The sequence below is a fragment of the Streptomyces sp. CB01881 genome, from assembly GCF_002953255.1.
Taxonomy (GTDB): Bacteria; Actinomycetota; Actinomycetes; order Streptomycetales; family Streptomycetaceae; genus Kitasatospora.
The window spans coordinates 7,096,644-7,151,927 of record NZ_CP026498.1; the positions used below are offsets into that span (position 1 = coordinate 7,096,644).

At 74.0% G+C, this 55,284-nt stretch carries 44 protein-coding genes and 1 tRNA gene; 32 read left to right on the forward strand and 13 right to left on the reverse strand.

What is annotated here, in order from left to right; genetic code table 11:
• Positions 1 to 577 precede the first annotated feature (577 nt).
• Complete coding sequence (locus C2142_RS20885) at positions 578 to 901, forward strand: WhiB family transcriptional regulator (RefSeq protein ID WP_033333275.1); 324 nt, start codon at positions 578 to 580, stop codon at positions 899 to 901.
• A gap of 70 nt (positions 902 to 971) precedes the next feature.
• Here the strand turns inward: C2142_RS20885 and C2142_RS20890 are convergent, their stop codons facing one another.
• Together C2142_RS20890 and C2142_RS20895 are read right to left on the reverse strand one after the other, a co-directional pair.
• Positions 972 to 2,147 (reverse strand): ArsA family ATPase, encoded by a 1,176-nt coding sequence (locus C2142_RS20890; RefSeq protein ID WP_241003240.1) that lies wholly within the window; start codon positions 2,145 to 2,147, stop codon positions 972 to 974.
• Positions 2,148 to 2,158: 11 nt separating this feature from the next.
• Positions 2,159 to 3,235, reverse strand: a complete 1,077-nt coding sequence (locus tag C2142_RS20895; RefSeq protein ID WP_148644067.1) for an ArsA-related P-loop ATPase — start codon at positions 3,233 to 3,235, stop codon at positions 2,159 to 2,161.
• A gap of 227 nt (positions 3,236 to 3,462) precedes the next feature.
• Here C2142_RS20895 and C2142_RS20900 point away from each other — a divergent pair, with 227 nt between their 5' ends.
• The 5 genes from C2142_RS20900 to C2142_RS20920 all read left to right on the forward strand — a co-directional run bounded on the left by C2142_RS20900 (position 3,463) and on the right by C2142_RS20920 (position 6,151).
• Positions 3,463 to 3,621 carry a DUF4177 domain-containing protein gene (locus C2142_RS20900; protein ID WP_094743074.1) on the forward strand — a complete coding sequence of 53 codons (159 nt, stop codon included), beginning with the start codon at positions 3,463 to 3,465 and terminating at the stop codon, positions 3,619 to 3,621.
• Positions 3,618 to 4,088 carry a RidA family protein gene (locus C2142_RS20905; RefSeq protein WP_148644068.1) on the forward strand — a complete coding sequence of 157 codons (471 nt, stop codon included), beginning with the start codon at positions 3,618 to 3,620 and terminating at the stop codon, positions 4,086 to 4,088. The genes C2142_RS20900 and C2142_RS20905 overlap by 4 nt, the downstream gene beginning before the upstream one ends.
• A 79-nt stretch (positions 4,089 to 4,167) precedes the next feature.
• Positions 4,168 to 5,034, forward strand: a complete 867-nt coding sequence (locus C2142_RS20910) for an NUDIX hydrolase (RefSeq protein ID WP_241002697.1) — start codon at positions 4,168 to 4,170, stop codon at positions 5,032 to 5,034.
• A gap of 122 nt (positions 5,035 to 5,156) precedes the next feature.
• Entirely contained in the window at positions 5,157 to 5,333 is a 177-nt protein-coding gene (locus C2142_RS20915) for a hypothetical protein (protein ID WP_153882801.1), read from the forward strand.
• Positions 5,330 to 6,151, forward strand: coding sequence for an MBL fold metallo-hydrolase (locus C2142_RS20920; RefSeq protein ID WP_241002698.1), 822 nt, complete (start codon positions 5,330 to 5,332; stop codon positions 6,149 to 6,151). Before C2142_RS20915 ends, C2142_RS20920 begins: the two co-directional genes overlap by 4 nt.
• Positions 6,152 to 6,305: 154 nt before the next feature.
• On the opposite strand, the gene C2142_RS20925 is transcribed toward C2142_RS20920, so the two are convergent.
• Positions 6,306 to 6,980, reverse strand: a complete 675-nt coding sequence (locus C2142_RS20925) for a Crp/Fnr family transcriptional regulator (RefSeq protein ID WP_030240972.1) — start codon at positions 6,978 to 6,980, stop codon at positions 6,306 to 6,308.
• A gap of 387 nt (positions 6,981 to 7,367) precedes the next feature.
• On the opposite strand from C2142_RS20925, the gene C2142_RS20930 reads away from it, so the two are divergent.
• Positions 7,368 to 8,309: an isocitrate lyase/phosphoenolpyruvate mutase family protein gene (locus C2142_RS20930; RefSeq protein WP_148644069.1), complete on the forward strand. Its 942-nt coding sequence runs from the start codon at positions 7,368 to 7,370 to the stop codon at positions 8,307 to 8,309.
• A gap of 265 nt (positions 8,310 to 8,574) precedes the next feature.
• On the opposite strand, the gene C2142_RS20935 is transcribed toward C2142_RS20930, so the two are convergent.
• Both C2142_RS20935 and C2142_RS20940 read right to left on the reverse strand, forming a co-directional pair.
• A complete protein-coding gene (locus C2142_RS20935) occupies positions 8,575 to 9,147 on the reverse strand; it encodes a MarR family transcriptional regulator (protein WP_148644070.1) in 573 nt (190 codons plus the stop codon).
• On the reverse strand, positions 9,144 to 9,578 hold the full coding sequence (locus tag C2142_RS20940; RefSeq protein ID WP_148644071.1) for an SRPBCC family protein: 435 nt from the start codon (positions 9,576 to 9,578) through the stop codon (positions 9,144 to 9,146). The genes C2142_RS20935 and C2142_RS20940 overlap by 4 nt, the downstream gene beginning before the upstream one ends.
• Before the next feature lie 339 nt (positions 9,579 to 9,917).
• Here C2142_RS20940 and C2142_RS20945 point away from each other — a divergent pair, with 339 nt between their 5' ends.
• The 4 genes from C2142_RS20945 to C2142_RS20960 all read left to right on the forward strand — a co-directional run bounded on the left by C2142_RS20945 (position 9,918) and on the right by C2142_RS20960 (position 14,140).
• Complete coding sequence (locus C2142_RS20945) at positions 9,918 to 10,886, forward strand: serine protease (protein ID WP_148644072.1); 969 nt, start codon at positions 9,918 to 9,920, stop codon at positions 10,884 to 10,886.
• Between the two features lie 218 nt (positions 10,887 to 11,104).
• Positions 11,105 to 11,992 (forward strand): endonuclease III, encoded by an 888-nt coding sequence (gene nth / locus C2142_RS20950; protein WP_241002699.1) that lies wholly within the window; start codon positions 11,105 to 11,107, stop codon positions 11,990 to 11,992.
• Positions 11,989 to 12,720, forward strand: coding sequence for a CoA pyrophosphatase (locus tag C2142_RS20955; protein ID WP_148644073.1), 732 nt, complete (start codon positions 11,989 to 11,991; stop codon positions 12,718 to 12,720). The genes nth and C2142_RS20955 overlap by 4 nt, the downstream gene beginning before the upstream one ends.
• A gap of 235 nt (positions 12,721 to 12,955) precedes the next feature.
• Complete coding sequence (locus tag C2142_RS20960; RefSeq protein WP_148644074.1) at positions 12,956 to 14,140, forward strand: MarP family serine protease; 1,185 nt, start codon at positions 12,956 to 12,958, stop codon at positions 14,138 to 14,140.
• A gap of 1,064 nt (positions 14,141 to 15,204) precedes the next feature.
• On the opposite strand, the gene C2142_RS20970 is transcribed toward C2142_RS20960, so the two are convergent.
• From C2142_RS20970 to C2142_RS20995, 6 genes are all read right to left on the reverse strand, one after another.
• The gene (locus tag C2142_RS20970) at positions 15,205 to 16,251 is read right to left on the reverse strand and encodes an alpha/beta hydrolase (RefSeq protein WP_148644076.1); all 1,047 of its coding nucleotides are present in this window, start codon (positions 16,249 to 16,251) and stop codon (positions 15,205 to 15,207) included.
• Positions 16,252 to 16,497: 246 nt separating this feature from the next.
• On the reverse strand, positions 16,498 to 16,974 hold the full coding sequence (locus C2142_RS20975; protein ID WP_148644077.1) for a phage holin family protein: 477 nt from the start codon (positions 16,972 to 16,974) through the stop codon (positions 16,498 to 16,500).
• 286 nt (positions 16,975 to 17,260) lie between these two features.
• Positions 17,261 to 18,661, reverse strand: a complete 1,401-nt coding sequence (nhaA, locus tag C2142_RS20980) for a Na+/H+ antiporter NhaA (protein ID WP_148644078.1) — start codon at positions 18,659 to 18,661, stop codon at positions 17,261 to 17,263.
• Positions 18,662 to 19,407: 746 nt separating this feature from the next.
• Positions 19,408 to 21,363 carry an acetate--CoA ligase gene (gene acs, locus C2142_RS20985; protein ID WP_148644079.1) on the reverse strand — a complete coding sequence of 652 codons (1,956 nt, stop codon included), beginning with the start codon at positions 21,361 to 21,363 and terminating at the stop codon, positions 19,408 to 19,410.
• 222 nt (positions 21,364 to 21,585) lie between these two features.
• Positions 21,586 to 23,994, reverse strand: coding sequence for a SulP family inorganic anion transporter (locus C2142_RS20990; RefSeq protein ID WP_148644080.1), 2,409 nt, complete (start codon positions 23,992 to 23,994; stop codon positions 21,586 to 21,588).
• Between the two features lie 455 nt (positions 23,995 to 24,449).
• On the reverse strand, positions 24,450 to 25,442 hold the full coding sequence (locus C2142_RS20995; protein ID WP_148644081.1) for an ATP-binding protein: 993 nt from the start codon (positions 25,440 to 25,442) through the stop codon (positions 24,450 to 24,452).
• A 265-nt stretch (positions 25,443 to 25,707) separates the two neighbouring features.
• Here C2142_RS20995 and C2142_RS21000 point away from each other — a divergent pair, with 265 nt between their 5' ends.
• Positions 25,708 to 26,601, forward strand: coding sequence for an oxidoreductase (locus C2142_RS21000; RefSeq protein WP_148644082.1), 894 nt, complete (start codon positions 25,708 to 25,710; stop codon positions 26,599 to 26,601).
• Between the two features lie 504 nt (positions 26,602 to 27,105).
• Here C2142_RS21000 and C2142_RS21005 read toward each other — a convergent pair.
• Positions 27,106 to 28,026, reverse strand: coding sequence for an HAD-IB family hydrolase (locus tag C2142_RS21005; protein WP_148644083.1), 921 nt, complete (start codon positions 28,024 to 28,026; stop codon positions 27,106 to 27,108).
• A gap of 759 nt (positions 28,027 to 28,785) precedes the next feature.
• On the opposite strand from C2142_RS21005, the gene ssd reads away from it, so the two are divergent.
• From ssd to C2142_RS21040, 7 genes are all read left to right on the forward strand, one after another.
• The gene (gene ssd, locus C2142_RS21010; RefSeq protein WP_148644084.1) at positions 28,786 to 29,910 is read left to right on the forward strand and encodes a septum site-determining protein Ssd; all 1,125 of its coding nucleotides are present in this window, start codon (positions 28,786 to 28,788) and stop codon (positions 29,908 to 29,910) included.
• A gap of 179 nt (positions 29,911 to 30,089) precedes the next feature.
• Entirely contained in the window at positions 30,090 to 31,259 is a 1,170-nt protein-coding gene (locus C2142_RS21015; RefSeq protein WP_241003241.1) for a TadA family conjugal transfer-associated ATPase, read from the forward strand.
• A 489-nt stretch (positions 31,260 to 31,748) separates the two neighbouring features.
• Positions 31,749 to 32,426: a type II secretion system F family protein gene (locus tag C2142_RS21020; RefSeq protein WP_162002514.1), complete on the forward strand. Its 678-nt coding sequence runs from the start codon at positions 31,749 to 31,751 to the stop codon at positions 32,424 to 32,426.
• A gap of 260 nt (positions 32,427 to 32,686) precedes the next feature.
• Positions 32,687 to 33,286 carry a type II secretion system F family protein gene (locus C2142_RS21025; RefSeq protein ID WP_162002515.1) on the forward strand — a complete coding sequence of 200 codons (600 nt, stop codon included), beginning with the start codon at positions 32,687 to 32,689 and terminating at the stop codon, positions 33,284 to 33,286.
• 106 nt (positions 33,287 to 33,392) lie between these two features.
• Positions 33,393 to 33,665: a DUF4244 domain-containing protein gene (locus C2142_RS40135; RefSeq protein WP_148644088.1), complete on the forward strand. Its 273-nt coding sequence runs from the start codon at positions 33,393 to 33,395 to the stop codon at positions 33,663 to 33,665.
• Between the two features lie 154 nt (positions 33,666 to 33,819).
• A complete protein-coding gene (locus C2142_RS21035; RefSeq protein WP_346766388.1) occupies positions 33,820 to 34,140 on the forward strand; it encodes a TadE family type IV pilus minor pilin in 321 nt (106 codons plus the stop codon).
• A complete protein-coding gene (locus C2142_RS21040; RefSeq protein WP_241002702.1) occupies positions 34,128 to 34,646 on the forward strand; it encodes an Rv3654c family TadE-like protein in 519 nt (172 codons plus the stop codon). Before C2142_RS21035 ends, C2142_RS21040 begins: the two co-directional genes overlap by 13 nt.
• Here the strand turns inward: C2142_RS21040 and C2142_RS21045 are convergent.
• On the reverse strand, positions 34,641 to 37,109 hold the full coding sequence (locus tag C2142_RS21045; protein ID WP_148644089.1) for a DEAD/DEAH box helicase: 2,469 nt from the start codon (positions 37,107 to 37,109) through the stop codon (positions 34,641 to 34,643). The two genes, C2142_RS21040 and C2142_RS21045, sit on opposite strands and share 6 nt — an antisense overlap.
• A gap of 222 nt (positions 37,110 to 37,331) precedes the next feature.
• Between C2142_RS21045 and bldG the strand changes: the two genes are divergently transcribed.
• The 13 genes from bldG to C2142_RS21110 all read left to right on the forward strand — a co-directional run bounded on the left by bldG (position 37,332) and on the right by C2142_RS21110 (position 55,174).
• Positions 37,332 to 37,673, forward strand: a complete 342-nt coding sequence (gene bldG / locus C2142_RS21050; protein WP_148644090.1) for an anti-sigma factor antagonist BldG — start codon at positions 37,332 to 37,334, stop codon at positions 37,671 to 37,673.
• A 159-nt stretch (positions 37,674 to 37,832) separates the two neighbouring features.
• Positions 37,833 to 38,252 (forward strand): ATP-binding protein, encoded by a 420-nt coding sequence (locus C2142_RS21055; protein ID WP_148644091.1) that lies wholly within the window; start codon positions 37,833 to 37,835, stop codon positions 38,250 to 38,252.
• Between the two features lie 278 nt (positions 38,253 to 38,530).
• Positions 38,531 to 38,899 carry a cyclophilin-like fold protein gene (locus C2142_RS21060; protein ID WP_148644092.1) on the forward strand — a complete coding sequence of 123 codons (369 nt, stop codon included), beginning with the start codon at positions 38,531 to 38,533 and terminating at the stop codon, positions 38,897 to 38,899.
• A gap of 137 nt (positions 38,900 to 39,036) precedes the next feature.
• Positions 39,037 to 39,795: a small secreted protein gene (locus C2142_RS21065; protein ID WP_148644093.1), complete on the forward strand. Its 759-nt coding sequence runs from the start codon at positions 39,037 to 39,039 to the stop codon at positions 39,793 to 39,795.
• A gap of 331 nt (positions 39,796 to 40,126) precedes the next feature.
• Entirely contained in the window at positions 40,127 to 41,659 is a 1,533-nt protein-coding gene (locus C2142_RS21070; RefSeq protein ID WP_148644094.1) for a methyltransferase, read from the forward strand.
• Positions 41,660 to 41,996: 337 nt separating this feature from the next.
• A complete protein-coding gene (locus C2142_RS21075) occupies positions 41,997 to 42,458 on the forward strand; it encodes a DUF3592 domain-containing protein (RefSeq protein ID WP_148644095.1) in 462 nt (153 codons plus the stop codon).
• Between the two features lie 534 nt (positions 42,459 to 42,992).
• Positions 42,993 to 45,860, forward strand: coding sequence for a type I DNA topoisomerase (gene topA / locus C2142_RS21080; RefSeq protein ID WP_148644096.1), 2,868 nt, complete (start codon positions 42,993 to 42,995; stop codon positions 45,858 to 45,860).
• A gap of 283 nt (positions 45,861 to 46,143) precedes the next feature.
• Entirely contained in the window at positions 46,144 to 49,509 is a 3,366-nt protein-coding gene (gene tmk, locus C2142_RS21085) for a dTMP kinase (RefSeq protein ID WP_148644097.1), read from the forward strand.
• A 193-nt stretch (positions 49,510 to 49,702) separates the two neighbouring features.
• Positions 49,703 to 50,914 carry a DNA polymerase III subunit delta' gene (locus tag C2142_RS21090; RefSeq protein ID WP_148644098.1) on the forward strand — a complete coding sequence of 404 codons (1,212 nt, stop codon included), beginning with the start codon at positions 49,703 to 49,705 and terminating at the stop codon, positions 50,912 to 50,914.
• A 259-nt stretch (positions 50,915 to 51,173) separates the two neighbouring features.
• Positions 51,174 to 52,334, forward strand: coding sequence for a hypothetical protein (locus C2142_RS21095; RefSeq protein ID WP_148644099.1), 1,161 nt, complete (start codon positions 51,174 to 51,176; stop codon positions 52,332 to 52,334).
• Positions 52,335 to 52,536: 202 nt separating this feature from the next.
• Positions 52,537 to 54,186, forward strand: a complete 1,650-nt coding sequence (locus C2142_RS21100) for an alpha/beta hydrolase (protein WP_148644916.1) — start codon at positions 52,537 to 52,539, stop codon at positions 54,184 to 54,186.
• Between the two features lie 142 nt (positions 54,187 to 54,328).
• Positions 54,329 to 54,402: transfer RNA gene (locus C2142_RS21105), tRNA-Thr, on the forward strand.
• Between the two features lie 484 nt (positions 54,403 to 54,886).
• Positions 54,887 to 55,174 carry a hypothetical protein gene (locus C2142_RS21110; protein ID WP_148644100.1) on the forward strand — a complete coding sequence of 96 codons (288 nt, stop codon included), beginning with the start codon at positions 54,887 to 54,889 and terminating at the stop codon, positions 55,172 to 55,174.
• The last annotated feature ends 110 nt before the right edge of the window (positions 55,175 to 55,284 follow it).

The window sequence follows — 55,284 nt, forward strand, 5'->3', positions numbered from 1 at the left end:
GGGCAGGGCCATGCCGCAGGACTCCGGAGAGCACGCTGACACCCAGGAACTTCACTCCGTGTCCCGCGAAGTCGAGCGGTGACCCGCGGCGCTGGCCGCGCGGAGCTCCGGTGTTGCCTGGGGGCTGGGGTGCCTGGGGGCGCTTCGGTGCCATGGGGAGAACCCTACGTCGCGGATTCCCCTCCATCGGGGCAGGTGTTCGCCTAGGCTTGTCACAAGCTTGCGACAGCTTCGGTGCGTCAGCATCACTCACTCTTGTGAGTGATGAGGTTTGCCCGAATTGCCCCTCTCTGGAGTGTTTTTGAGGCACCTGTCGCCAGCTGTGCCCCTGCTTTTGGTGGCACTCCGTGATCGCTCGCGTGGCGAGAGTGGTCCTCGTTTTCTTGGCAAGGCTTGCGACCTGCAGTCACTCCAACGAGTGAGCTGACCGATACCCATAGTCCAATCGGGTCATTCGAGATTGAGCCCGAAGGGGCTGTTGCAAGCTGTCGTTCTTCCGTAACGTCCTCAACTGGCAACGGTGAATATGCCGTTGCCGCCGTGGGGGAGCCTCGATTCGGGAGAGGACGGCGCCGGCATGGGCTGGGTAGACGACTGGAGTGCGCAGGCCGCCTGCCGCACTAGTGATCCGGACGAACTTTTCGTCCAGGGGGCGGCGCAGAATCGCGCCAAGGCGGTGTGCAGCGGGTGCCCCGTCCGCACGGAGTGCCTGGCGGATGCGCTGGACAACCGGGTGGAGTTCGGGGTCTGGGGTGGAATGACGGAGCGCGAGCGCCGGGCGCTGCTGCGCCGCCGGCCGACGGTGATGTCGTGGCGGCGGCTGCTGGAGACCGCCCGCACCGAGTACGAGGAGTCCCTCGCCACCGGAGTGATACTGACGGACTACGCCCAGGCGGGCTGAACACCCCGCCACCGCACACCGCGGTCCGTCACCGCGGACGTGCGCCGCGAGTCCGTCACCACACCGCGGCCTACACGGCACCGCTCAGGCGGTCGCCGATGGCCCGCAGCCCGTCCAGGTCGTGGACGTCTCCGGGCAGCGCGGCGACCTCGACGATCGGCACGTCCGGGTAGACCGAGACGAAGCGGTCGCGGGTGCGGCGCTCCCGCACCATGATCTGCATCCGCTCCGCGTGCAGCCGCAGCAGTCCGGCCGCGAGCAGCTCGGCCTCCGGGGAGGCGTTCTCCGAGCCGTTCTCCTCCAGTGCCTCGGCCGCCGCCAGCGCGCGCTCCGAGGTGAGCTGGGGGGCGCCCGTCCCGTGCACCCGGTTGAGCACCAGTCCGGCCAGCGGCATCCGGTCGGCGGCCAGGCGGTCGACGAAGTAGGCCGCCTCGCGCAGCGCGTCCCGTTCGGGTGCGGCCACCACGAGGAACGCCGTGCCCGGTGCCTTGAGCAGCTGGTACGTCCGGTCGGCGCGCTCACGGAAACCGCCGAACATCGAGTCCATCGCGCTGACGAAGGTCTGCACGTCCGTCAGCAGCTGGGCGCCGAAGATCTTGCCCAGGGTGCCGGTGAGCAGGCCCATCCCCGCGTTCAGGAACCTCATCGCGCTGCGTCCGCCGACCTTGGCCGGCGCGGTCAGGATGCGGATCACCTTGCCGTCCAGGAAGGACCCGAGCCGGTTCGGCGCGTCCAGGAAGTCCAGCGCGGACCGGGACGGCGGGGTGTCGACGACGATGAGGTCCCACTCCTCGGCCGCGCGGAGCTGGCCGAGCTTCTCCATCGCCATGTACTCCTGGGTGCCCGCGAAGCCGGCCGAGAGCGACTGGTAGAACGGGTTCTCCATGATCGCCCGGGCCCGTTCGGGCTCGGCGTGGGCCAGCACGACCTCGTCGAAGGTCCGCTTCATGTCGAGCATCATGGCCTGGAGCTCGCCGTCCCCGTTGACGCCCTTGACCACCCGCGGGGTGTTGTCCAGCTCGGTCAGGCCCATCGACTGGGCGAGCCGGCGGGCCGGGTCGATGGTGAGCACGACGACCTTGCGGCCGCGCTCGGCGGCCCGCAGCCCGAGGGCCGCGGCGGTGGTGGTCTTGCCGACGCCGCCCGAGCCGCAGCAGACGATGATCCTGGTCTTCGGGTCGTCGATCAGCTCGTCCACGCCGAGCCTGCGCCCGCTGCCGCGCACCCCGTTGTCGCCGTTGCCCACGCCGCCCCCGCTCACGCCGCCCCCTGACGCTTCAGCTCGCCCGCCAGCCGGTAGAGCCCGCCGAGGTCCACGCCCTCGCCCAGCAGCGGAAGTTCGTAGGTGGGGAGCTTCAGCTGCTGGAGGTCGGCGCGCTGTTCGCGCTCCAGCTCCACCCGCTCGGCGTGCTCCCGGGCCTGTTCGAGAAGTGGGTCGAGCAGCGGCTCCACCGCCGCCCGGACCGTGTCCGGCCTGCGCGAACGCCCGCCGAGGCCCGCCTCGCCGAGGGCCAGCGCGACCTCCTCGCGGTGGTCCCCGTCGACGGCGGCCACCGCGGCCGCGTCCAGGACCGGGGGCCGGACCATGTTCACCAGTACCCCGCCCACCGGGAGGGCGGCCTCGCGCAGCTCGGCGAAGCCGTCGACGGTCTCCTGCACCGGCATCTCCTCCAGCAGGGTGACCAGGTGCACCGCGGTCTCCGGCGACCTCAGCACCCGCATCACGGCCTGCGCCTGGGTGTGGATCGGCCCGATCCGGGCCAGCCCGGCCACCTCGGAGTTCACGTTCAGGAAGCGGGTGAGCCGGCCGGTCGGCGGCGCGTCCATCACCACCGCGTCGTACGTGCGCCGCCCGTCCGGGCCCTTGCGCCGGGCCGCCTCGCAGGCCTTGCCGGTGAGCAGCACGTCCCGGACGCCGGGCGCGACGGTGGTGGCGAAGTCGACGAAGCCGACCTTCTGCAGCGCCTTGCCGGCCCGGCCGAGCTTGTAGAACATGTCGAGGTATTCGAGCAGTGCCTGCTCGGTGTCGATGGCCAGGGCGAAGACCTCGCCGCCGGCGGCCCCGCCTCCCGCGGGCAGCCCCAGCTGGGCGCGCGAGACCGACGCGATCCGCCGCTCCTCGTACGGCAGCGCGGCGATCCCGAACAGCTCGGCGATGCCCTGGCGGCCCTCCACCTCGATCAGCAGGGTCCGCTTGCCCTCGGCGGCGAGGGCCAGTGCCAGCGCCGCCGCCAGGGTGGTCTTCCCGGTGCCGCCCTTTCCGCTGACCACGTGCAGCCGGACGCCCTCCCAGTCGGGATCGCGCCGGGCCGCCTGGCCGGGGGTGCGTGCCACGCTCCGTCTCCGTCCGTCTCCGAGGGCCGAGGGCCGAGGGGCACCGCGGGCCGGCGCCACTCGGGCGCCATCCCACAGGTGCCCTCCCGCGAGAGTAACCAGGGACCGCGCCGGATGCCGGGAGCATCAGGGGAGCCGGGCCTGAATCATGCCCGGTTTGTGGGCCACCTCACACGCGCGTCCGCGGGCCGCACGGCTCGCGGGGGCCGCTCGTCTAGAGTCTGGCCATGACCAAGTGGGAATACATGACGGCGCCGCTGCTCGTGCACGCGACCAAGCAGATTCTGGACAACTTCGGCGAGGACGGCTGGGAGCTCGTCCAGGTCGTGCCCGGCCCGAACCCGGAGCAGCTGGTGGCCTACTTCAAGCGGGAGAAGAACGCATGAGCAAGGTCGAGGAGAAGCTCGCCGAGCTGGGTCTGACCCTGCCGCCGGTGGCCGCACCGGTCGCCGCCTACGTGCCGGCCCTGCGCTCGGGCGAGTTCGTCTTCACCTCCGGCCAGCTGCCGATGGTGGGCGGCAAGCTGCCGAGCACCGGCAAGGTCGGCGCCGAGGTCACCCCGGAGGAGGCCAAGCAGCTCGCGCAGACCTGCGCGCTGAACGCGCTGGCCGCCATCAAGTCGGTGATCGGCGACCTGGACCACATCGAGCGCGTCGTGAAGGTGGTCGGGTTCGTCGCCTCCGCCGCCGACTTCACCGGGCAGCCGGGCGTCATCAACGGCGCCAGCGAGCTGCTCGGCCAGGTGCTGGGCGAGGCCGGCGTGCACGCCCGCAGCGCGGTCGGCGTCGCGGTGCTGCCGCTGGACGCGCCGGTCGAGATCGAGCTCCAGGTCCGGGTCAAGGCCGGGGCCTGACCACCGGGCACCGTTCGGACAGATCACGAGGCGGGGTTGGGCCTGTCCAACCCCGCCTCCGTGCGCTTAGCATCCGGGCATGGACCATCGAGCAACGACGCTCCCGATGCCGCCGGGCTGGCCCGCCCGGATCCGGGCGGTCGAGTCCGGCGAGCTGACCCCGCCGGTTCCCCGGCCCGCCGCCACCGTGGTGCTGCTGCGGGACGCGGCCGCCGGGCCGGAGGCCTACCTGCTGCGACGGCGCACCTCGATGGCCTTCGCCGCCGGCATGTACGCCTACCCGGGCGGCGGGGTGGACCCGCGCGACGCCGAGGCCGAGATCGGCTGGGCCGGCCCGGGCCCGCAGGAGTGGGCCGAGCGGCTCGGCGTGGACGCCCGGACCGCGCAGGCGGTGGTCTGCGCGGCCGTCCGCGAGACCTTCGAGGAGGCCGGCGTCCTGCTGGCCGGCCCGGACGCCGCCAGCACGGCCGAGCCCCGGGACTGGAGCGCCGAGCGGGCCGCCCTGGAGGCCCACGAGTTCTCCTTCGCCGACTTCCTCCGCAAGCACGACCTGCTGCTCCGCAGTGACCTGCTGGCCGGCTGGGCCCGCTGGGTCACCCCCGAGTTCGAGGAGCGCCGGTACGACACCTGGTTCTTCGTCGCGGCCCTGCCGCCGGGCCAGCGTGCCGCGCTGGAGGTCGGCGAGGCCGACCGGGTCGCCTGGCTGACCCCGGCCGAGGCGGTCCGCGGCCACGAGGAGGGCCGGTTCGGCATGCTGCCGCCCACCGTCACGGTGCTGCGCGAGCTGCTGCCGGTGAGCGGCGCCGCCGAGGCCCTCGACGCGGCCGCGGGCCGGTCGCTGGACCCGGTCCTCGGCCGGGCCGAGGTCCGGGGCGATCGGGTGACCGTCCGCTGGCCGGGGTACGAGGAGCTCACCATCGACGGGGACTTTCCCGCAGACCGCTGATGGCCGTAGCACCGCTGGTACCCGCAGACCACCGGTGTCCCCGGACCGCCGACGTCCCGGGAGCGCCGAAACCCACAGACCACCGGAGTTCCGGAAACCCACCGAGGAAGGACCGACGCCCGATGACCCACAACGACGTGGCTCGCCGGACGGCGCGCTCGATGCCCGCCCGCAGCCTGACCACCCGCACTCTCCCCGGTGACGGCGACTCCGTCCCCTTCCCGGAGGTGGTGCAGCGCGCCCTCGTCCGGGCCGTTCCGTCGCGTCTGTTGCGCCGGGTCAGCGAGGGCGGCCGGTGAGCGGACTCCTCCCGGGTGACCCCGCCGCCGCCATCGGCGGCGAGGCCACCCCCCGGGCACTCTGCGTGCTGGCGCCGAACCCGTCCCCGATGACGCTGGACGGCACCAACACCTGGCTGCTCTCCGAGCCCGGCTCCGACCTCGCGGTGGTCGTCGACCCGGGCCCGCTCCACGAGGGCCACCTGCGCCGGGTGATCGAGACCGCCGAGCGGCAGGGCAAGCGCATCGCGCTCACCCTGCTCACCCACGGCCACGCCGACCACTCCGAGGGCGCCGCCCGGTTCGCCGAGCTCACCGGGACGGAGGTCCGCGCCCTGGACCCGGCGTACCGGCTCGGCTCCGAGGGGCTGACCAACGGGCAGCGGCTGGACGTCGGCGGCCTCGACCTGCGGGTGGTCGCCACCCCCGGGCACACCTCGGACTCGCTGACCTTCCACCTGCCGGCCGACGGCGCGATCCTGACCGGTGACACCGTCCTGGGACGCGGCACCACGATGGTCGCCCACCCCGACGGCCGCCTCGGCGATTACCTGGACTCGCTGCGCCACCTGCACACGATGGCCTCCGAGCACGGCGTACGCACCGTGCTGCCCGGCCACGGGCCGGTGCTCGCGGACGCGCTCGGCGCCGTCGACTACTACCTCGCGCACCGGGCCGGCCGGCTCGCCCAGGTGGAGACGGCGGTCGAGGCCGGACTGCGGACGGCGCCCGAGGTGGTGGCCCGGGTCTACGCCGACGTGGACCGCTCGCTCTGGCCGGCCGCCGAGCTGTCGGTCCTGGCCCAGCTGCAGTACCTGGAGGAGCACGGGCTGATCTGACCCGGCTGACCCGGTGCGATCCGGCTGACCCGGTCCGGTCCGGTCGGCCCGACCCGGCCCCTCCGGACCGCACAGCGGCAAGCGCGAGGGCCTGTACACCCATCGGTGTACAGGCCCTCGGCGTGAGCGCGCCCGGGTGAGCGCGCCCGGACGGTCAGCGCGAGCGGCGGGAGAGGCGCTCGACGTCCATCAGGACCACCGCGCGGGCCTCCAGCTTCAGCCAGCCGCGGCCGGCGAAGTCGGCGAGCGCCTTGTTGACCGTCTCGCGGGAGGCGCCGACCAGCTGGGCCAGCTCCTCCTGGGTGAGGTCGTGGGCGACGTGGATGCCTTCCTCGGACTGCACGCCGAAGCGGCGGGAGAGGTCCAGCAGGGCCTTGGCGACGCGCCCGGGCACGTCGGAGAAGACCAGGTCGGACATCACGTCGTTGGTCCGGCGGAGTCGGCGGGCGATGGCGCGCAGCAGCGCGATCGAGACCTCGGGGCGGGCGTGCAGCCAGGGCTGGAGGTCACCGTGGCCGAGGCCGAGCAGCTTGACCTCGGTCAGCGCGCTCGCGGTGGCGGTGCGCGGGCCGGGGTCGAACAGCGACAGCTCGCCGATCATCTCGCTGGGGCCGAGGACGGCGAGCATGTTCTCGCGGCCGTCCGGCGAGGCGCGGTGCAGCTTCACCTTGCCCTCGGCGACGACGTACAGCCGGTCGCCCGGGTCGCCCTCGTGGAACAGCGACTCACCGCGGGCGAGGGTGACCTCGGTCATGGAAGCGCGCAGCTCGCCGGCCTGTTCGTCGTCGAGTGCCGCGAAGAGTGCGGCGCGCCGCAGAACGTCGTCCACGTGCTTCCTCCTTCTCGGCCGTCCGGCTGTCAAGCCCGTCGGCGCAAGTTCGTACAGTGCTCTGCATCACCAAGCATGGCGCATGTCGCTCCGATCATATGAGGAGGGGGTGCGCCGAGGTGCGCTGCGCGGGGCCATTCGTACCGCCGGTCCGGCCTGCGGGACACCCGGCGCGCCTGTCAGCACAGGGCGATGAGGTGCTGGTCCGCCCGCTGCGGTGCCGGCCGCCGTGCCCTCCGTCGTCGCGGGGACCCGGCCGAGGATTCGGTCTCAGCTGAATCGATGGAGGCGGTGCCGGTCCCGGGCGCAGGATTCAGGTCGTCGGCAGCCGACGCAAGACGGCACGACCGCCCGAGAGCCCGACCGCACGAAAGACGGTGACCCCGCATGTCCACTGACACCCGCACCACGACGTCGCCCGCGTCCACGACGACGCTCACGTCGCTCGCGTCGGCCACGTCGGCCACGTCGGCCACGTCGATCACGTCGCTCGCGCCGCTTCGGGAGCGGGCGCTGCGGCTGCGGGCGCTGGTGGCGGACGGGGCGCCCGGCGGGGTGCTCGTCCTGCCGAACGCCTGGGACGCCGGCAGCGCCGCCGTGATCGCCTCGGCCGGTGCGGCTGCGATCGCCTCCACCAGCGGCGGCGTCTCCTGGTCGCTCGGCCGCGGCGACGGCCAGCAGCTCGGCCGGCCGGAGGCGGTCGAGGCGGCCCGCCGGATCGCCGCCGCCGTCGACCTGCCGGTGACCGTCGACGCCGAGGGCGGCTACGGCCCGCAGCCCGCCGACGTCGCGGACACCGTCCGGGCGCTGATCGGCGCGGGCGCGGTCGGCGTCAACCTGGAGGACTCGACCGCCCCCGGCGGCCCGCTCTTCCCGGTGGCCGAGCAGGCCGCCCGGCTGGGCGCCGCCCGGGAGGCCGCCGCCGGGGCGGGGCTGCCGGAGCTGGTGGTGAACGCCCGGACGGACGTCTTCCTGTTCGGGATCGGCCCGGCCGAGGGCCGGCTCGACGACGTGCTGGCCCGCGCGGCGGCGTACGCGGAGGCCGGTGCGGACGGCCTCTTCGTTCCCGGGCTGCTCGACCTCGACGCGCTCGCCCGGCTCTGCGCCGCGTCCCCGCTGCCGGTGAACGCGATGGCGGTCCCCGGCGGTCCGGCCGTGGCCGAACTCGCCGCCGCCGGGGTGCGGCGGATCAGCGTCGGCACCGGCCTGGCCCAGGTCGCGTACACCGCGGCCCGCCGGGCCGCCGCCGAGCTGCTCGGCGCGGGCACCCTGACGGAGCTGGACGGCGCGCTGGGCTTCGGCGAACTGGATGCGCTGTACCGGCGCTGAGCCGGACGCCCTCGACAGGGGTGTGCCCCGGCGCCCACGGGGGAGGCGCCGGGGCACACCCGGCTGCCTCGGTCAGAACTCGCCCGGCTCCGGCAGGGCGGCCGGCCCGGACGAACCGTCGGCCGCGGCGGGCGGTCCGAGCAGGCGTCGCACCGCCCGCCGGGCGCGCTCGCCGGCGGACCCGTTCCGGTGGAGCCGTCCCGGTGGAGTCGGCGGGCGTGGTCGAGAGTCGGCACCTGCCCGGTCAGCTCGCAGACCACCTGCTCTACTCCTGCTCCGGCGCCTCGGCCAGGCGTCGGAGCAGGGCGCTCAGCGCGCGGCCGTCCAGTCCCGCGGCCGGCGCGTCGCCCGGCCCGGCGCCCGGGCGGTCCGCCGGGCCGCCCGGCTGTTCCGCGGGCCGGAAGAAGGCCGCGTCCACCCGCTCCACCTCGACGATGGCGGCCTGCGCGAGTTCCGCCCCGCGCGGGGTGATCCGCAGCCGGCGCGCGCGGGTGTCCTGCGGGTCCGTCTCACGGTCCAGCAGGCCCTTGGCCTCCAGCTTCCGCACCAGTTGCGAGGTCATCTTCACGTCGGTCCCGGCCTGCCGGGCCAGCGTCTGCTGGTTGGGCACCGTGCCCTGCTCGTTGAGCCACCAGGCACAGGAGAGCAGGACGAACTGTGCATGCGTCAGGTCGAACGGCGCCAGGGCCGCCGCGATCCGCCGCTGCCAGCGCAGCGTCGCGTGCCAGAGCCAGAACCCGGGGCTGTAGTCCGGTCCGTCGATGCCCCCGGCACCCCGGGTATCCCCGGCGCTCCCGGCATCCCCGGCGTTCCTCCGCCCGTCCGTCGCGCCGCTCATGCGCCGGTCCCGGTGTCCCGGGCGGCGTACGCGAACAGGGCGGCCATCGCCTCGGGGAAGTCCTCCGTGATGGCTGGGCCGAGCTCCGGTCCGATCTCGTCGGCGGCCGGGCCCGAGATCTCCAGCCGGTGCACCACCCGCGTGCCGCCGCCCGTGAGCGGGCTCAGCGCGTGGCTGAAGCGCAGCTCGACCCCGCCGAACTCGGTCCGGTCGGCATACAGCGCGTTCTCCTCGATCGCCGTGATCACCGAGACGATCGGCTCCTGCCCCTTCGGCGTCATCGAAACCCTGCTGCCCACCTCGAAGGGCCCGAGCAGCGACACGACCTCCATCGAGCCGTCCCAGCGCGCCCAGCCGTCGAGGTCCCGCAGGACCGCCCAGACCGCCTCCGGCGCCGCTGCCGTCTCACCCGTGTACTCGTGGCTCCACATGGTCTGCATCCCCTCGTTCCGAGCCCGCCCCCTCGGCAGTTGCTCTACGCGCAGACTATCGTCGCGACGACTAATTTCACAAGGGGTCGAGGCCCGAGGAGCATCCATCGGCGGCCGCTTGCGACGACGCACGTGCCGCCTTGCCGGGGGGGTACGTCGCTGAGCAGCGGCGGAACGGCTCGACGGCGAACCTCGCCACCACCGCGAAGACCGGGGGACAACCCCACCGCTCCCGGGCCTGCTGCCCGGAGCGTGTGTCCACCGGCTACCACCGTGGTCCGATGGATCTTCGATGAGCAGGCTGGACGCGTACGCATTTCCGAGCAAAGGGAACGTTCCGTGTTCAGCTTGAAGTCGTCGTCTCGTCGCCGTACTGCCCGCACCGCCGCCGTCGGTGCTCTCGCTCTCGCCGCCTGCGCCACCCTCATGGCGGGCAGTGCCGGTGCGATCGTCAACGGTGGCGACTCCACCGAGAGCTACCCGTTCATGGCGACGATCCCGGAGTCGGCCCCCACCCTCGGTCTGCTGGACGGCAACTGCGGGGCGTCGCTGATCGACCGGCAGTGGGTGCTGACGGCGGCACACTGCGTCACGGGCGAGGGCCTTGAGCTGGAGGGGATCGTCCGGGTCGGCAGCGACCAGCGGAAGACCGGGGGCACCGTCCGGAAGATCGACCGGACCTTCGTCCACCCCGGCTACCTGAACGGCGAGTCGAAGGCCGCCAACAAGGACGACCTTGCGCTGGTCCGTCTCGACCGACCGGTCACCGAGCAGCCCGTCAGGATCGCCGGGCAGGCGGGGCGGCCGGGCACCCCGACCCGGCTCCTCGGCTTCGGCACCACCGCCGACGGTCAGTTCAAGTTCCCGGACCGGCTCCAGGAGCTGAACACCCGCCTGGGCGCCGAGTCGGAGTGCGCACCCGGCTACGCGGGCCCGACCCGGCTGTGCACGATCAGCTCCACGCCCAAGGCCATGGCGTGCTTCGGGGACTCCGGCGGCCCGCAGCTCCAGAAGGGCCGGGACGAACGGTGGGAGCTCGTCGGGGTCACCTCGGGCCCCGGGGCCCCGAAGGTGCCGTGCTCCGCAGGACCGGGGCTCTACACCAGCGCGCCCGCCTACGCGGACTGGATCCGGAGGACCATGAAGGCCAACAGCGCCCAAGCGCCCGCGGAAAGCGGCTCCGACCTCGCCGAGACCGGCACGGACGGCAGCGTCGCAGTGCTCGCCGGCGTGGCCGCGGTGCTGGTCCTCGCCGGTGGCGGCACCACTGTCGCGCTGCGCCGCAGGGAGGCTCACCGTGCCGCCTGACGCGCCGTCCGGACAGGCGCCGGCGAGTACTGGTACCGATGTCGTCGCGGCCTGCGTGCAGCCAGGAGGACCCCCGCCGGACAACCGGCGGGGGTCGGACGGGGGTGTGGCGGAGGTCGGACGGGGGTGTGGCGGAGGTCGGACGGGGGTGCGTCGGGGGCTCGTCCATCGGTCGTGAAGTGCCCCCGGCCGTCGACCGGGCGGCGTAGCCTTCGGGCATGGCAGAGAGCAAGGTCCGGAAGGCGGCCGCGCCGAAGGCGAAGTCCGCGGTGAAGGCAAAGCCCGCGGTGAAGCCGAGGAAGCCGGAGTCGCACCTGGCGATGGTGCGGCGGGCACGGAAGATCAACCGGGAGCTGGCGGAGCTGTATCCGTACGCGCACCCGGAGCTGGACTTCGACAACCCGTTCGAGCTGCTGGTGGCCACCGTGCTGTCGGCGCAGACCACCGACCTGCGGGTGAACCAGACGACGCCCGCGCTGTTCGCGAAGTACCCGATGCCGGAGGACATGGCGGCGGCGGTGCCGGAGGAGCTGGAGGAGATCATCCGGCCGACCGGGTTCTTCCGGGCCAAGGCGAAGTCGCTGATCGGCCTCTCGATCGCCCTGCGGGACGACTTCGGCGGCGAGGTCCCCGGTCGGCTGGCGGACCTGGTCACGCTCCCGGGCGTCGGCCGGAAGACCGCCAACGTGGTGCTGGGCAACGCGTTCGGTGTCCCGGGGATCACCGTGGACACCCACTTCGGCCGGCTGGCGCGGCGGTTCGGGTGGACGGCGGAGGAGGACCCGGAGAAGGTCGAGGCGGCCGTCGCGGAGATCTTCCCGAAGTCGGAGTGGACGATGCTCTCCCACCGGGTGGTCTTCCACGGCCGGCGGATCTGCCACTCCCGCAAGCCGGCCTGTGGTGCCTGCCCGATCGCGCCGCTCTGTCCGTCGTACGGCGAGGGAGAGACGGATCCGGAGAAGGCGAAGAAGCTGCTCAAGTACGAGATGGGCGGACAGCCGGGCCAGCGGCTGCGGCCGCCCGCCGACTTCCCGGGCGAGGCGGCGGCGCGTGCCGACGCCGACGCGCACCAAGGGCAGGTCGCGGACCTGGCGGTGGCCCGGTGACCGCGGGGATCGAGCGGGAGGGCCTGCCGGGGTGGCTGGAGCCGGTCCGGGACGCCGCCGAGCGGGTGCTGCCCGAGCAGCTGAGCCGCTTCCTGCCGCCCGCCGAGGGCGGACGCGCCGCCGCCGTCCTGGTGCTCTTCGGCGAGGGTGAGGGCGGGCCGGACCTGCTGCTCATCGAGCGGGCCCGTTCGCTGCGCTCGCACGCCGGCCAGCCGTCCTTCCCCGGTGGCGCACTGGACCCGGAGGACGGGGACCCGGCGGGGCCCGGCCCGGTCGCGGCCGCGCTGCGCGAGGCGTGGGAGGAGACCGGCCTGGACCCGTCCGGGGTGCAGGTCTTCGCCGCCCTGCCCGCCCTCTACATCCCGGTCAGCCGCTTCGTGGTGACCCCGGTGCTGGGCTGGTGGCGCACGGAGTCGCCGGTCAGGCCGGTGGACGCGGGCGAGACCGGCGCGGTGTTCCGGGTGCCGATCGCCGAGCTGACCGACCCGGCCAACCGGGTCCGGCTGCGCCACCCCTCCGGCCACCTCGGCCCGGCCTTCGCGGTCGCCGGCCGGCTGGTCTGGGGGTTCACCGCCGGGGTGATCGACCGGGTGCTGCACCACAGCGGCCTGGAGCTGCCCTGGGACACCTCCCGGACGGTCGACCTGTCCGACGACGCGATCGAACTGGTGCAGGGCGACCTCGACCGTTCCCGCGCGCTGCTGGGCGGCGACGCCAGGAAGACGTGACCGGCCGACGGCCCGGCGGTCCGCACACCGGGCTGTGCGACGGTCCGTGCACCGGGTTGTCCGGCGGTCCGCAGGCCGCGCTGTCCGGCGGTCCGCGTGGCCGTCCGCACGGGTCCCGGGGCCGTCCCTACAGGTTCCGTCCCCGCGGTCCGTACAGTTGTTCACACGGCTACTGGAACGGCCGACCGCACGGCTCCCGGCACGGCCACCCGGCCGGTCGTGGGAGGGTGTCGGGGTGAACGTCCTGGATCTGCTGCTGATCGCCGCCGCCGTGGGATTCGCCGTGTCGGGCTACCGGCAGGGCTTCGTGGTCGGCGTCATGTCGGTCCTCGGCTTCCTCGGCGGCGGCCTGATCGCAGTCCAACTGCTCCCGCTGCTGCTCGACCACCTCAGCCCCGGTACCACCGCTTCGGTGATCGCCGTCGTGGTGGTCATCGTGCTCGCGGCGATCGGCCAGGCGGTCACCACCCACTTCGGCTGGAAGCTGCGCGGCCACATCGACCGGCGCCCGGCCAAGGCGCTGGACGCGGCCGGCGGCGCGGTGGTCAACGTGATCTCAATGCTGCTGGTGGCCTGGCTGATCGGGTCGGCGCTCGCCGGGACCTCCCTGCCGACCGTCTCCAAGCAGGTCCGCTCCTCGGCCGTGCTCGGCGGCGTCCAGGACGCCCTGCCGTCGGACGCGCCCAACTGGTTCTCCGACTTCTCCAAGGTGCTCGCCCGCAACGGCTTCCCGCAGGTCTTCAACCCCTTCGAGCACGAGCCGATCACCCAGGTCGACACCCCCGACCCGGCGCTGGCCGCCAGCCCGGCGGTGGCCAGGGCCAAGCAGAGCCTGGTCAAGGTGGTCGGCACCGCCCCCTCCTGCGGCAAGACCCTGGAGGGCAGCGGTTTCGTCTACGCCCCGCACCGGGTGATGACCAACGCGCACGTGGTCGGCGGCGTCGACGAGCCCACCGTGCAGATCGGCGGCACCGGCCAGCTGTACGACGCGACCGTCGTCCGCTACGACTGGCAGCGCGACATCGCGATCCTGGACGTGCCCAAGCTCAACGCGCCCCCGCTCACCTTCGCGGGCGAGGCGAAGACCAACGACAGCGCGATCGTGGCGGGCTTCCCCGAGAACGGCTCGTTCAACGTCCAGCCGGCCCGTATCCGCGGCCGGATCCAGGCCAACGGCCCGGACATCTACCACCGCGGCCAGGTGGTCCGCGACGTCTACTCGGTGCGCTCGCTGGTCCGCCAGGGCAACAGCGGCGGCCCGCTGCTCACCCCGGACGGCCAGGTGTTCGGCGTGGTCTTCGCCAAGTCGCTCGACAGCGTGGACACCGGGTACGTGCTGACCGCCGCCGAGGTGCGCGAGGACGCGGCCCAGGGCAGTACGGCGACCGGCAGGGTGGACACCCAGGGCTGCGCGCTCTGAGATGCGTGGGCGCACTCCGGCGCCCACCCAGGGGCGTGCGGCTCCGGCGGCGTCCGCGTCCACGTCCGCGTTTCCCGACCCGCCCACGGCGCTGTGTGCGGGTGCGCGCCGCTGCCGGACCTCGACCACCACGACGGGACGATCGCCGACTTCCCTCGGCCCCGTCTCCGAGCTCCTCTGCCGCGTCGCGACGTGGATCTCCGGGGCCACGCCGGGCCGACTGCCGTACGCGGTGGCGCCGGGTACGCCGGCGCACCTGCTGGGCGACGGCCTGGCCGAGCAGGGCGCTGACCGTGACGGGCGGCGCTGGCCGAGCAGGGCGCTGACCGTGACGGGCGCTGACCGTGAAGGGTGCGCCGCTGCTCTGGCCGCACAAGGAGCGCTACGAGGTGGTGCTGATCAAGCGCAGTGGCGACGACGTCGGGACCAGGGTGTTGGTGCCGATCATGTCGATGGCCGCCTTCGTGCTGCTCTGGTTCACAGCGGTGCCGCCGGCGGTGGTGAACCGACCCGCTTCAGGGGCCGGCCTGCCGCCAAGGGCGCGCGGCGCGGGGCCTCAGGTCTCGCGCCGCAGCCGTGCGCCCACCCAGCGGGCGCGGCGGCCGAGGATGTGCGGGATGCCGAGCTGGCGCTGCGCCGAGCGCTGACGGCGGTCCATACCGTCGTATCCGAGGTCGTCCGCCCAGTCGGGGCGGTGTCCGGACCTCTGCGAGCTGTTGTGGCGTCGGCCGCGTGGAGCGCTGTCGCGATCGGGCATCCAGGTCATACCGCAATGGATGCCCCTGGGCCGGTCGGCGTAACCGCCTGCACAGGTGCCAACTTGTCCTATGCGTTTGTCATATGAGCGCAACATCAAAGGAGTTGGGACCTACGGCCCTGGGCAGGACGCGACCCGCACTCATCCCGTCGGCGGCGGAGCCCGGTCCCGACGGGTTTCTGGCGGCGGGCCGCCGATGGCCGGTTTCCCCGGGGCCGGTCTTCCGGTGACCGGTCACCTGGACACAAGCCACCCGGCCACCTGGACATAAGCCACCCGGCCACCCGGAGACCGGCCGACCAGAGCCTCAGTCCTTGTGCCGGCCGATCCAGTCCAGCAGCTCGGAGGTGAACTCCTCCGGTGCCTCCTCGTGCGGGAAGTGCCCGATCCCGGGAAGCAGCCGCCAGCGGTACGGCGCGGCCACGTACTCGCCACCGCCGAGCGCGGTGTGCGACAGCAGCACCGGGTCCGCGGCGCCCTGGACGTGCAGGGTGGGCGCGGTGACCGGCTTCTTCATCCGTCGGGCGAACTGGATGCCGTCCGGGCGCGCCATCGACCGCAGCAGCCAGCGGTAGGGCTCGATCGAGCAGTGCGCGGTGCTGGGGATCTGGATCGCCTGCCGGTACGCGGCCACCGCCGCCCGGTCCAGCTGGTTGCGGCCGGTCCAGGCGTCCAGGTAGCGGCCGACCAGTTCGCCGTCGTCGGCCACCAGTCGGCGCTCCGGTATCCACGGCCGCTGGAAGCCCAGCACGTGGTCGAAGGCGGCCATCTGGCGGCGGTCGGTCAGCAGGGCCCGGCGCAGGTCGCGCGGGTGCGCGGCGGACACCACGGTGAGGCTCTGGATCACCGACGGCCGCATCACCGCCGCCACCCAGGACAGCGTGCCGCCGGAGGCGTGGCCGACCAGGTGGGCCCGGCGTTCGCCGAGCGAGCGGATCACGCCGGTGATGTCCAGGGCGAGGTTGCCCGGGTCGTACCCGCGCGGGGTCCGGTCGCTGCCGCCGACGCCCCGGAGGTCGACCGCGACGGCCCGGTAGCCGGCCTCGGCGAGCGCGGTCAGCTGGTGGCGCCAGGCCCACCAGTACTCCGGCCAGCCGTGCACCAGCAGGACCAGCGGGCCCTTGCCCAGCTCGGCGATGTGGAACCGGGCGCCGTTGGCCGCGAGGTCGCGGTGCGTCCAGGGGCCCGCCTGCCGGACGTCCCAGGCATGACCTGGCGCGGAGGCCGCGGTGCCGCCGACGACGACCGCGGTCGCGCCGTCGGCGGCACCGTCAACGGCGCCCTGACCGCCCGTGCGGTCGGGGCCGGAGTCGGCGGACGGCTGCGCGGACGCGGGCTTCTGGTCAAGCGGCATACCGAGAGCGTGTCACATCCCTACGCCGGACACGCGCCCGGCACTCGTTCTCGGTGCGTCAGACCACGGGCAGGGCTGCCGTCCGTCCTGCTGCCGCCCGCTGCCGTCCTGCCGCCGCGCCGCTTCCGCCCTGCTCCCGGCGTGCGGGCGTGCGGGCGTGCGGGCGTACGGGAGGGCTGCGGGCTGCCGGTGCGACGGGGGAGACGGGCCGCCGGGCAGCGGGCGCCGGGCGGCCCGGCGCCGGGCTTACGGGATGCGGCCCAGGGCCCGGTCGATCTCCTCCTGGGTGGCGGGGCGCGGGCGGGCGTTCTTCAGCACGTCGGCGGTCCTCTGGGCACCCTCGATGGTGCGGTGCGGCTTCTCGATCCGCTTGAACGAGCGCCAGGCCAGCAGCCCGAGCAGCACCGCGAGCAGCAGGTAGGCACCGGCCACGATGAGGAAGGACCAGCCGAGCGAGACGCCCAGCGCGTGGATGCCGAAGGCCGCCGCGGCGCTCAGCATCGGGACGGAGGCCAGCGCCACCACACCGGCGACCGTCAGCGAGGCACCGCCGGAGACGCCGCGCTTGACGTCCGCTCGCAGCTCGGCCTTGGCCAGCGCGATCTCGTCGTGGACGAGTGCGGACAGGTCGGCGGTGGCCGCCGCGAACAGCTGCCCGACCGAACGCTCGCCCTCGTAGGGCGCCCGGCCGTTGCTGGACGGGTCTGCGGCTCCTGCGGGCATCAGCTGTTCTCCTCTGCGGCTGTGCGGCGTGACGCCGCCGTGCGGTGCGGTTCCGGGGGCCGGAGGGGGTCCGGAGGCGTCAGTGGACTGTCGACAGCTCAGAATCATGCCCCCAGCGGTCTGTCACACACCACTCCGGGGCCCTGCCGAAGGGGCGTGTCCCTCGTGCTACCCCTGCTGTGGCCCCTGTGGCTTCCCCTGAGCGGTGCTGCCCCGGGCGGTGCTGGTCCTGGGTGGAACTCTCCTCGGGAAGGGGGCTTCCCCCGGGCCGGGGGGGTGGGGCGTCTCAGCGGTGAGGGGTCGGTCCGGACGCGGAGCCGCCCTCGGGGCCCTCCTCCGCCGGATGGTTGGCCAGCTTCGCCATCCGCGCCTGCCAGGCCGGATCGTCCTGCTGGTAGACGTCGGGGATGCCGTCGCCGTCGAGGTCGCGGTCCTCCTCCTCGCACAGCTCGCGGTAGTGCCGGTTGCGCAGCTTCAGCAGCACGGTGGCGACGACGGCGCAGAGCAGCGAGCCCACCAGGACCGCCGCTTTGGAGCGGTCGGCCAGCGCCGGGTCGTCCGCGAAGGCCAGCTCGCTGATCAGCAGCGAGACGGTGAAGCCGATGCCGGCCAGCACCGAGAGGGCGAACATGTCGGCCCATTTGAGCTGCGGGTTCAGCTCGGCGCGGGTGAAGCGGGCGGTCAGCCAGGTACCGCCGAAGATGCCGACGGTCTTGCCGACCAGCAGCCCGAGGATGATTCCGAGCGGGGTGGCCTGGGTGAACACCTCGCCCAGGGCCGGCCCGCTGATCGTCACCCCGGCGGCGAACAGGGCGAAGACGGGGACGGCCAGCCCGGCGGAGATCGGACGGACCAGGTGCTCGATGTGCTCGCCGGGGGACTGCTCCTCGTCGCCCTCCCGGTGGCAGCGAAGCATCAGGCCCATCGCGACGCCGGCCACCGTGGCGTGCACGCCGCTCTCGTGCATCAGCGCCCAGTTCACGAAGGCCAGCGGGACGAAGAGGTACCAGCCGTGCACGCCGCGCCGGTGCAGGAACCAGAACAGCACCAGGCCGGCCACGGCCAGCCCGAGCGCCCAGAACTTGATGCCGGAGCTGTAGAAGATTGCGATGATCAGGATCGCGATGAGGTCGTCCACCACGGCGAGGGTGAGCAGGAAGGCCCGCAGTGGGGAGGGCAGGTGGCTGCCGACCACGGCCAGCACGCCGAGTGCGAAGGCGATGTCGGTGGCGGTCGGGATCGCCCAGCCGCTCGGGTGTCCGCCGGGGCCGGAGTTGGCCAGGGCGAACAGGATCGCCGGCAGCGCGACGCCGCAGGCCGCGGCTATGACGGGTAGCAGCGCGGCGCTCGGGCTGCGCAGCTCGCCCGCCACGAACTCGCGCTTGAGCTCGATGCCGGCCACGAAGAAGAAGATCGTCAGCAGTCCGTCGTTGGCCCAGGTCTCCAGGCTGAGGTTCAGGTGCAGCGGGCCGGACGGCCCGACGGTGTAGTCGAGGACGGTCTCGTACGCGTGCGGCCAGACGTTTGCCCAGATCAGCGCCACCACCGCAGCGACGAGCAGCAGGATGCCGCCGACCGTCTCGGTGCGCAGGGCGTCGGTGATGTACGTGCGCTCGGGGAAGGACAGCCTGCCGAGGAGCTGGCGGCGTCGGGTCGTCGGCTCGTTGACGGGCGGCTGGCTGGCCACGCGTGACCTCCTGGGGCGGGGAACGGTGTACGGATGCACCTGTGGTGCAGTGCCGACCAGACTTCCCGGCGCGCCCTGTGACGCAGCGGATTCCGTGGGGATCCGGGAGGTGTTCCCTGGATGCTTCCGACGGGGATCTTGATGCGTCTTTGACAGTCTAGCCGGAAGTGCAGGGAGGAATCCTTATTGTCATATTTCAGGACTCAAGGCCTGGTGGCCTCTTCTGTCGCCGCACGCGGTGTCCGACGGTGGCCGATGACACCCGGATGGAGCCGACCGAATGCAGACGGGCGAACGCCTCCCCATTGCCGATCGCCGGCGCCGCCCCGTCCGGGTGGCGCGATTCCCCCTTCCCGCCGCCGTGCAGTCGAGGCGCAGCCGTGCCCCGGAGGCACGACGATGCCCCGACCGCCCCTCCTACCGCTCCCCTTACCGTTCCTCCTGCCCGCCTGGCAGCGCAGCCCCCGTCCGCGGGACGGCCCGGGTCCGAGCGTCCGCCCTTGGGCGCGGGGCAGCCCGGTCGAGCGCGGACCGATGAACGGTTCAGCCACTCGTCTGTCTGCCACGGACGTCGCGGACATCGCGGACATCGCGGATGCCGCGGACGTCGCTGGGGCCGCGGAGGCCGGGCGCGGTTCGGCGTCGGACGTGTAGGCCGCCGGCGCCCGTCGTTTCCGGGGCATACGCCAACGGCGGTGCCCCGGGTGGTCGTGGCCGCCCGGGGCACCGCCGTTCGCGGTGTTGTGTCAGCCCTGGCTGCCCGCGGGCGGGAGCTGGGACTGGATCAGGTTCATCACCGTGCTGTCGGCCAGCGTGGTGGTGTCACCGACCTCGCGGCCCTCGGCGATGTCGCGCAGCAGGCGGCGCATGATCTTGCCGGAGCGGGTCTTCGGCAGCTCGCCGACCACCTTGACCTGCTTCGGCTTGGCGATCGGGCCCAGGGTGCGGCCGACGTGCGCCCGCAGCTCCTCGACCAGCCCGGGGCTTTCGGTGGCGGTGCCGCGCAGGATGACGAAGGCGACGATCGCCTGGCCGGTGGTGGCGTCGGTGGCGCCGACCACGGCGGACTCGGCGACGGACGGGTGGCCGACCAGGGCCGACTCGACCTCGGTGGTCGAGATGTTGTGGCCGGAGACCAGCATGACGTCGTCGACCCGGCCGAGCAGCCAGATGTCGCCGTCCTCGTCCTTCTTGGCGCCGTCACCGGCGAAGTAGCGGCCCTGGAAGCGCGACCAGTAGGTGTCGATGTAGCGCTGGTCGTCGCCCCAGATGGTGCGCAGCATGGAGGGCCAGGGCTCGGTGAGGACGAGGTAGCCGCCGGAGCCGTCGGGGACCTCGCGGGCCTCGTCGTCGACGACGGTGGCGGCGATGCCCGGCAGGGCGCGCTGGGCGGAGCCCGGCTTGGTCTCGGTGACGCCGGGAAGCGGGCTGATCATGATCGCGCCGGTCTCGGTCTGCCACCAGGTGTCCACGATCGGGGTCTTGCCGGCGCCGATGTGCTCGCGGTACCAGATCCACGCCTCGGGGTTGATCGGCTCGCCGACGCTGCCCAGCACCCGCAGCGAGGAGAGGTCGAACCTGGCGGGGATGTCGTCTCCCCACTTCATGAAGGTGCGGATCGCGGTGGGCGCGGTGTAGAGGATGGTGACGCCGTACTTCTGGACGACCTCCCAGAAGCGGCCCTGGTGCGGGGTGTCCGGGGTGCCCTCGTAGATGACCTGGGTGGCGCCGTTGGAGAGCGGGCCGTAGACGATGTACGAGTGGCCGGTGACCCAGCCGATGTCGGCGGTGCACCAGTAGACGTCGGTCTCCGGTTTGAGGTCGAAGACGGCGTGGTGGGTGTAGCTGGCCTGGGTGAGGTAGCCGCCCGAGGTGTGCAGGATGCCCTTGGGCTTGCCGGTGGTGCCGGAGGTGTAGAGGATGAAGAGCGGGTGCTCGGCGTCGTGCGCCTCGGGGGTGTGCTCGGTGGACTGGCGCCCGGTGATCTCGTGCCACCAGACGTCGCGGCCCTCGGTCCAGGAGATCTCCTGGCCGGTGCGGCGCACGACCAGGACGTGCTCGACGCCGTCGGCCTTGGTCAGTGCCTCGTCGATGGCGGGCTTGAGCGCGGACGGCTTGCCGCGGCGGTAGCCGCCGTCGGCGGTGATGACCAGCTTGGCCCGGGCGTCCTGGATGCGGGAGGCCACGGCGTCGGCGGAGAAGCCGCCGAAGACCACGGAGTGGGTGGCGCCGATCCGGGCACAGGCGAGGATCGCGACGACCGCCTCGGCGATCATCGGCAGGTAGACCGCGACCCGGTCGCCCTTGGTGACACCGAGCTCCAGCAGCGCGTTGGCGGCGCGGGAGACCTCGTCCTTGAGCTGGGCGTAGGTGATCGAGCGGCTGTCGCCGGGCTCGCCCTCGAAGTGGATGGCGACGCGGTCGCCGTTGCCTGCCTCGACGTGGCGGTCGACGCAGTTGTAGGCCACGTTGAGCTTGCCGTCGGCGAACCACTTGGCGAACGGCGGGTTGGACCAGTCCAGCGTCTCGGTGGGCTCGACGGCCCAGCTGAGGCGGCGGGCCTGCTCGGCCCAGAAGCCCAGGCGGTCCTCGGAGGCCTGCGCGTACGCGGCCGCGGTGACGTTGGCGGCTGCGGCGAGCTCTGCCGGCGGGGCGAAGCGCCGCTCCTCCTTGAGCAGGTTGGCCAGGCTCTCGTTGCTCAACGCGCACTCCTCATCGAGTCATGATCGGGGTCATTCCCGTGCGTGGGGATTGTCCCGTGTGTCCCAGCGCACAGCTCACCAGGCGAACAGGTCAGTTGACAAGAGGCTCCGGGGAATTGGTGTAGACCTTTGATCGAGATTCGAACGAGATGGCCGAAAGACCGGTTGAGCGGATGGGTGGGCCCGCACCCCTGCCTGCCAGGCGGGGCACGGGCCCGGCCCTCAGGCGGCCAGTCGGGGATCGTCCCCGGCGCCGGTCGTGGTGGTGGCCTCCAGGCCCGCCGCGCCGACCTGTTCGATTTCGTTCACCCGCTCGGGCGTGTCGCGCGGCGCAAAGCCCGCTGCCGCGGCGTCGAGAGCCTCGACCGGGCTGAACCTGCCGCTCTCCCGATCCAGGACGTAGGCCTGGGCGGTCGCGAAGTCGAAGTACATCCCGACCAGCCGTAGCGTGCCCTCGGCGACCCGGCGCTCCACCGCGGGGTTCGCCAGCAGCTGGTCCAACTGCTGGACGACGTTGGTGATGCAGAGCTGCTCGGCCAGGTCGACCACCGGCCGGGCCGTGAACTCGGCGGGGGCGCGGCGCAGGCGGTCGAGCGAGCCGCGGCCGTTGCGCAGCCAGCGGGTCAACGCGGTCGGCGGCCCCGGTCGCTCGTGGATTCCGTCCAGTAGGGCCTTCATCGCGCCGCAGCCGGAGTGCCCGCAGATCGTGATGGACCGCACCTCCAGCGCCTCGACGGCGTACTGCACCGCGGCGGCCACCGAGTCGTCGGCGGCGCCGGGCTCGAAGGGGGCGGGCACCAGGTTTCCGACGTTGCGCACGGTGAAGAGGTCGCCCGGACCGCTGTTGGTGATCATGCTGGTGACCATCCGCGAGTCCGCGCAGGTCAGGAAGAGCTGGGAGGGCGTCTGCCCTTCGCGGGCCAGCCGGGCCAGCTCGGGGCGGATCAGCGGGGCCGTGTGCAGCTGGAACCCGCGCAGGCCGTCCAGCAGCCGGCTGTGCGGATCCTCCTGCTGCTCGATGCAGTGGTGTCCGACCCAGGGCGTCCACGCCCGGCAGCGGTGCGGGCCGGGGGAGCTGCCCGTCCGGATCGTCCCGTCCGGGTCGAGGACCTCGTCGTCCTGGCGTCGCGTCATCATCGACACGCGGCCGCCGGCCGCCTGGTGGCCGGACCGCCAGCTGTGCAGCGTCTCGTACGCCGCGTGGTCCAGGAAGGAGCCGTCGTGGAGGACCGCGACATCGGCGGTGGCGGGGATGCCGGCCAGCGCACGGCTCAGCCGGGGCACCGCGGCGAAGGTGAGCGGGCCGTGCGTCTGCACCGTGACCGAGCCGTCGGGGCCGGCCAGGACGTCCACATGGGCACGGGTCAGGCGGTAGAGCGCGAGCAGTGCGGCCGTCGCGGCGCCAAGCGCCACGCCCAGCAGCACGCCGAGCAGCACCACACCCAGCACCGTGGCGAGGTAGACCGGGAACTCGCGGTGCCGGTGCACCTTGCGGATGTGCGCGAAGCTCACCATCTGCAGGCCGACGACGAGGACCAGGGCGGCGAGCGCGGAGAGCGGGATCTTGCGGAGGCCACCGGTGAGCGCCAGGGCCGCGGCGAGCACCCAGGCGCCGTGCAGGATCGAGGACCACCGGCTCTGCGCACCGGCCCGGACGTTGGCCGTGCTGCGCACCGCGCCCCCGGCGATCGGCAGCCCGCCGAGCAGCCCGCTGATCATGTTGGCGATGCCCTGGCCGCGCAGCTCGCGGTCGAGGTCCCCGGTGCGGTGCGACATCCGGTCGATCGCGACGGCGGAGAGCAGGGACTCCACGCTCGCCACCGCGGTGACGGTCAGCACGGCGGCCAGGACCGCGGCGAGCGGCCCGTGCGGCAGATCGGGGACGAGGTCGTGCGGCTGCCAGGCGGGCAGTTCGACCCGGGTGAGGTGCAGGCCGAGGGTCATGGAGAGCGCGGTCGCGGTGGCGACGGCCGCCAGCGGGCCCGGAACCTTGGTCAGCCGGGCGCCGAACTCCCCGGCCCTGCCGGGGAGTCGGCCGAGCCGCGGCCAGCCGAGCAGTACGACGGCGGTGAGCGTTCCGACGGCCAGTGCGGACGGGTGCGGGCCCGCCAGCTGCTTCGGCAGTGCGAGCAGATTGGCCAGCGCCGAGCTCTGCGGGGAGCCGCCGAGGACGACGTGCAGCTGCGCGATGGCGATGGTGAGGCCGACGCCCGCCAGCATGCCGTGCACGATGGCGGGCGAGACGGCGAGCGCCGTGCGGGCCACCCGTCGGATGCCGAGCAGGAGTTGGAGCAGTCCGGCGGCGAGGGTGATGGCGCAGGTGGCCTGCCAGCCGTATTGGGTGATCAGGCCGGCGGTGATGACGGTCAGCGCGGCGGAGGGGCCGCTGACCTGGAGGGGGGTGCCGCCGAAGAGGCCGACCACGATCCCGCCGACGGCCGCCGCTGCAAGGCCGGCGGTCAGCGGTGCACCGGTGGCCAGGGCGATGCCCAGGGAGAACGGCACGGCGATCAGGAAGACCACCAGGGAGGCGGAGAGGTCCTGCGCCCACCGGGCGCGGGAGTGCGGGCCCGGTGGGGCGTGGTCGGTGGTGTCGGAGGCGATGGGTGCGCTGGAGATGTCGAGGGTCATTGTCTTCCCGTCTTTCCGGGGGAGCGAACGCAGTCAGGTCCGGTTGTGGGGCTCGGGGGAGCCGGATCGGCTGTCGTGGGTCGCGACGGTGTGGCGGGATGGTGTGGGCGCGGCGGGGAGTGCGGGTGTCACCGGCCGGGCCGTGGACCATCAGCGGGCCTCAGGGAGGCAAGGGACGGCCATGCCTCTGAGAGGACCATCAAGACTCGGTAAACCGAGAGTAATGAAAGCTTTGCACAGCGTCATCTCGAACGGTAGGGCTGAAGCCCTTCATTCACCCCATTGGGTGGTAGTCGAACTGACGGGAATCTGCTGACGTCGGCCGGAACGGACGGGGGACGGTCCGGGCGCGGTCCGGGACCGGTTCGCGCGCGCAGAAACGGGCTGCGGCCTCCCTCCGGATGGAGGAAGGCCGCAGCCCGTCCGGTGACCCGCGCGGTGGGCGGCGTCTGCGGTCAGTGGTGCGCGCCGGCCGTGGCGGGCTGCTCGCCGCCGAGCACGAACCCGTGGTCCACCTGGGTGGCGAGGTCGATGCCGACCTTGGCGTTGGCCCAGCTCTCGGCGTTACGGAGGTGGAAGAGGACGGCCTGCTCGGTGTAGCGGCGGGCGTCCCTCCGGTCGTGGGCGGCGTCGGCTTCGGCGCGCAGCTGCTCCAGTACCGCGCGGTTGCCCGGCTCCAGCGTCCGCAGGGGCGGTTCGGCGCCCTGTTCCAGCCGGCGCACCCAGTCGGAGTGGCCGAAGGTGGTCAGCAGGTCGTCGCCGACCTCGCGGCGGAGGAAGTCCAGGTCGTCCGGGCCCTGTACCTTGTTGCCGATCACCCGCAGCCTGACGCCGAAGTCGCGTGCGTAGTCCTTGTACTGGCGGTACACCGAGACGCCCTTGCGGGTCGGCTCGGCGACCAGGAAGGTCAGGTCGAACCGGGTGAACAGCCCGGAGGCGAAGGAGTCGGAGCCCGCCGTCATGTCGGTGACCACGTACTCGTCCCGGCCGTCGACCAGGTGGTTGAGCAGCAGCTCGACCGCGCCGACCTTGGAGTGGTAGCACGCGACCCCGAGGTCCTCCTCGGTGAAGGCGCCGGTCGCCAGCAGCCGGACCGATCCTTCGTCCAGCGCGATCGGCCGGGCGCAGGCCGCGTACACCGGGTTCTCCTCGACGATCCGGAGCAGGCGCGAGCCGGTGCCGGGCGGCGTGGTCTTGATCATCTCCTCGGCGGACCGGATCAGCGGGTTGCTGCCGCGGAGGTACTCCTTGATGTCCGGCAGGTGGGCGCCGAGCGAGGGCAGCTCCGCCGCCTGGCCGTCCGTCAGGCCCAGTGCGGGACCCAGGTGCTGGTTGATGTCGGCGTCGACGGCGATGACCGGGCGGCCCGCGGCGGCCAGGTGGCGGATGAACAGGGCGGACAGCGTGGTCTTGCCGCTGCCGCCCTTGCCGACGAAGGCGATCTTCATCTGGGACTCCGGCTCTTGATCTGGGGCCCGTGCGCGGGGCCGCTTGACCGATGCCTCGTCGGACGCGTCCGCGCCGCTCTCCGGTGCCGCTTCCGCCCTGTGCCGAGGCCGACGATCTCCATAGTTGGAAATCGTTATCGTCTCCGATAGTGCTCATGCTATCCAGGGTTTCGGGCTCCCCGCCGGAGGGGGGTGAGGATTGCCTCTAACGGGTGATCCGGGGTTGCTGTTCCGGGAGGGCCCCTCTTTCATTACTCTCGGGTAGGTGAGCACTGGAACAGATCCCCTCGCCCCGCTGGCCCAGCTCCCCGGGGTGCCCGACGCGGTGGCCGAGGTGCGCAAGGCCGTCGACCGCCTCTACGGGCACCGGGTGATGCGCCGCCGCGCGGCCGAGGTCACCTCCGAGTCCGCACTGCGCGGCGCCCGCGCGTCGGCGGCCCTGGCCGGGGCGGACTGGCCGCTGGAGGAGGTCCGGCGCCGTAGTGACTTCAGCGCCGACCAGGAGTCGCGCACGGTCGGCGCCGCGCTGCGGATCGCCGCCGAGTCCGGCCAGCTGCTGAGCGTCTGGCGGCACTCGCCGCTCCAGGTGCTGGCGCGGCTGCACCTGCTGGCGGTCGGTGACGCCGATGTGGCCGCGGGGCGGCCCCGGCGCGCCGGTGAGGCTGCCGAGGAGCTGTTCCCGCTGGAGCTCAAGCCGGTGGAGAGCGTCGAGGCCGACCCGGCCGCGGGCACGCTGGTGCCCGCCCTGCCGCCGGCCCCCGGCGCCGAGGAGGTTGCCGCGCGGCTCGACCAGCTCTCCCGGCTGCTGGTCGCCCGCGCCGAAGGGCAGGGCGTGGGGACGCCGGCCCTGGTGGTGGCCTCGGTGGTGCACGGGGAGCTGCTCGCGCTGCGGCCGTTCGGCTCGCACAACGGCGTGATCGCACGGGCCGCGCAGCGGATCGTGCTGCTCGCGGAGGGGCTCGACCCGAAGTCGATCTGCCCGGCCGAGGTCGGTCTCGCCGAGCTCGGAACGGACGCCTACCGGCGTGCGCTGGCCGGCTACCTGGCGGGGACCGAGGAGGGCATGGCGACCTGGATCGGCCACTGCGGGCGGGCGCTGCGGCTCGGCGTGCGGGAGAGTACGGCGGTCTGCGAGGCGATGCAGCGCGGCATGGTCTGACCGGCGCCTCGGGGGCCGGGGCCCGGCCCGCTGTCGGGCGGCGGCCGGTCCCGCCGGGTCCTACCGCCGGGCCGGTCTCCCGACGCCGGGTGGGGTCGCTGCCGAACCGGGCCCGGACAGCGAGATGCGGCGGCACCTGATCCTGCCGGGTGCCGCCGCTGGTACAGGTACCGGGTGACCAAGCATGCACCGGAAGTGCCCATCAGACGGGGATCCTGCCCGTTCGTCTGGTGCGGCGGCCCGACAGCGGGTCGGCTGCATGTGGGTGCTCGGTTATCTGTACGCGGTCCGTGGGGCCTGAACTGCGTTGTCGGTTTGACCTCTTCAGGTCCTGACCGGGTCTCGCGGGCCGTGCTTCATTTGTATCGCGTTTCGGGCGAAAGGGGAACCCGAAACGAGAAGTCTTCGGCTTTTGCCCGTTTTGGCCCAAACGGTGACGGTTGCGTCCGATATGTGCGGGACGCCCTCCCGTCGGGACGGGAGGGCGTCAGAGCGGGCGGCTGCTCAGGCGGCCGGGCGGCGGCGCCGTGCCGCGTACCAGATCACCCCGGCGGTCAGCACCGCGGTGCCGATCGCCACCGCGGTCAGCACCGAGCGGCTCGGCGCGGAGAACTCCGGGAGCCGCCGCCGCAGTTCCACCGGGCGGTCGAAGACCAGCACCGGCCACTCGCGCGCCACCGCCTCCTTGCGCAGGGCGCGGTCCGGGTTGACGGCGGACGGGTGGCCCACCGCCTCCAGCAGCGGCAGGTCGGTGGACGAGTCGCTGTAGGCGTAACACTCGGCGAGGTCGTAGCCCTCGGACTCGGCCAACTCCCGGATGGCGGCGGCCTTGTTCTCGGCGTAGGCGTAGTACTCGATCTCGCCGGTGTAGCAGCCGTCCTCGATCTTCAGCCGGGTGGCGATCACGTGGTCCGCGCCGAGCAGCGCACCGATCGGCTCGACCACCTCGGAGCCGGAGCTGCTGACGATGACCACGTCGCGCCCGGCCGCATGGTGCTGCTCGATCAGCGAGGCGGCCTCGTCGTAGATGATCGGGTCGATCAGGTTGTGCAGGGTCTCGGCGACGATCTCGCGGACCTGCTGGACGTTCCAGCCCCGGGTGAGCGCGGAGAGGTACTCGCGCATCTTCTCCATCTGGTCGTGGTCCGCCCCGCCGACCAGGAAGACGAACTGGGCGTAGGCGCTGCGCAGTACGGCCCGACGGTTGATCAGGCCGCCCTGGTAGAAGGGCCGGCTGAAAGCCAGGGCGCTCGACTTGGCGATGATGGTCTTGTCGAGATCGAAGAAGGCCGCCGTCCGGGGGCCGGCCGGGCGCGGACGGGCGACCGGGGGCGTCGGCGCGACGTTCCCGGCCTGCGGGGCGGGCCCGGCGGTGGAGTCCGGGGACCTGTCGGCGTACTCGTCGGCGTTCTCGGTGGTGTCCACGGGAACCGAGGATAGAGGGCGCCGCAAAACACCCCGCCATTCGGCGTACTCGTGGGCGTGCGGGTTTGTGTTTCTGGCCGCTCGGGTACACCATGGAAGTCACGGATCGTTCGCGACCGTGCTAACCCGGTCCGGCTCCTCCCCCCCGAGTCGGGCTGTGGATAGACGACCCCCGCTCTCCCCCCCGGCGGGGGTCGTCGCACGTCCGGGGCCATTTTCAGGGCTTGAACGGCTTCTGCGGAGCCTGCTGCGCCCGGCTCGTCCCGTGTCTACAGGGGGTGTCGGGGCCCGACCCCCACCAATCCACTTTCGTCACTCTGTGTTGCCGGATGCTCAAGGCCGCACGTGGTCCGGACGAGGTCCGCAAGAGGCGTGGAAGAGCCCCCGGAGAGGTCGCGGAGAGATTCCGGAGAATCTCCGGAGAGGGGGCGGGGAGGTCCGGAGAGCGTCCTTCCGGGGCCGGGCCGAGGCCGGCCGTCTTCCCATGGCGGGCTGTGCCGGTTCTTCCCGGTGAGGCCGTTCCGTCAATTCTTTGCTCAATAGCCCCCCGCCCGGGTGAACGAAGTTATCCACAGCCCCGAGTTGTCCACAGGCATTCGGAACCAGGCTGACGGAATCCGGATCACCCCTCACCGTGATGGACGGCAGCGGTTGCCGGGCACCTCGAAATGGGCGCTCCCGGCCGGCCGCCTGCCGGACCCATCCGGACGTGTGCCCGTACCGCTTCGCGCGGACGGGCACCGCACAGGGGAGACCGCCATGTCGACACCGATCACCGGCCACGCCGCCACCCACGGACCGGAGGCCACCGGCCCGCTCGTCGTCACCGAGGACGAGGGCCTGGCCGAGCATCTGTTGCGGCTCTGCGCGGCCGCTGGCACCGAACCCCGGCTGATCCGGGGTGCCCCGCCGCCACGCGGGCTTTGGGAGGGCTCGTCGCTCGTGCTGGTCGGGGACGACCAGGCCGAGCGGTGCGCAGGGCTCCCCCGCCGCACCGGGGTCCTCCTGCTCGGGTTGGACCTGGACGACCCCGGGGTCTGGGTCAGGGCCGTCCAACTCGGCGCCGAGCACGTGCTGTTCCTGCCCGACGCCGAGGCCTGGCTGCTCGACCGGATGGCCGACGCAGCCGAGGGCGTCGGCACACCGGCGCTGACCGTCGCGGTGCTCGGCGGCCGGGGCGGGGCCGGCGCCTCCACCCTGGCCTGCGCGCTCGCGGTCACGGCCGCGCGCACCGGGCGGCGGACCATGCTCGTCGACGGTGATCCGCTGGGCGGCGGGCTCGACGTCCTGCTCGGGGGCGAGACGGCCGACGGCCTGCGCTGGCCGGACCTGGCCGGCTCGCGCGGACGGGTCAGCGGCGCCGAGCTGGCCAAGGCGCTGCCGGTGCTGAAACGGCTGACCGCGCTGTCCTGCCTGTCCTGGGACCGCGGCGACACGCTCGCCGTGCCGCCCGAGGCCATGCGTAGTGTGCTGGCCGCCGCCCGGCGGCGCGGCGGGCTGGTCGTGGTCGACGTGCCGCGCCACCTCGATCCGGCGGCCGGACAGGCGTTGGAGCAGTCCGACACGGCACTGCTGGTGGTGCCGGCCGAGTTGCGCGCGGTGGCCGCCGCCGACCGGGTCGCGGCGTCCGTCCGGATGCGGCTCGACGACGTTCGGATGGTGGTGCGCCCGTTGCGGCCGTTCGGGCTCCCGGCCCACCGGATCGCGCGGGGACTGCGGCTGAGACTCGCGGGAGAGCTGGAGGCGGAGCCGGGGCTGGCCGCCGACGTCGAGCAGGGTGTGCCGCCCGGGATCCGGGAGAACGGCCCGCTGGCCCGTTTCTGCGAAACCTTCCTGGAAGAGGTGCTGCCGCCGGTCCCGGCGGTCGGAGGAGGTATCTACTGATGGTCCGTCTGCGGAGAACAGGCAGTGCGGCCGGTGCTGGTTCCGGCGGCCGTGGCGGTGGTGTGCGGGAGCTCCGCCTGCTCAGGAGCGTTTCGGCGGCGGGCGGGCCGCCGGGGCCGGGCGCGCGTCCGGAGCCGCCACCGTACGGGCGGACGGCCCGGGAGGAGCACACGACGGCGCTGGTCGACGCCGTTCGGCTGAGGCTGGCGGAGTCCGGGGCGCCGCCGACCGCCGGGTCCGTCGCGGCGGCGCTGCGGGCCACCCGGCCGCCGCTCGGCGGCGACGAAGTCCTCGCCACCGTACGGTCGTTGCGGGCCGAGCTGGTGGGTGCGGGCCCGCTGGACCGGCTGCTGGCCGCGCCGGATGTCACGGACGTACTGGTCAACGGCCCGGACGAGGTCTGGGTCGACCGGGGCGGCGGGCTGCGGCGGGCCACCGGTGTCCGCTTCGCCGACGCCGAGGCGGTCCGGAAGCTGGCCCACCGGCTCGCCACCGCCGCCGGGCGCCGGCTGGACGACGCCAGGCCCTGGGTGGACGCCCGGCTGCCGGACGGCACCCGGCTGCATGCGGTGCTGCCGCCGATCGCCGGCGGCTGCACCCACATCTCCCTGCGGGTCTGCCGGCCCCGCCCGTTCACGCTCGACGAGTTGGTGGCCGGCGGGGCGCTGCCCGCAGCCGGTGCCGAGCTGCTGGCGGGCATCCTGCGGGCGAGGCTCTCCCTGCTGGTCAGCGGTGGGACGGGGACGGGCAAGACGACCCTCCTGGCGGCGCTGCTCGGGCTGGTCGGGCCGGACGAGCGGATCGTCGTCGTCGAGGACTCGGCCGAGCTGCACCCGGCCCACCCGCACGTGGTCCGGTTGCAGAGCCGCCCGCCCAACCAGGAGGGGCTGGGCGAGCTGACCCTGCGCGACCTCCTCCGGCAGGCCCTGCGGATGCGCCCGGACCGGCTGGTCGTCGGGGAGGTCAGGGGAGCCGAAGTCTCGGATCTGCTGGCCGCGTTGAACACGGGCCACGAAGGCGGATGCGGCACCGTGCACGCGAACACGGCGGCGGACGTGCCGGTCCGGCTGGAGGCGCTCGGGTCGCTCGCCGGGCTGGACCGGCCGGCCCTGCACAGCCAGCTCCGGGCCGCGCTCGATCTGGTGGTGCACCTGGTACGGGAGCCGGCCTCCGGACGGCGTCGCGTCGCCGAGATCCACACGCTGGCCGGCGACCGCGACGGCCTGGCCGTCACCACACCGGCGGTGACGTTCACGACGGACGGCACCGCGCTCCCAGGCGAGGGCTGGCAGCGGCTGCTCCGGCTGCTGGCGGCGCGCGGGGTGACGCTCGCGGACGGGCCGCCGTGACGGTGGCGAGGGCGGAGGTCCTGTTCGTCCTGCTGCTCTGCGGCTGTGTGGTGGGCGCCCTGGCACTGCTCGGGCCATGGCGGAGGAAGGCTGATGGGAAGGGTGGTGGGTGAGATGGCGAAGGATCAGCTGGCGCTGTGCTGGGTGGCGGTGCTCTTCGCGGTGGCGCTGGGCGGGTGGTGCGCGCTGGAGCGGGCGGCGTCGGGCGCTCGCAGGCGCACGCTCCTGCCGGCCGGTGACGGCGGCGGGGGAAACGGCGGCAGCGGGGAGGCGGGCGGGCGTTGGGGGCCGGCGGTAGCCGGCGCCGGATGGTGGCCGCTACGCCGGCCGGGCCGGCCTGCGCCGGAACTGCTGCTGGTTCCGGTGGGGTTGGCGGCGGGAGCGGCGACTGGCTCGCCTGTTCCGGTGTTGGCGGCGGCCCTGGCCTACCTTCCCCTGCGGCGCTGGCGGCGGCGCCGAAGGGCGGCGGCAGAGGCCCGGCGGCGGGCGGTGGCCATCGTCGACCTCTGTGCGGGGCTCGCAGGGGAGTTGAGGAGTGGGTCGACGCCCGAGCAGGCGCTGCATGTGGTGACGACGCGCATCGCCGCGGACCGCGAGGTCCTGCGCCGGATCGGCGAGGAGCCGGTGGCCCGGCTGGCGGCCGGCCGCTACGGCGGGGACGTCCCGCTGGCGTTCCAGTTGCTCGCGGAGCTGCCGGGCGGCAGCGGGGCGACCGCGATCGCCGCCTGCTGGCGGGTCACCGCCGACGGCGGCTCGGGCCTGGCGGCCGGGCTGGACGGGGTTGCCGAGGCGTTGCGCGGGGAGCAGGCGCTGGCCGAGGAGATCACCGCGGAGCTGGCGGCCCCGCGGACCACGATCGCCGTCCTGGCGGCGCTCCCCGTCGCGGGGCTGCTGCTCGGGGTGGCGCTCGGAGCCCGGCCGGTGGCCGTCCTGCTCCACACCCCCGCCGGGCTGGCCTGCCTGGCGGGCGGGGCGGCGCTGGAGGGGCTGGGCCTGGCGTGGACGGCGCGGATCGTCCGGGCGGCGGCGCGAGGGGCCCTGGAGGAGCCCGCGGCTGGTGAAGAGGCTGCGGCTGCCGAGATCGGGTGGCGGTGCGGCATCTCGCGGACGAAGGCGCGGCGAGCGCGGCCGAGCGGGTCGTTCCGGGCGGAGGTGATGTCGGCGTGAGGTGGGGAGCCGACGGAGCCGTCCTGGTGCCGGCACTGGCAGCGGGAGTGCTGTTTCTGCGTCGTGGGGCGGCGCGCCGGGCGAGGCACCGGCGGGCGGCTGCCTGGCTCCCGGCGGGGGAGCGGGAGCGCGATCCTCGTAGGCGGGACGGACACGGGTGGAGGGCCCACCGTCCCCCGGCGCCGTCGGCGACGCCGGCGGCGAGAGTGGCGGCGACGGCGCGGGCGGCAGTGTCCGGCGGCTTGGGGCGTGCCCAGCGCGTGGCGCTCGCGACCGCCGGAGGCCTCGGCGCGGCGGTGGCGCTGGGCGGTGGTGCCGGAGCGGCGGCTGGTGCCCTGCTGGCCGTCGTGTTGTACCGGTGGCTGCCCCGGGCGAGGTCTCCGGACGAACGACGGGCCGCCCTGGAGGAGGAGCAGCTCACCCGGCAGCTCCCGCTCACCGCGGAGCTGCTGGCGGCCTGCCTCGGTTCGGCGGCCTCGCCGGCCGTGGCGGTGGCGGCGGTCGGTCGGAGCGTCGGTGTCCCGATGGGACCACGGCTGGTGGCGATTGCGGCCGAACTGGCCCTGGGGGCACCGCCGGAGGTCTGCTGGACCAGGTTGGGCGAGGAGCATCCGACGCTGGCGCCTCTGGCCCGCTGTCTGGTCCGGACGAGCCTCAGCGGGGCCCCGGCGTCCGGGCCGCTGATCGGGTTGGCGCACGGTCGGCGGACGGCGGCCGCCCGTACGGCGCACGCCCGGGTCCGTCGGGCCGGCGTCCTCGCGACGGCGCCGTTGGGGCTCTGCTTCCTTCCGGCGTTCGTCCTGATCAGCGTCGTCCCGGTGGTCATCGGGCTCACCACCCGCTTCACGCAGGACATGTGAGCGGGCGGCGGGAACGCGCGGGGCTCCGTCTGCGGGGGCTGCCCCCGGCGGGGCGGCAGCCCCCGCGGAACGGCACATCAACCATCAATCACCCGAGGAGGGATCCATGACCGCAGTGATCACAGCCAGGCTCGGCGACCGGCGTCACGGTCGGCGCCTGTACGAGTTGTGCCGAGGCCGGGGCCGGTGGGTGGCCGGCCGGGTCCGACGGTCGGTCCGGATCAAGGACAGGTCGGATGCAGGGATGACCACGGCCGAGTACGCGGTCGGAACGCTCGGGGCCTGTGCGCTGGCGGCCGGGCTGTACAAGGTGGTGACCAGCCCGGCCATGCTCGGTGCACTGGCCGAGCTCCTGGATCGGGCGCTCCATGCGACGTGACGGTCCCTCAGCGGTCCGGCTGCAGTGGATCCGTCGGTGCTCCGGATACTTCCGCGCTCGGGGTAGGGGCCGGAGCAGGGGCGGGGTCCGTGGCCGTCGTCGAGGTGATGCGGGCTTCGTCACGGCCGAGACGGCGGTCGCCCTGCCGGCGCTGGTGCTGCTCGCCGTGATGCTGATCTGGGGCGTGCTCGCGGCGGGCGCGCAGATCCGCTGTGTGGACGCGGCACGCGTGGGCGCCAGGGCGGCCGCGCGCGGGGAGGCGGACGCCGCCGCGGCGGCCCGCGCGGCGGCCCCGCCCGGGGCGGAGGTGCGGATCGCGGTCGCGGCCGACACCGTCCGGGTCACGGTGGACGCGCCGTCGGCGGCGCCGGGCCGGTTCGGCTCGCTGCTCTCGGTGCGGCTCGGCGCGGCCGCGGTGGCGGCGCGGGAGGACAACCTGGAGGGCGGAGGAGGAGGTGGCCTGTGGCCGTCCTGACGCCGGTTGCGCGTGCAGCGGCGGCGGTACGGCGGGTGGCGCGGGCCCGCACCGCCCGGGCGGTGGCGGCAGGGCGCGGGGCCGACGCCGGGTCCGCGACGGTGTGGCTGGTCGCGTTCGCGGTCCTCGGGTGTGCGGCCTTCACGGCGGTGCTCTCGGTGGGAGCGGTGATCGGCGCGCGGCACCGGGCGGAGTCGGCCGCCGACCTGGCGGCCCTCGCGGCCGCCGACCGGCTGCTGCTGGACGTGGACGGCGGGTGCGGGCGGGCGGCCGGGATCGCCACCGCACAGGCGGCCACCGTGGTGTCCTGCACGGTGGACCGGGAGGCGGACGCCGTCGAGGTGGTGGCGGAGGTCCGGGTCGGCGGGCTGCCTGTGCGGCTGCCGGTGGGACCGGCCCGCGCACGGTCCCGTGCCGGTCCGGTCCGCGCGACGGCCGCCACGACCCCCGCCCCGGCGGGTGCCGACGCGGAGGCCGGCCTCACCGGGACGGCGGGCGGCTCATGAGTCCTCAGCGCTCCCGGCCCCGTCGGTGGCTCCCGCCGCTCCGGCCTCCCCGTGCGGGGTGTCCCCGGGCTCCGGGCCTGACCCCGGGGACACCAGCCCGGACCCCGGCCCGGACACCAGCCCCGTCCCGGGCCCGGCCTCGTCCACCACCGTCGGTGCGCCGGCGAGCAGGATGTCCAGGAGCCGGACGGCGGCCGCCTTGTCCAACGGGTCGTTGCCGTTGCCGCACTTGGGCGACTGCACGCACGAGGGGCAGCCGCGCTCGCACTCGCAGGCGGCGATCGCCTCCCGGGTGGCCGTCAGCCACTGGACGGCCCGCCGGAAACCGCGTTCGGCGAAGCCGGCTCCGCCGGGGTGGCCGTCGTAGACGAACACGGTGGGCAGCTGGGTGTCGGGGTGCAGCGGCACCGAGACGCCTCCGATGTCCCAGCGGTCGCAGGTGGCGAACAGCGGCAGCAGGCCGATGGAGGCGTGTTCGGCGGCGTGGGCGGCTCCGGGGAGCTGGTCGGGCGGGATGTCCGCGTCGAGCAGCTGATCCTCGGTGACGGACCACCAGACCGCCCGGGTGCGCAGGGTGCGGGGCGGCAGGTCGAGCTTGCTCTCGCCCATGATCTCCCCGGTGGAGATCCGCTTGCGGAGGTAGCCGACCACCTGGTTGACCACCTCCACCGAACCGAAACTGAGCCGGCCCTCGCCCCACTCGACGGAGGTGTCGGTGGAGAGCACGGAGATGGAGGTGATGTCCCGGGCGGCCGTCGTGTAGGGCGGGTCGGCCGGTTCGACCAGAGCCACGGAGGTCTCCAGGTCGAGGTCGTGGACGAGGTAGCTGCGCCCCTGGTGCAGGTGGACGGCGCCGGTGTGGACGGTGGTGTGGGCGGCGGAGGCGTCCACCGTGCCGAGCAGCCGTCCGGTCGGGGCCTCGACGATCTGGACTGGGCTGCCCCCGCTTCCGCGCAGGTCGACGGCGTCGGCGGCCCGTTCGCGGCGGGTCCAGTACCAGGCCTCGCCGCGGCGGCGGAGCAGTCCGCGGCGTTCCAGGACGGGCAGCAGCGGTCCGGCGGAGGGGCCGAACAGCTCCAGGTCGGCATCGGTGAGCGGCAGTTCTGCGGCGGCCGCGCACAGGTGGGGGGCGAGGACGTGAGGGTTGTCGGGGTCGAGCACGGTGGCCTCGACGGGGGTGGCGAACAGGGCCTCCGGGTGGTGCACCAGGTAGGTGTCCAGCGGGTCGTCGCGAGCGATCAGGACGGCGAGCGAGCCCTGGGCCTCGCGTCCGGCCCGTCCGGCCTGCTGCCACAGCGAGGCCCGGGTACCGGGGTAGCCGGCCATCAGGACGGCGTCGAGGCCGGAGACGTCGACGCCGAGTTCGAGGGCGGAGGTGGAGGCGAGGCCGAGGAGCCGGCCGGTGTGCAGGTCGCGTTCGAGGGCCCGGCGTTCGTCGGCGAGGTATCCGCCGCGGTAGGCGGCCACCCGGTCGGCGAGCGGTCGGCCGAGCTGGTCCTGGGTCTGCAGCGCGACGAGCTCGGCGGCGCGGCGTGAGCGGACGAACACGACGGTGCGGGTCTGCCGTTCGACCAGGTCGGTCAGCAGGTGGGCGGCCTCGGCCGTGGCCGTCCGGCGGACGGGTGCGCCGTGCTCGCCGACGTTCTCGGTGAGCGGCGGCTCCCAGAGGCCGAAGACCATCGGGCCGCGCGGTGAGGCGTCCTCGGTGACCGCCTCGGCCGGCACCCCGGTGAGCCGGTGGGCGGTGGCGGCCGGTTCGGCGGTGGTGGCCGAGGCGAGCAGGAAGGTGGGTGAGGAGCCGTACCGGGCGCAGATCCGGCGCAGCCGCCGCAGCACCTGGGCGACGTGCGAGCCGAACACGCCCCGGTAGCTGTGGCACTCGTCCACCACCACGTAGCGCAGGGTCTTGAGGAAGGAGGACCACCGGGCATGGGCGGGCAGGATGCCGCGGTGCAGCATGTCCGGGTTGGTGAGCACGTACGAGGCGTACTGGCGGACCCACTCGCGCTCCTCGGGCGGAGTGTCGCCGTCGTAGAGGGCGGCCCGGACCCTGGGCGGGGCGAGTTCGGCGGCACGCCGGCGCTGGTCGGCGGCGAGCGCCTTGGTCGGGGCCAGGTACAGCGCGGTGGCGCCGCGGCCGTTGCGGGCCTCGGTGCCGTCCAGCAGGTCGCTGAGCACCGGGGCCAGGTAGCCGAGCGACTTGCCCGAGGCGGTGCCTGTGGCGATCACCACAGAATGGCCGCTTTTGGCCAGGTTCATCGCTTCTGCCTGGTGGGCCCAGGGCTGTTCCACACCGAGGTCCCGGGCGGCGGACGCGATCTCGGGCCGGATCGAGTCGGGCCACGGTGAATAACGGGCGGGTCGGGCGGGAAGGTGCTCCGTATGGGTGAGCCGGTCCGACCGCCCCCGGGTGGCGGACAGGGTCGTGAGCAGTGCCTCGGGCAGGCTGTGACGGGGCGGCATGAGGACCCAGTGTGTCACCGGCGTGACGGAGAATCGTTGTAAGCCATCGTGCGGGCATGGCCGCAGGTGGTTGAATGTGGCCGTGACGGCCGTACGGCCGGGGGTCGCAGCGCTGAGGCTTGCCACGCGTTCGCTGGGCGTGCCCGGGGCTCGCGACCATGCGGTGGCGGCCGTCCGGCCGAAGATCGCAATGACGTAGCAAGGCAAGGTGCTGGAGGTTCCGTGGACCTGTCCCTGTCGACCCGTACAGTCGGCGATCGCACGGTCGTCGAGGTTGGCGGCGAGATCGATGTGTACACCGCCCCGAAGCTGCGTGAGCAGTTGGTCGAGCTCGTCAACGACGGCAACTACCACCTCGTCGTCGACATGGAGGGCGTGGACTTCCTCGACTCGACCGGTCTGGGCGTGCTGGTGGGCGGTCTGAAGCGAGTGCGGGCCCACGAGGGCTCGCTGCGCCTGGTGTGCAACCAGGAGCGCATCCTGAAGATCTTCCGCATCACCGGCCTGACCAAGGTCTTCCCGATCCACACCTCGGTGGACGACGCGGTCAACTCGACCGACTGACGCGGCCGGGCCGGTCCCTGTGCCGGCCCGCCCGATCCATGCGTCCGGTGCGCCGGGGCCCTGAGCGGCCCCGGCGGCCCGGGACGCCTCAGGGCCGGTGAAGACCGGCCCGCAGGGGCCGCATGCCCGGCCCCGGTCGGACACCCCGAGGGGGAGAAGATGGCAACCGTCGAACTTCGATTCAGTGCGCTTCCCGAGCACGTGCGTACGGCCCGGCTGGTCGCCGCGGCGGTCGCGAGACGAGCCGGGGTCGACGAGTCGGTGCTCGACGAGGTGCGCCTCGCCGTGGGCGAGGCGTGTTCCCGTGCCGTGGGCCTGCACCAGCGCGGTGGCATCACCGGCGCGGTCCGGGTCGCGCTCACGGACCAGGAGAAGCGTTTCCTCATCGAGGTCGAGGACGAGGCGGGCCCCGCCACCGTCCCGGCCCCGGGCGCGGCCGAAGGAGAGGACCCGGGCGAGGACACCCTGGGCCTCGCGGTCATCACCGGTCTGGTCGAGGATCTGGAGGTCACCAGCGGAGCCGAAGGCGGCCTGATCCGGATGAGCTGGCCGGTCTCGGTCGACGCGGTGGCGGTCTGAGGCGGTTCCGCCCCGCGGCACTGCCTTCCTCAGTCCCTCGGCCCTCCGGCCCCTCAGCCTCTCCGGTCTCTCAGCCCCTCCGGCGCCGGGCCACGGCCGCGCGCTACGTTCCTCCGCCGCGTCGGGCCGCGATGCTCCGTGTCGGCGCCGGGTGTACCGGGGCTCCCGGACGTCCGCTTCGCGGGCATGCTTTGACAAATTGTTGAATCTGGCGGTTCGCTGCTCTCGGCACGACCGGGTCCGATCGGTGATCGGACCTGTCGTAGAAGAGGGAACCCATGCGGATACGCGTTCTGTGGCCGGCCGGTCAGGCGACCGCCACGTTGGCGACCACGCCCACCTCCGAGGCGCTCTGGGCCGTACTGCCGGTCAGTTCGTCGGCGAACACCTGGGGTGAGGAGGTCTACTTCGACACCCCGGTCAGCGTGCCGAGGGAGCACGACGCCCGGCAGGTCGTCGAGCCCGGCACGGTGGCGTTCTGGACGGACGGCGACAGCCTCGCGCTCCCGTACGGCCCGACGCCGATCTCGCGGGACGGGGAGTGCCGGCTGGCCGGCCCGTGCAACGTCCTCGGCGTGCTGGACGGGGACGCCCAGGTGCTGCGCACTGTACGGCCGGGCGACCCGATCAGGGTCGAGCGGGCCTGAAGCGCACCTGAAGGGCATCTGAAGAGGGCCCGGGCCGGGGCGGGGGCGGGGACGGGCGGGAACCGGGGGCGGGTCGGCGGCCGTGTAGGTTCGCAGTTCGACGACCGAAGACGACCGAAACCGAAAGGCCCCTCCCGGTGAACAAGCGACTGCTGGCCGTACCCGCGCTCGGCGCGCTGCTTGCGTTCGGCGCCGTCGGCTGCGGCGACGACAACAGCAAGCAGCTGGAGTCCTGGGCGACGAGCGTCTGCGGCGCGGCCAAGGACCCGATCGCCCAGGCGCAGACCGCTCTCGCGGACACCGGGCAGGTGAAGACCGGCGAGGCGCCGGCCGACCTGCAGAAGCGGCTCTCCGCGGACATCGGGCGGCTGGCCAAGACCAACCAGGACATCGCCGCGGCCATCGACTCCGCCGGGGCTCCCAAGGTGGACGACGGCGCGAACCTGCAGAAGGACACCGTCACCGAGCTGAACAAGGCCGCGGACGGCTACCTGGACGTTCAGAAGAAGCTGGACGGCTTGTCCAACACGGACCAGGGGAAGTTCGCGGACGGGCTGCGCAGCGTCGCCGACCAGGTGCAGCAGTTGGCCTCGCTCTCCACCCAGGCCCAGGCCAAGCTCCAGCGCGGCGAGCTCGGCGCCGCGATGACCAAGCAGGAGGGCTGCAAGCCCGGCACGGCCGGTGCCGCCCCGACCGCCGGGGCGAGCAGCTCGGCCGGTGCGAGCGGTTCCCCGGCGGCGGGCGGCGCGACCGGCACGCCGGCCCCGGGAACGCCCGCCCCGGGCTCCACGGACACGGCGAGCCCGGCCGCCGGTGCCACGCCCACGGCCGCCGGTGCCACACCGACCGGGTCGGCCCCGGCCACCCCGTCCGCCCCGGCCCCCTCGGCGAGCTGAGGCCGGCGCCGCACGCCGCGGTCAGGACCGCCACGCTCCGGGCGCCGGGGTTCGGAACGGCACGCTCTGGACCTCCGCGGTCCGGGCCCCAGCGGTCCGGACCGCCGCGCTCCGGGTCGTTACGCCCCTGTCGGCCCCTCGGGTCGGCGGGGGCGTTTCCGTCACTGTCGTGGCACCGCTGTCCCTCCGCCTGGACGAGAAGCCGTCCGGGCGGGGGAGCGGTTCGCGATGAGCGGCGGGCCGGGTGGCGGGGCGGCTGCGGGCGGGCGGAAGGCCGCGTCGGACGGCCGGGCGGGCGGGCGGGGCCTGCGGCCCGGGGGACAATGGCGGGGTGATCAGTAGCCCCGTTCTCGACCCGACCCGCCTCGCCAAGCTGCGCGAGGCGCTGCTCGCCGCCTCGTTCACCGCTGACGGCTGCCTCGACCTGCTCGGGCCCACCGGGTACGCGGCGCTGGCCCGCAGCGAGGCCGTGCCGGCCCTGCGCGCGACCCGCGGCGGCACGCCGCTGGAGACGCTGGTGCGGCTGTTCCTGCTCCAGCAGCCCGTGCCGTACCGGGCGGCCGCCGCCGCGCTGCCGGTCGAGGACTGCCTGGCCGACGGCTGGCTGCGCCCGGACGGCGACCTGGTCCGGGCCACCGTGGACGTCCGCCCGTATGCCAACGAGGTGGCCGGGCTGCCGAGTTCGGACGCCTGGGTGGTCTCCGACCTCGGCTGTGCGGTCGGCGGCGCGGGCGGGATCGGCTCCGGCGAGACCGCGCACGGCGTGGCCCGCAAGGACCTGGTGCTCGGGGTGGGCGGTGCGTCCACCACGCTGGCCAACATCACCGTGCGCCGGCCGGTCCGGGCCGCCCTGGACCTCGGTTCGGGCTCGGGCGTGCAGGCGTTGCACGCCGCCCGGCACGCCCAGCGGGTCACCGCGACCGACCTCAACCCGCGCGCGCTGCGGTTCACCGAACTGACGCTCGCGCTCTCCGGGTTCGAGAACACCGAGGCCGCGACCGGCAGCCTCTTCGAGCCGGTCGGCGACCGGCGGTTCGACCTGATCGTCTCCAACCCGCCGTTCGTGATCTCGCCCTCGGGCCGGTTCACCTACCGGGACGGCGGGATGGCCGGCGACGACCTCTGCCGCAGCCTGGTCCGCTCCGCCGCCAGCCACCTGGAGCCCGGTGGCTACTGCCAGCTGCTCGCCAACTGGCAGCACGTCAAGGGCGAGGACTGGCACGAGCGGCTGGCCGGCTGGGTGGCCGGCACCGGCCTGGACGCCTGGATCGTCCAGCGGGAGGTCCAGGACGTCTCCCAGTACGCCGAGTTGTGGCTGCGCGACGGCGGCGACCACCGCGGTCCCGGCGGCGACTACCAGGCCCGGTACGGCGAGTGGCTGGACGCGTTCGAGGCGGGCCGGGTCGAGGGCATCGGGTTCGGCTGGATCACGCTGCGGGCGGGCGGCGTCGAGCAGCCGACCGTTCGGGTGGAGGAGTGGCCGCACCCGGTCGAGCAGCCGCTCGGCCCGCACATCGAGGAGTGGTTCGCCCGGCAGGACTTCCTGCGCACGCACGACGACGCGGGGCTGCTCGCGACCCGGTACGTGCTGGCCGACGAGGTGGTGCAGGAGCAGGTCGGCGCGCCCGGCGCGGAGGACCCGGAGCACGTGATCCTGCGGCACAACCGGGGCATGCGGCGGGCCACCAAGGTGGACACGGTGGGCGCCGGGTTCGCCGGGGTCTGCGACGGGACGCTGTCGGCGGGCGAGATCGTGGACGCCATCGCGCAGCTGCTCGGCGAGGACCGGGTGGTGCTGCGGGACCGGGTGCCGGAGTCGCTGCGGCTGCTCACCGAGCAGGGGTTCATCCAGCCCGCCGGCTGAGCACCCGGCCCCGCGCCGGCCGGCCCCGCCGGGCCGAAGGTCCGGAGCACCGAAGCACTAAAGGGCCGAGGAGCCGGGGCCGGACGAGCGGGGTCGAAGAGCCAGGGTCCAAGGGCAAGGGCCGAAGCGCCGGAGCCCGACGCCGGAACCACCGGCTCCGGCCGCCCGGCCAGCCCGACCGGCTCCGGCCGTCCCGACCCGGCCCGTTCGGGACGCGGGCCCGGTTCATCTCTCTGTAGTCCCTGGTTCGCCCGTCGGTCGCCGAACAGCTGCCCCTCGTTGGCCCCCGACTGTGAGGCTCTGTCCACAGGCCGTGGACAGAGCTGGGGGCCCAGGAGTGGAGACGACGACCGCGACGGTGGGCGGCGCGGTGCTCGCGCTGTTCGGCGGCGTGCTGCTGCTCTGGTGCGCCGCCGAAGTACGCCTTCGCCACGGTGTGCGCCGCCGGGGCATACCGGCGGTGGCCACCGTGGTCGCGGAGTCGGACACCCACAGCGAACTCGACAGCTCGCCGCTGCTGACCTTCTCCGCGCCGGCCGCGATCGACGGTCCCGGTGCGGCGCGCCGGGCCGAGGTGGTGCTCGCCCGGCCGCGCGGCCATACCCCGCTGCGCCGCCCGCCGCGCTTCTCGCCCGGCACGTCCGTCCGCATCTCCTACGACCCGCGTCGGCCGAGCCGGGTGGTGCTGGCGGCGGCGGAGACCGGCGGTGTCGTCGTGACGGACCTGCTGTGGACGGCGCTGGGCGTCGGCTGCCTGGCCGCGGGCGCCGCCCTGCTGGCCGCCGCCGCCACCAACTGAGGCGTCGGCCGACCCCGGGGCCCGGCGTCCCGAACCGGCCATGACGTCGGATTCCGGCCACCCGGTCCGGCGGTGGTCCGGTCGCGGTCCTGCGGCCGTTCGGCCGGGGTCGAGCCCCGGTCCGGTGGCGGTCTGCCGAGGTCCGGCCCGGTCGGGTCCGGTCCGACCCGGGCGCTCCCCCGGGCTGCTCCCGAAGCGCTCCCGGCACCCCCTACCACCAGCCCGGTCGCCGGGCGCCGATTTTCCGTTGACAGATTTTGAAATCCGTCATTCCATCCTTCGGAACCCGCCGAAGCCCCCCTCCACGGGGCGCGATCCTCCATCATCGGGTTACCGTTCGAGTGGCGTCGGTCGGCCTTGCCGGTGAAAAAGCAGGATCCGTCCGTTTGACAAGGGTGGCCGGGGTACGGTCACACTCCGCTGGTGGGGTCGTCGTACAGCGGCTGCCCCGGGACGGTGGAGGGGTCGGGCGGAGCGCAGCCCGTGCTGCCGGCGCCGACCAGCCCACATAACGACCGGGAGAGAAGAGCGAAGGTGTCCCCGAGCAGCGAGACCGCGCACGGACAGCGACTCGTCATTGTCGAGTCGCCGGCCAAGGCGAAGACGATCAAGGGCTACCTGGGCCCCGGCTACATCGTCGAGGCGAGCGTCGGGCACATCCGCGACCTGCCCAGCACGGCGGCCGAGGTGCCGGACAAGTACACCGGCGAGGTGCGCCGCCTCGGCGTGGACGTCGACCACGACTTCGCCCCCATCTACGTGGTCAACGCGGACAAGAAGTCCCAGGTCAGCAAGTTGAAGTCGCTGCTCGCGGAGTCCGACGAGCTCTTCCTCGCCACCGATGAGGACCGCGAGGGCGAGGCCATCGCGTGGCACCTCCAGCAGGTGCTCAAGCCCAAGGTGCCGGTGCACCGGATGGTGTTCCACGAGATCACCAAGTCGGCGATCCAGGAGGCCGTGGCCAACCCGCGCGAGCTGAACCAGCGCCTGGTCGACGCCCAGGAGACCCGCCGCATCCTCGACCGCCTCTACGGCTTCGAGGTCTCGCCGGTGCTGTGGAAGAAGGTCATGCCGAAGCTCTCGGCGGGCCGCGTGCAGTCCGTCGCGACCCGGCTGGTGGTCGAGCGCGAGCGCGAGCGGATGGCGTTCCGCAGCGCCTCGTACTGGGACCTGGTCGGTACCTTCGGCACCGGCCGCAGCCCGGCCGACGCCGCCAACCCGGAGACCTTCGGCGCACGGCTGTCCGCCGTCGACGGCAAGCGGATCGCCAGCGGCCGCGACTTCGGCTCGGACGGCCGGCTCAAGGCCGGCAGCACCAATACCCTGCACCTGGACGAGCAGGCCGCCCGCGCGCTGGCCGCCGCCCTGGAGCAGACCGCGTTCAGCGTCCGCAGCGTCGAGTCCAAGCCCTACCGCCGCTCGCCGTACGCGCCGTTCCGCACCACCACGCTCCAGCAGGAGGCCAGCCGCAAGCTGGGCTTCGGCGCCAAGCGGACCATGCAGGTGGCCCAGAAGCTGTACGAGAACGGCTTCATCACCTACATGCGCACCGACTCGACGACGCTCTCGGACACCGCGATCGCGGCCGCCCGCGCGCAGGTCACCCAGCTCTACGGCGCCGACTACCTGCCGGACGCGCCGCGCACCTACGCCAGCAAGGTCAAGAACGCCCAGGAGGCGCACGAGGCCGTCCGCCCGTCCGGCGACCGCTTCCGCACCCCCGCCGAGACCGGTCTGAGCGGCGACGACTTCCGGCTGTACGAGCTGATCTGGATGCGCACCGTCGCCTCCCAGATGAAGGACGCGGTCGGCCAGTCGGTCACCGTCAAGGTCGGCGGGCGTGCCGCGGACGGCCGGGACGCCGAGTTCTCCGCCTCCGGCAAGATCATCACCTTCCACGGCTTCCTGAAGGCCTACGTCGAGGGTGCCGACGACCCGAACGCCGAGCTGGACGACCGCGAGCGCCGGCTGCCGCAGGTGGCCGAGGGCGACCCGCTGGCCGCCGATCAGCTCACCCCCGAGGGCCACGCCACCAAGCCGCCGGCCCGCTACACCGAGGCCTCGCTGGTCAAGGAGCTGGAGGACCGGGAGATCGGGCGCCCCTCCACCTACGCCTCGATCATCGACACCATCATCGGCCGCCGCTACGTCTTCAAGAAGGGGACGGCGCTGGTGCCGTCGTTCCTCTCCTTCGCCGTGGTCAACCTGCTGGAGAAGCACTTCGGCCGGCTGGTCGACTACGACTTCACGGCGAAGATGGAGGACGACCTCGACCGGATCGCGGCCGGCGAGGCCAAGTCCGTGCCGTGGCTGAAGCGCTTCTACTTCGGTGAGGGCGAGGGCCACGCGACCGGCGGGGCAGCCGAGGCCGGCAACGGCGACGGCGACCACCTGGGCGGTCTCAAGGAGCTGGTCACCGACCTCGGCGCGATCGACGCCCGGGAGATCAGCTCGTTCCGGATCAGCGACGACATCACCCTGCGGGTCGGCCGCTACGGCCCGTACGTCGAGCGTGCGTCCGCCGTCGAGGGCGAGCCCGGCCAGCGCGCCGACATCCCCGACGACCTGCCGCCGGACGAGCTCACCGTCGAGCTGGCCGAGGAGTTGCTGGCCAGGCCGAGCGGCGACTTCGAGCTAGGCCAGGACCCGGTCAGCGGCAACCAGCTGGTCGCCAAGGACGGCCGGTACGGCCCGTACGTCACCGAGATCCTGCCCGAGGGCACGCCGAAGACCGGCAAGAACGCCGTCAAGCCGCGGACCGCCTCGCTGCTCAAGACGATGTCGCTGGACACCGTCACGCTCGAGGACGCGCTGAAGCTGCTGTCGCTGCCGCGCGTGGTCGGGACGGACCCGGAGGGCGTGGAGATCACCGCGCAGAACGGCCGCTACGGCCCGTACCTCAAGAAGGGCACCGACTCGCGCTCGCTCACCAGCGAGGAGCAGATGTTCACGGTCACCCTGGAGGAGGCCCTGGCCATCTACGCCCAGCCGAAGCAGCGTGGCCGGGCCGCCGCCGCGCCGCCGCTCAAGGAGCTGGGCACCGACCCGGTCAGCGAGCGTCCGGTGGTGGTGAAGGACGGTCGCTTCGGGCCGTACGTCACCGACGGCGAGACCAACGCGACCCTGCGCAAGGACGACGAGGTCGAGACCATCACTCCGGAACGCGGCTACGAGCTGCTGGCGGAGAAGCGGGCGCGCGGGCCGGTGAAGAAGGCGGCGAAGAAGGCCCCGGCGAAGAAGGCCGCCGCCAAGAAGACGGCGACCAAGACCGCGGCGAAGAAGACCGCCACGGCCAAGACCGCGACCGCCAAGAAGACGACCACGGCCACGACCGCGACCGCCAAGAAGACGGCGGCCAAGAAGACGGCCGCGAGCAAGACCACCGCCACCGACGAGGGCTGACCCCCGTCCGGCGGCACCGGGCCCGCACCTCCCCTTCCGGAGGTGCGGGCCCGTGGTGTCGGGAGGCGCGGCCCGCCGTCGTCGCAGGTGCGGGCCCGGCGTCCTCGGGGGAGTGGACCCGCCGTCGTCGCAGGTGCGGGCCCGGCGCCCTCGAAGGAGTGAGCGCGGCGTCCTCGGAGGAGTGGTCAGGGAGCTGTGCGGGGTGCGTCACAACCCTGCAATGACGGCGAACCGGAGGGCCGCTCACCCGTTTGTGGCAACCGTCGACCGCTACGCTGACCGTATGACGAGCGAGGAGCAGCCCACCCCCAGCGCCGCCGCGGCCGCCAGAGCCGGCACGCCCGACCTGCCCGAGGTCGCGCCCGCGGGAACCCCCGGCGAGCGGGCCCGCGCACTGCTGCGGCTGCGCCCGTACCGCCGGCTCTGGACCACCCAGCTGATCGGCGGCACCGCCGACCGGCTCGGCCTGCTGGTGCTGCTCGCGCTCACCGTGATCGCGGCCGCGCTCGGCGGGCAGTTCGGCGACCTGCCGCGCAGCCTCGCCTTCGCGGTCGCCGCCGTCTTCGCCGTCCGGCTGGCCGCCACGGTGCTGGTCGGCGCGGCCCTGCTCGGCCCGGTGCACGGGCTGCTCAGCGGGAAGCTCGACCGCCGCTGGACGCTGTTCGGCGCCGACGTGCTGCGGGTCGTGCTGATCGGCGTCGCGCCGTGGTGGATCGTCTGGCTGGGCTCCGGCTCCGGTGCGGACGCCAGGCCCTCCGGGGCCGCCACCTACCTGCTGCTCGGCACCGTCTTCGTGACCGGCGCCGCCGAGCGGGTCTGGGCGATCGCCAAGGCCGCCGCCGTCCCCGCCCTGCTGCCGCCGGCCAACCCCTACGCCCCGCCCGCCGAGCGGCGCCCGTCCGCCGCCAACCTGGACACCGTCGGGACGCTGGACCGGCGCACCGGCTGGGCCACCGTGCCGCTCGCGGCGGTCGCGCTGGTCGCGCTCACGCTGGTCGGCAACGTCTTCGCGGCGGTGGCCTCGGACTGGCTGCGCGCCCACCAGACCACCTTCGCCGCCCTCGGGGCGGCCGCCCTGTTCGCCGTCTCGGCCGTCCGGGTCTACCAGCACGAGCTGCCCGGCGGCCCGGCCTCCGTGGTCCCGCACTCCCCGCTGCGGGGCCTGCGCGCCCCGACCGACGCGACCCCCGGGCCCGCGCTGGGCAAGGGCCGCACCGGCTCCGCCCCGTACTTCACCTTCGCGGTCGCCGCCGCCTACGCATCGATGGCGGGCGTCGCCGCGCTCGCGCTGCTGACCGCCGCCGAGCACCGGGCCGGGCCGATCGGCTACGGCCTGCTGGTCCTCGTCGCGGCCGGCACGCCCGCGCTCGGCGCCCGGCTCGCCCGGGTCACCCTGCCCGCGCTCTCCCGCCGTCGGCTGCTCGCGCTCGCCCTGCTGGCCGAGGGCGTCGCGCTGATCCTGGCAGGCCTGGTGCTGGACTTCGTCCTGGTCCTGCTGCTCACGGTGCTGGCCGGGCTGGCCGCCGGCATCGTGATCTCGGCCGGTCGCAACCTGCTCGCCCAGGAGGTCGAGGAGGCCCGGCTCCCGAAGGTCACCGAGCACCTGAACGCGGTGCTGCGGGCCGTCGTGGGCGCCGCACTGATCGTCGTGCCGCTGATCGCCGCCGCCTACGGGAACATCGAGTACGGCACCGTCGAGCCCGGCTCGTTCACCTTCATCCACGGCGGCGCGGCCCTCGCGGTCGCCACCGCCGGCCTGCTGACCCTGGTGCTCGCCGCCGTGGTGCTGCTCAGGACCGACGACCGGCGCGGCACCGTCCCGTTCGGCCGCGACCTGGTGGACGCCGTCCGCGGTGCGGCCGGTCCGGTCCCGCACCGCACCACCGACACCGGCTTCTTCATCGCCCTGGAGGGCGGCGACGGCGCCGGCAAGTCCACCCAGGCCCAGGCGCTCGCCGAGTGGATCCGGGGCAAGGGCCACGAGGTGGTGCTCACCCGCGAGCCCGGCGGCAGCCCGGTCGGCCAGCGGCTGCGCGGTCTCGTCCTGGACGTCGGCAACACCGGACTGTCGCACCGCGCCGAGGCGCTGATCTACGCCGCCGACCGCGCCGAGCACGTCGAGAACGTCATCCGCCCGGCGCTGGCCCGCGGCGCCGTGGTGATCACCGACCGGTACATGGACTCCTCGATCGCCTACCAGGGCGCCGGCCGGGACCTCGCCGCCACCGAGGTGGCCCGGATCTCGCGCTGGGCGACCGGTGGTCTGCTGCCCGACCTGACCGTCGTCCTGGACGTCGACCCGACCAGGGCCCGGGAGCGGTTCACCGAGGCGCTGGACCGCCTGGAGTCCGAGCCCACCGAGTTCCACCAGCGGGTCCGCTCCGGCTTCCTCGCCCTGGCGGCCGCCGACCCGGCGCGCTACCTGGTCGTCGATGGCAGCCAGCAGCCCGCTTCCGTCACCACCGCGATCCGCCACCGGCTCGACCGCGAGCTGCCGCTCTCCGAGCAGGAGAAGGCCGCCCGCGCCGAGCAGGAGCGGCTCGCCCGCGAGGAGGCCGAGCGCCGCGCGGCCGAGGAAGCGCGGAAGAAGGCCGAGGCGGAGGCCGCCGAGCGCAAGCGGCAGGAACTGCTGGAGCAGCTCCGGGCCGAGCAGGCGGAGAAGGAGCGCCTCGCCAAGGAGGAGGCCGACCGCCTCGCCGCGGAGGCGGCGCGCAAAGCGGAGGAGGAGGCCCGCCGCAGGGCGGAGGAGGAAGCCCGCCGGCGTGCCGAGGAGGAGGCCAAGCTGCGCGCGGCCGAGGAGGCCCGGCTCGCCGCCGAGGCCGCCGAGCGCAAGCGGCTCGCCGACGAGGCGGCCGCCCAGGCGGAGCTGCAGCGGCAGCGTGAGCTGGCGCGCGAGGAGCAGCGCCGGCGTGCGGAGGAGGCGCTCCAGCGGGCCGAGGAGGCCCGGCTGGCGCAGGCCGCGGCGCTCGCTGCGGCGGCTGCCGCGGCGGAGAGCGCGGCCGACCGGGTCGGGCGGCCGGTGCCGGGGGACGCGGTGACCACCGAGCTGCGGATGGTCAAGGACGTCGACGACGCCACCCAGGAGATCTCCGAGCGGGACCGCCGGGCGGCGGTCCGGGCGGCGGAGGAGGCCGGCGCGGGCGTCTCCGGCGTCGACGCGACGGCGAAGTTCCCGGTCGTTCCCGCCGCCGCGGCGGACGAGACGGCGAAGCTTCCGGTCGTCCCCGCTGCCGCGGCGGACGAGACGGCCGTGCTGCCCCGGGTGCCCGGGACGGATCGGACCGAGGTGCTGCCGCGGGTCGGGCCGGCCGGGCCGGCCCCGCGCGCCGGGCAGGACCAGCCGGTCGACGGCACCCGGGAACTGCCGGTGGTCGAGGAGCCGGAGCAGGCCCCCGAGCCGCGTCCCCGGCCGTCCTGGGCCGAGGAGACCCCGATGGACGACCTGCCGAGCCTGACCGACACCCTGCTCGGCTCGCGCGACGAGTGGGCCCGCTGGGAGCAGCCCGGCCCGGCCGGGCAGGGCCCGCAGGACCCGCGCCTCGCGTACGGCGGCGAGGCGGCCGGACCGGCCGGACCGGCCGAGCCGGAGGCCGACGCCCCGGACGACCAGGGCGGCAAGGGCAAGGGCCGGCGCTGGCGCCGGGGCTGACCCCGGGATAGGTAGGACAGCAGGGCAGCAGGACGGCAGGACGGCGGGCGGTGTGGCCGGGGCGGTGCTCCGGCGGCGCCGCCCGCCGTCGTACCGGGCACGTATGCTCGACCGCGGGGAGCGGAGACCGGGCCGGGCGTAGGACACCGGGGCGGTCCGCACGAGGCAGTCCGTACCGAGCTTGGGAGCAGCAGTGGCCGTCTGGGACGACCTGGTGGGCCAGGAGCGGGTGGTCGAGCAGTTGACCGCCGCCGCCCGGGCGGCCGGGGCGACGGTCGCCGCCGGCCGCGGGGCCGCACCCGAGCCGGGCGGCAACGCCTCGCTGATGACGCACGCCTGGCTGTTCACCGGTCCGCCCGGCGCGGGCCAGACCACGGCCGCCCGCGCCTTCGCCGCCGCCCTCCAGTGCACCAGCCCGGACCTCGCGCTCGGCGGGACGCCCGGCTGCGGGTTCTGCGACGGCTGCCACACTGTGCTGGCGGGCAGCCACGCGGACGTGAAGTACGTGCGCACCGACGGCCTGTCGATCGGCGTCGGCGACATGCGCGACCTGGTGCTGCGCGCGTCCAGCTACCCGACCGGCGGCCGCTGGTCGGTGATCCTGGTGGACGCCGCCCACCGGCTCACCGAGGCCGCCGCCAACGCCCTGCTCAAGGGGGTCGAGGAGCCCTCGCCGCGCACCGTCTGGATGCTCTGCGCGCCCTCCGTCCAGGACGTCCTGCCCACCATCCGCTCGCGCTGCCGCCTGCTCGTCCTGCGCCAGCCCGCCGCCGAGGCCGTCGCCGACATGCTGGTGACCCGCGACGGCGTCGACCCGGAGACGGCCCGGCTGGCCGCGCTCGCGGGCCAGGGGGACATCGAGCGCTCCCGCCGGCTGGCCGTCGACGAGGAGGTCAGGACCCGCCGGGCCGAGGTGCTGCGGATCCCGCTGGAGGTCGCCGACCTCGGCGGCTGCCTGGCCGCCGCCCAGCGACTGGTCGACACCGCCAAGGCCGACGCCGAGGCGCTCGCCGAGACCCAGGACGCCAAGGAGACCGACGACCTCAAGGCCGTGTACGGGGCGGCCGAGGGCGGCAAGGCCCCGCGCGGCATGGCCGGGGCGGTCAAGGAGCTGGAGAAGCGGCAGAAGAGCCGCGCCACCCGCACCCGCCGGGAGACGCTCGGTGTCGCCCTGCTCGACCTCCTGGGCTTCTACCGGGACGTGCTCGCCCTCCAGCTCGGCTCGACCGGTGCGCTGGCCAACGAGGACCAGCGGCCGGCCCTGGAGCGGGTCGCGCAGGCCGGTCCGCCGGAGGGCACGCTGCGCCGGATCGAGGCGGTGCTCGCCTGCCGGCAGGCGCTGGACCGCAACGTCGACCCGCTGCTCGCCGTCGAGGCGATGACGGTCGCGCTGCGGGCGGGGTAGGGCGCGTCCTCGAACGCTTCCGTCCGCGGGGGCGGGGCACGTCCTCGAACGCTCCCACCCGAGGGGGTAGGGCTTCCCGCGCTAGGCGCGTGTCCCACCTTCGAGTGAACGGGCCGTACGCGCCGGGCACACCCACGTGTGACCGCCGGGTCGTCTTGCACGCTGGGGCCGACTGCGCCCCGACGCCGGGGCCGTCGCGTCCCGTCCGGCACCGGCCCCCCACCGGTGGTCCGGCCCTCCTCCCGAGGCGGTGCGTCCCATGGTCCGTTCGCTCCTCGTCGTTCCCCTGCTGGCCGCCGCCGGGGGAGGTGTCTGGCTCGCGCGCGGTGCCCTGCTGCGCTGGCGCGACCTGCGGGCCGCCGAGACCTACGAGCTCACCGGTGACCAGCGGCCGATGCTGCTGCGCGCGGCCGGGGCGATGGTCTGCGGCGTCTGCGTCACGGCGCTGACGCTGCTCACGGCCCTGGGGACGTTCGGCGTCCTGGGGTCCTCGGCGCCGCGGTCCGGCTCCGCCGAGTTCGGCGCCGACTCCGACGCCGCGGCGGCGGACGGCACGGACGGTGAGGCCGCCGCACGGCAGGCTGCCCCGCCGGTGGCCGAGGCCGAGGCCGCGTCCGCCACCGCCGTGTCCGCGACCACGCCGGCCGCCGCGCCGGTGGCCAGCCGGTTCGACAGCGTCGGCCACCCCGCCGGCGGCGAGCTGCTGCAGTCCGCCGTGCTCGGCCCGGACGGGCACCCGCGCAACGTCCGGGTCTGGCTGCCCGCCCAGTACGCCAAGGACCCGAACGCCCGGTTCCCGGTGGTCGTGATGCACGCCGCCACCCCGCGCAAGACCGCCGACGCCGAAGTCCCCGACGTCTTCGAGGGCCTCGGCTCCGCCGTCCAGACCGGCAAGGCCCGCCCGTTCATCCTGGTCGCCCCGGAGGCGCCGAACGGCACCGCGCACCCCTGCGAGCTGGTCGCCGCCGCCCCGCAGGCCATCGCCGACGACGCGGCGCTGCGCACCACCATCGCCGCGACCTTCCGCACCCTGCCGCCCGGCCCGGCGTCCTGGGGCACGCTCGGCGTCGAGGGCGGCGCGCCCTGCGCCGCGGCCGCCGCCCTGGCCCGGCCCGACCTGTACGGCGCGGCCGCGGCGGTCTCCGGCCGGTACGACACCGCCGCGCTGGCCCTGACGGGGGCGGAGGCACCCGTCGGCGCCGCGCCCAAGCTGCTGCTGGCCGCGGCCAAGGCCGACGCCGCCGGGCTGGACGCGGCCCGCAAGCTCCAGGCCGCGCTGCGCGCCGGCACCGGCGCGGCGGCCCGCGCCGACGTGCGGATCTCCGAGAACGTGCAGGACTACACGGCGGACCGGGAGCGGCTGCGGCTGGTCCGGCAGGCGGCGCAGTACCTGGCCGAGACGCTGGCCAAGGTGTCCTGAGCAGGCCTCGGCAGCGGCTGAGAAGCAAGTGCTGAGCAGCCCTGAGCAGCCCTGAGCAGGCCGGATGCGGGCACCCGGCGGGCGTTACGCTCGCCGTACCCGGGCACCGGCGGCGGCCGCGCCGTGGAACCCGAGGTCAGAGGGGGAGCAGATGCAGGCGGAACGGGAACGGGAACGGGAGCGGGAGCGGGAGCGGGAGCGGATGAGGGCGGAGCGGGGCCGACGCCGGCCGGCGGTGGCGGCGGTGCTGGCCGCCGGGCTGCTGGTCGGCGGGTGCAGCTTCAGCACCTCCACGCCGCGCGCTTCCTCCTCCGACACCGTCGCGCCGGGCTCCCCGTCCGCGCTGGGCTCCCCGTCCGCGACGGCCTCCGCGGCCGACGCCCGGCCGGGGGTCACGCCGCTGGAGCCGCTCCCGGCGGCCGTCCCCGCCGCCCTGGCGCCGTACTACGGGCAGCGGCTCGCCTGGCAGCCCTGCGACGAGGGCTTCGAGTGCACCACCTTCACGGTGCCGCTGGACTACGACCACCCGGCGGGCGGGGACCTCACCCTGTCGGCGGTCCGCGCCCCCGCCGTCCCGGCCGGCTCCGGTACGGGCGCCGGATCCGGCCGGCTCGGCTCGCTGCTGCTCAACCCCGGCGGCCCCGGCGGCTCGGCGGTCGACTACGTGGAGGCCGTCGCCCGGACGTACGACGGTGGTGTGCGGGCCCGGTACGACCTGGTCGGCGTCGACCCGCGCGGCGTCGGCCGCAGCGCCCCGGTGACCTGCCTCGGCGGCGAGCGGATGGACGCCTACAGCGCCGCCGACATCACCCCTGACGACCAGGCCGAGATCGACGCCCTGGTCGCCGCCGACAAGGAGTTCGCGGAGGGCTGCCGCCAGCGGGTCGGCGACCGGCTCGGCCACCTGAGCACCGTCGAGACCGCCCGCGACCTCGACGTGCTGCGCGCGCTGCTCGGCGACGAGAAGCTCAACTACGTCGGCAAGTCGTACGGCACCTTCCTCGGCGCCACCTACGCCGGGCTCTTCCCGACCCGCACCGGCCGGATCGTGCTGGACGGTGCCATGGACCCGTCCCTGGACGCGATCACCGGCAACCGCACCCAGGCCGGCGGCTTCGAGACCGCCTGGGCGGCCTTCGCCCAGGACTGCGCCAAGCGCGAGGACTGCCCGCTCGGCCGGACCGAGCAGCAGGCCGGCGAGCAGCTCACCGCCCTGTTCAAGGCGATCGACGCCCAGCCGCTGACCACCGCCGACGGCGGCCGCCGGCTCACCGAGGCCCAGGCCACCACCGGCGTCATCCAGGCCATGTACGCCGACTTCCTCTGGCCCAGGCTGCGCACCGCGCTCGCCGACGCCAAGACCGGCGACGGCAGCGGCCTGCTCAAGCTCTCGGACTCGTACTACGAACGCGGCTCGGACGGCTCGTACCCCAACCTGATGTTCGCCAACATGGCGGTGAACTGCCTGGACCTGCCCGCGCCGTTCACCGGCCCCGGCGACGTCCAGCAGGCGGTGGCGGACTTCGAGCGGACCTCGCCGCGGTTCGGCCGCGACATGGCGTGGATGGCACTGACCTGCACCTACTGGCCGGTGAAGGCCACCGGAGCGGCACACACCATCCGGGCGGCCGGCGCCGCGCCGATCGTGGTCGTCGGCACCACCCGCGACCCGGCCACCCCGTACGCGTGGGCGCAGTCGCTGGCCGGGCAGCTGGAGTCCGGCCGGCTGCTGACCTACGAGGGCGACGGGCACACCGCGTACGGCCGGCACGACGCCTGCGTCGACGGCGCGGTCAACCGCTACCTGCTCGGCGGCGAGCCGCCGGAGCAGGGGAAGCGCTGCGGCGCGTAGGCTCCCGGCCCCCCGCCAGCCCCTGTCCGGCCCCCGCTCCGCGCCCGCCCGGCCCCCGCTCCGCGCCCGCCCGGGAACCCGTTACGGATCACCCGCGAACCTGTGTAGACTGGCCCGCGTTGCAACCGCGTGTTGCAGCGGTGCCGCCTTAGCTCAGTTGGCCAGAGCAACGCACTCGTAATGCGTAGGTCGCGGGTTCGAATCCCGCAGGCGGCTCAGTGAAGGCCCAGGTCAGGTAGCCCATGACCTGGGCCTTTTGCCGTTCCTTGATGTGTAAGCAGGTATCAGTGACGCGCTACAAGATCGCTTGCGTGAGCGATGCGTGAGCGCGGGTGTTGATGGGTGCGTTTCTCTTGAGGTGACAGGCGTGTCCGTGGTTGTTGTTGGTTCGTTGCCGTAGCGGAGTTGATCGTTCTGCTCGGTGAGGGGGCTGGTGGGCTGCGAAGCGGTGGAGCGTGACCAGGATGAGCAGGTGGTCGAGCAGGTCCACTTCGACGAGGCCGCTCTCGAGGAGCTCTTGTGGGGAGCGGCCTCGAGGGACGGGGGCCAGTTGGGAGTGAACCTGCTGAAGCACACATGCAGTCGACGAGCCGGTTCTAGGCTGGAGCCCTCACCTTTCAACGCGGGGTCTCAGAGAAGGCCCGACCACCCCGGTGGTCGGGGCGTCTCCAACTCTTCGGCCAACCTGGAGGCGCTGATCATGGATGCAAACCGAGTCCTCGAAGCGCTCGAGGCGGGCGAGTTCGACGGCGTCAGCCACACCTATCAGCCCTATGACGGCTACGGGAACCAGACCCATCAGGTTGCGATGAGCGTCTCCGGTGGCACCATCGAGGTCGCCAAGACCACCAGCGGGAAGTTCTTCGACGGGAAGGAGAACACCCGCTACTCCAAGACCAGCACTGACTATCTGACCGGCATGGATGCGGTGGGCTTCATCGCCCAGCGGCCGTACTACTTCTCGCAGGTTCGCCCCGACCTCTTCTAGTACTGCAATCACAGTTATGGGGTGTGACCTCGGCGTTTGTAGTGGCTGAGGCGGGCTCGGGTCTGGCTGAGGCGTCGCCACCATGACCAGTGCAGATGATGCGTCGGGTC

What these genes read in the sequence shown, in the direction of transcription:
- C2142_RS20885 (WP_033333275.1), top strand. Translation starts at nt 578, where the DNA reads ATGGGCTGGGTAGACGACTGGAGTGCGCAGGCCGCCTGCCGCACTAGT.
- C2142_RS20900 (WP_094743074.1), top strand. Translation starts at nt 3,463, where the DNA reads ATGACCAAGTGGGAATACATGACGGCGCCGCTGCTCGTGCACGCGACC.
- C2142_RS20905 (WP_148644068.1), top strand. Translation starts at nt 3,618, where the DNA reads ATGAGCAAGGTCGAGGAGAAGCTCGCCGAGCTGGGTCTGACCCTGCCG.
- C2142_RS20910 (WP_241002697.1), top strand. Translation starts at nt 4,168, where the DNA reads ATGGACCATCGAGCAACGACGCTCCCGATGCCGCCGGGCTGGCCCGCC.
- C2142_RS20915 (WP_153882801.1), top strand. Translation starts at nt 5,157, where the DNA reads ATGACCCACAACGACGTGGCTCGCCGGACGGCGCGCTCGATGCCCGCC.
- C2142_RS20930 (WP_148644069.1), top strand. Translation starts at nt 7,368, where the DNA reads ATGTCCACTGACACCCGCACCACGACGTCGCCCGCGTCCACGACGACG.
- C2142_RS20935 (WP_148644070.1), bottom strand. Translation starts at nt 9,147, where the DNA reads ATGAGCGGCGCGACGGACGGGCGGAGGAACGCCGGGGATGCCGGGAGC.
- C2142_RS20940 (WP_148644071.1), bottom strand. Translation starts at nt 9,578, where the DNA reads ATGTGGAGCCACGAGTACACGGGTGAGACGGCAGCGGCGCCGGAGGCG.
- nth (WP_241002699.1), top strand. Translation starts at nt 11,105, where the DNA reads ATGGCAGAGAGCAAGGTCCGGAAGGCGGCCGCGCCGAAGGCGAAGTCC.
- C2142_RS20970 (WP_148644076.1), bottom strand. Translation starts at nt 16,251, where the DNA reads ATGCCGCTTGACCAGAAGCCCGCGTCCGCGCAGCCGTCCGCCGACTCC.
- C2142_RS20975 (WP_148644077.1), bottom strand. Translation starts at nt 16,974, where the DNA reads ATGCCCGCAGGAGCCGCAGACCCGTCCAGCAACGGCCGGGCGCCCTAC.
- C2142_RS20990 (WP_148644080.1), bottom strand. Translation starts at nt 23,994, where the DNA reads ATGACCCTCGACATCTCCAGCGCACCCATCGCCTCCGACACCACCGAC.
- C2142_RS20995 (WP_148644081.1), bottom strand. Translation starts at nt 25,442, where the DNA reads ATGAAGATCGCCTTCGTCGGCAAGGGCGGCAGCGGCAAGACCACGCTG.
- ssd (WP_148644084.1), top strand. Translation starts at nt 28,786, where the DNA reads ATGTCGACACCGATCACCGGCCACGCCGCCACCCACGGACCGGAGGCC.
- C2142_RS40135 (WP_148644088.1), top strand. Translation starts at nt 33,393, where the DNA reads ATGACCGCAGTGATCACAGCCAGGCTCGGCGACCGGCGTCACGGTCGG.
- C2142_RS21045 (WP_148644089.1), bottom strand. Translation starts at nt 37,109, where the DNA reads ATGCCGCCCCGTCACAGCCTGCCCGAGGCACTGCTCACGACCCTGTCC.
- C2142_RS21055 (WP_148644091.1), top strand. Translation starts at nt 37,833, where the DNA reads ATGGCAACCGTCGAACTTCGATTCAGTGCGCTTCCCGAGCACGTGCGT.
- C2142_RS21060 (WP_148644092.1), top strand. Translation starts at nt 38,531, where the DNA reads ATGCGGATACGCGTTCTGTGGCCGGCCGGTCAGGCGACCGCCACGTTG.
- tmk (WP_148644097.1), top strand. Translation starts at nt 46,144, where the DNA reads ATGACGAGCGAGGAGCAGCCCACCCCCAGCGCCGCCGCGGCCGCCAGA.
- C2142_RS21095 (WP_148644099.1), top strand. Translation starts at nt 51,174, where the DNA reads ATGGTCCGTTCGCTCCTCGTCGTTCCCCTGCTGGCCGCCGCCGGGGGA.
- C2142_RS21100 (WP_148644916.1), top strand. Translation starts at nt 52,537, where the DNA reads ATGAGGGCGGAGCGGGGCCGACGCCGGCCGGCGGTGGCGGCGGTGCTG.
- C2142_RS21110 (WP_148644100.1), top strand. Translation starts at nt 54,887, where the DNA reads ATGGATGCAAACCGAGTCCTCGAAGCGCTCGAGGCGGGCGAGTTCGAC.